Source organism: Microbaculum mangrovi, from assembly GCF_051390635.1.
GTDB lineage: Bacteria > Pseudomonadota > Alphaproteobacteria > Rhizobiales > Tepidamorphaceae > Microbaculum.
In genome coordinates, this window is sequence record NZ_JBPODT010000001.1 from 793607 (window position 1) to 849763 (window position 56157).

The following is a 56157-nucleotide window of genomic DNA, read 5'->3' on the forward strand; positions in this document are numbered from 1 at the left end:
GAAGACACCGGGCCGGTCGCGCCGCGCGCGCGCGTCACCATCTCCCGCGACGGCGAGCCGATCACCGGCATGAACGTGACGCTTGGCGACAACGTCACCGTGCCCGTCGAGATCGCCCATGGCGGCCGCAACATCATCGAGATCGAGGCCGAGGAAGCCCCCGGCGAGCTCACCACGCTGAACAACCGGGCGGTGATCACGGTCGAGGGCATCCGCGACAATCTGAGGGTTCTGCTGGTTTCCGGCGAGCCGCATGCGGGCGAGCGCACCTGGCGCAACATCCTGAAGTCGGACGCCGCGGTCGACCTCGTCCACTTCACCATCCTGCGGCCGCCGGAGAAGCAGGACGGCACGCCGATCTCGCAACTGTCGCTGATCGCCTTCCCGACGCGCGAGCTGTTCTCGGTCAAGATCGACGAGTTCGACCTCATCATCTTCGACCGCTACCAGAGCCGCGGTGTGCTGCCGGTACTCTACTACGACAACATCGCCCGCTACGTCGAAGACGGCGGCGCCGTCCTGGTCGCCGCCGGGCCCGAATACGCCGACAACGGCAGCATCTACCGCACCCCGCTGGCGCCCGTCCTGCCGGCCGCGCCGACCGGAACGGTCACCGAGACGCCCTATCGCGCCGACCTGTCGGATGCCGGCCGCCGCCATCCGATCACCCGCGATCTGCTGGAGGGCGCCGAGGCGCCGGACTGGAGCCACTGGTTCCGGCTGATCGATTCCGACGTCTCGCGCGGTGCCACGCTGATGACCGGCCCCGACGACAAGCCGCTGCTCGTCGTCGAGCGCGAGGGCGAGGGCCGCGTCGCGCTGATGCTGTCCGACCACGCCTGGCTGTGGGCGCGCGGTTTCGAGGGCGGCGGCCCCTATGTTCCGCTGCTGCGCCGCCTCGCCCACTGGCTGATGAAGGAAAACGATCTCGAGGAAGAGGCGCTGATCGCGCAGGGCCGCGGCGACGAGCTCGTCATCGAGCGCCGCACCATGGCCGACACCGCCGAGCCCGCCCGCGTCGAAACCCCGGCCGGCGACGTCGTCGAACTCACGCTCGAGGAGATCGAGCCGGGCCTGTGGCGCGGCAAGACGCCGGTCGCCGACCTCGGCATTTACCGCGTCGCGCAGGGCGACCTGCGCACGCTCGCCAATGTCGGGCCCGACAATCCGCGCGAGTTCACCGACGTCCTCTCGACCGAACGGGCCCTCGCCCCGATCGCCGAGGCGACTGGCGGCGGTATGTTCCGCGTCGCCGATGCGGGCCGGCTGTCCGTGCCGCGCGTGCTGCCCATGCGCACGGCCACGCGCATGCACGGCAGCGACTGGCTGGGGCTCAAGACCACCGACGCCTCGATCCTGCGCGGCGTTCGGGCGCTGCCGCTCCTCGCCGGCCTGCTCGGCCTCGTCCTGCTGCTGGCCGCCCTCACCGCTGCATGGTACCGCGAGGGCCGATAGCCCGGGCGCTCCAGTGACCGGGACTCAAGGATTGGAGTTCGGGGAGGAAGGCCTCAGCGGCGCGGGGCCGGCCGCGCCATGCCGCTGACTTCGTCGAGCGATCCCTCGACAAGTTCGCAGGCCAGAAGCCTGTTCGGATCGACCGGTCCCGGCAGCCTCACCCGGCCGGGCGGGATCGGCTTGAAGCCGGCCCGCGCGTAATAGGGCGCGTCGCCGACCAGCACCACCAGCCGGTGGCCGAGCTGCCTGGCGGCACAAAGCGCCCGGTTCATCAGCGTCAGCCCGTAGCCCTGGTTCTTGTGGTCGGGATGGACCACCAGCGGTCCGAGGAACAGCGCCCCGGTGCCGCCGATGGTGATCGGCGACAGCCGCACGGCCCCGATCGGCCGATCCTTCAGCGTCGCGACGAAGCTCAGCTCGGGAATCGGCACCGTGCCCTCGCGCAACCGATAGGCGGTCTTGGCGAAACGGCCGGGCCCGAACGCTTCGTCGAGCAGGCCCTCGACGATTTCGAGGTGGGACAGGTCTTCGTACTGGATATCGGCGATCGGTTTGGCGAGGACGGTCATGTCAGGGTTCCCGAGAGCTTCTTGTCGGGCGCCCCGGGGACCGCGAGCCGGTTCCAGCGGATTTGTCGGGATTTGCCGGCGCTTTTAGAAGCGGCGGCGCGGGCGACGGGGCGCAACGAAGGTGCACGCGCTTTCGCGCGTTCCAACTCGTCGTCGCTCTACGATCCGCAACATGGCGCGGTGTCTCCCGTCGAAGGTCGGCCCTGATATCACGCAAGGCCGCACCGGTCCAGCGCGGCCTTGCGGTCGTTTTCGGCGCCTCAGTCCCCGAGCCCGCCCATGTGCCTCTGGGAATACAACTGAACGCCCAGCTTCCCGATCAGGTCGAGCTGGGTTTCGAGGAAGTCGATATGCCCCTCCTCGTCGGTGGCCAGTTCCTCGAACAGGTTCTTCGACACCCGGTCGTTGACGGAGTCGCAGTACTTCGCCGCGTCCAGATACAGCGTGCGCGCCTCGTATTCCCCGGCCAGGTCGACCTCCAGGATTTCCTGGACGTTCTCGCCGATGCGCAGCGGGTTCAGCTCCTGCAGGTTCGGAAAGCCTTCGAGAAAGATGATCCGAGCGATGAACTTGTCGGCGTGCCCCATCTCCTCGATCGATTCCTCGCGCCATTTCTTGGCGAGGTCGAGAAAGCCCCAGTCCTCCAGCAGCCGGTAGTGCAGCCAGTACTGGCTGACCGCCGTCAGCTCGGACCGCAGGCCCTTGTTGAGGTATTCGATGACTTTCGCGTCGCCTTTCATGACAAAACTCCTCCTTCTGCCGCAGCGTACCAGTGACTTGGGGAAAATTTCGACCATCCCCGGAAGTAGCGCCTTCCGGCCTGGTCCCGATCGGACATCAGCGATGCCGTCAGGCTAGCGCATTTTTCGCGATTTTGGATAGGAACAGGGGCAACGGTGCGGCAATCGGCGCCGAAACGCGGCTCAGACGCGAACGGGACCGTCGGCGTATGCCTCCTCGGCCAACTCGAACGCGTCGAGCCGGCCGCCTGCCGGGCCATCGTCCGCCATGCCCTCGCCCGCCTCCCCGGCCCGCAGCGGGCACACGGCGTTGCATTGCGTCACGCAACCGCTGTGCACACCTGGCAGGGCCGCATCCATGATCTCGCGGATCGTGCGCGCGCAGCGCCCGCATTGCGGGCTGCACCCCAGACACCGGTACACCTGGGCCGGCGTAAAGGGACAGTCCGGCCCGGGCGACAGGCACGCGCGTATCTCCCGATCCGACAGGGCATTGCAGGAACAGACGATCACCGCTGGCCTCAGTTTTGAATCGTTCCAGATTGGTTACAAGCGCAACCAACCCTCGATAATATTATCGACTTTGAAAGTCAAGTTATAAGCGTGTGACAGCGGGCCGGGCCGGATCTAGCTCGCCATTGCCCGCACGACCGGGCCGGCGTCGCCCAAGTCGTCCCAGTACGGCGGGTCGCCGAAGCAGGTGGCCAGATGGTCGACGAAGGCGCGCACCTTCGCGGACAGATGTCGTCCGGGCGGATACAGCGCGTAGGCGCCGAGCTGCCACCATTCGATGTCGGTCAGGATCGGCACCAGCCGGCCCTCGCGGATCGACTGATAGACCAGGAATGTCGGCTGCGAGATGATGCCGAGCCCCGCCTCGGCGGCGGCCTGCAGCATGTTGCCGTTGTTGGAGACGAGCCGCGCCTTCGGATTGACGACGCGCTCGCGGCCGTGTTCGTCGATCCAGCTGAACACCCGCCGTTCCGGCACGTTCGAATAGCGCAGATAGGTGTGCGCCATCAGGTCTTCCGGGCGTTCGGGCATGCCGTGCCGGGCAAGGTAGTCGGGGCTTGCGCAGACGACGTTGCGCACCGGCGCCAGGCGCCGCGCGATCAGGCTCGAATCCTCGAGCCGGCCGATGCGGACCGCCAGGTCGAACCCCTCGTTGACGAGGTCGACGCGCCGGTCGTTCAGATCGAGGTCGATCCACAGCTCCGGATGATTGTTCAGGAAACCGGTAACAGCCGGCGTCAGGTGCATCACGCCGAAGGACTGCGGCGCGGCGATCTTGAGCCGGCCCGACAGCGCCCCGTGCAATGCGGCGGCGTTCTGGTCGGCATCCTCAAGATCGGCGAGGATCTGGACCGCCCGCTCGTAATAGGTCTTGCCGGTATCGGTAAGGCTGAGCTGCCGTGTCGTGCGGTTGACGAGACGCACGCCGAGCCGTTCCTCGAGCTCCTTCAGGCGGCGGCTCACCGCCGATTTGGCAACCCCCAGTCGCTCGGCCGCCGCTCCGATCCCCCCGGATTCGGCAACCTGGACGAAGGTTTCGATCTCCGCCATCCGGTCCATTGTTCAGCCTTCGGCAACAATATCATCGATCACTAAGGCCTTTTCGACTCGCTATCAACCGCTACGTACGTCCCAGAACGATGGGCCGAACGATGGGCCGAACGATGGGCCGCACGATGGGCCGATCGCGGCCCCGCACGAGCAAGGAGACGAGACTTTGGGACGACTGGTCGAGGGTATTTGGCGCAGCGACGAGCCGAGGCCGGGGTCTTCGGACGGCCAGTTCCGCCGCCCCGAAACGCAATTCCGCAACTGGATCACGCCGGACGGCGCGCCCGGTCCGACGGGTGATGGCGGCTTTCCCGCGGAATCCGGCCGCTATCACCTCTATGTCTCGATGGCCTGTCCGTGGGCGCACAGAACGCTCGTGGCCCGCGTGCTGAAGGGGCTGGAGGCCCACATCGGCGTATCCGGCGTCGCGCCGACGATGGCCGACGAAGGCTGGGAATTCAGCGACACCTTTCCCGATCCGCTCTACGGCCAACGGCGCCTTTCCGCGATCTACCTGAAGGCCGACGCGCGCTACACCGGCCGCGTCACGGTCCCGGTGCTGTGGGACAAGCAGCGCGAGACCATCGTCTCCAACGAATCCGCCGACATTATCCGGATGCTCAATACCGCCTTCGACGCGGTCGGCGGCAACCCGCACGTCGACCTCTACCCCGCGCCACTTCGCGCCGAAATCGACCGGATCAACGCGACCGTCTACGAGACCGTCAACAACGGCGTCTACCGGGCCGGCTTCGCCACCACCCAGGCGGCCTACGACGAGGCCGTGACGACGCTGTTCGCCAGCCTCGACGCGCTGGAAAAGCGCCTGTCCAGCCAGCGCTACCTAACCGGAGACAGCCCCACCGAGGCCGATTGGCGACTGTTCACGACATTGGTACGGTTCGATCCGGCCTATTTCGGCCATTTCAAGTGCAACATCCGCCGCATCGTCGACTATCCCAACCTGTTCGGCTATCTCCGCGACCTCTACCAGGTGCCCGGGATCGCCGAAACGGTCGACGTCGATCACATCAAGCGCCACTACTACACCAGCCATCGCTCGATTAACCCGACAGGCATCATTCCCGCCGGCCCGCTGATCGACCTGGCCGCACCGCACGACCGGGCACGGCTGAAGGCGGCCTGAGCCCTACCAGCGCGTGTCCGGCAGGGCGCCGTCGAACACCTCGGCGAGCCTGCGCCGCGTCGCCGGCGTGGTGCCCTCCGGCAGATCGTTCAGGGCGAAGAAGCCGGCTTCGACGATTTCCATGGTGGGACGGAACGCGCCGTCCTGCCGCCAGGCCCCGGCGACGAACAGAACCACGTGATCGCCGCGATGGTCGGTCTCGTTGGAATAGACGCCGAACAGCCGCGGCGGTTCCTCGAGGACGATATTGCCCTCGTCGCGCAATTCGTGGGTCAAGGTGTCGAGCACCGTTTCGCCGCGCTCGACGCCGCCACCCGGCAGGTACCAGCCGGGCAGGTAGGAATGGCGCACGAGGAACACCTTGCCGTCGCGCGCGACGACGGCCCTGACGCCGAGCGTCATGCCGCGATTCAGCAGCCACCAGGGCCGAAGGAGTAGTTTCAGCAGTCGTCGCATCGTCCCGACACGTTTCCGGGCGTCCGCGCCGTACGCCCCCCGGATAGTTCGTTGACTGGATACCCTGTTAAGCGGACATGCGCGCCACGCAAAGCAGACCTGCTCTTGTGGCCCTTGGAATATTGCAGTGCAACATCTATCTCCACCGCAATCGAGGCACCCTGTTCGGCGCCTACACTCTACCAAATGGAGCAGATCATGTTTTGGCGCCTCTTCAGCCGCCGGACGTACCATTGGCATCCTGCGGTCGACATGCGCGACGGGCGCATCGCCGCGACGCTGATGACGTTCTCGTCCAACTGACGACCCGTCTGGCCAATATCGCCCGCGAACTGTAGAACCCGCGGGCGATGTTCAGGCTGGCCCATCTTTCCGACCCGCACGTACCGCCCGAGACCGCACCGCTCCGCCGCGAGCTGGTGTCGAAGCGCGCGCTCGGCTGGATCAACTGGCGGCGGAGCCGTCACCGGATCCATCGTCGCGACGTTCTCGACGCGCTGACCGGCGATCTCGGGCACCAGTCGCCCGACCACATCGCGGTGACGGGCGATCTGGCGATCGTCTCGACCGCGTCGGAGTGGCAGAGCTGCCGGCTCTGGCTGCAAAGCCTCGGCCCGCCCGACCACGTCTCGCTGGTTCCCGGCAATCACGACGCCTATACCCGCCGCGCCATTCCCGGCACGGCGCTGGCTTGGCGCGAATATATGGCGGGCGACCCCGACACCGCCGCGCATTCCGGCTTCCCCTACCTGCGCCGGCGCGGGCCCCTGGCCATCATCGGCTGTTCGTCGGCCGTCGTCTCGGCCCCCTTCATGGCGACCGGCCGCATCGGCCGCGACCAGATCGCGCGCCTGAAGCCCTTGTTGCGGGACCTCGCCCACGACGGCCTGTTCCGCGTCGTGCTGGTTCACCACACCCCGATCCGCACCCATGGCGACCGCTACCGCCGGATGACCGACGCCCGCGCCTTCCGCGCGCTCCTGGGCGACTGCGGCGCCGAGCTGGTGCTGCACGGCCACGAGCACCGCGCGAGCCTTCACTGGATCGCCGGACCACGCCAGCCGGTGCCGGTCGTCGGCGTGCCCTCCGCCTCGGCGCTCGAGCACGGCAGCAAGCCGGGCGCGCAGTACAATCTCTACGAAATCTCGGGGGATTCCGGCGCCTGGACCTGCCGCATGCGCACGCGTGGCTTCAGCGGCGGCGAACTGCAGGAATTGCAGGAAACGCTCCTGTTCGAAAACGGCCAATCCACCGCGCCGGGCGGCGATTTTCGCGCGATCTAAGGCGCGGTAAGCAGCATTCCGGCCAGGAACAGTCCGGCCGCCCCGGCGAACGCGCCGACAAGAAACGTGAAGATCACGGTTCCCCAGACCGCACCGGAACGACGCGACGACTCGTCCGGCCCGGCGGGCGTCTCCGTCTCGCCAAGCCGCACAACCGTCTTGCCATCGGCATCGCTTTCCAGCGCCCGCTCGCGCTCAAGCAGCCGATGCGCCACGTAGTCGGTCACGCGCGCGGCGATCTCGTCGAGATTGGTCGTCTCCAGGATCACCTGGCGGCCGTGACGGGTATCCTTCAGGAACCGGTAGGTGCGCTTGTCGCGGCCCATCATCACATGGCCGAGCACGTCGACCCACAGTCTGGGCGGCGTTGAGGGAACAAGCGAGCATTCGAGCAGGTCGGTATCCTCGGGGATCTCCTCGAAAACCTCGCTCAGCGCGTCCTGCAGCAGTTCCAGCCGGGCGAGCTCGGCCTCGCGCAGGTCGACGATGACGTCCGACCGCTCGGCCGCCTGCTGGCGCGCGCGGTTGAGCGCCTCTCTCAGCCGGCTCTCGCGCTTGTGCGGCTCCGGCACGTCTTCGATGATCATTTCTTCCGACATTCGTGTGTCCGATTCCGGTCGGGATGGTCGTCTGTTAACGAACAGTTTACCACGATCCGCCACGGAAAAGAGGCCTCATTTCCGACTTTTGCGGCCAGTTCAGGCGTTTTTTCGGCTCATCACGCGATTGACGAGTTCGCGAACGTCGTCGGGCATGAACGGTTTTTCGATATAGGGACAATCCGTGGTCGCCAGGAATTCACTGACGCGGCGGCTCAACGTATCGCCGGTGATGAACGCCAGGCTGCCGGCCTGCTCGGGATTGGTGTCCTGCAGAATGCCGTAGAACGAGACGCCGTCGAGTTCCGGCATCCGCATGTCGCTCAGCACCACGTCGTACCGACGGTGCTTCAGCCTTTCGAGGGCGCCGCGGGCCGATTGCTCGACATCCACCTTATGTCCGTCCATCTCCAGGCAGTCGGCGATGAGCGAGCCGACGTCCTCCTCGTCGTCGATGACCAGGATTCTCAGTCCCGCGCCCGACTCTTCGGCATGGGGCGCTTCTTCCTCGTCCGTTTTGCTCCGCGCGCCATCGCGCGAAAGCCTGATCGTGAACGTCGCGCCCGGCCGATCGATGCGCTCCAGCTCGATCGATCCCCCATGCCCCTCGATGATGCGGTGGCACAGCGCAAGCCCCAGCCCTGTGCCGACACCGACCTGCTTGGTCGTGAACAGCGGCTCGAATATCCGGGACCGCGCGTCTTCGGGAATTCCCGGACCGTTGTCGGCGAAGGTGATCGACACGCCCTCGCCACCGTCCACGGCCACCGTGGTGATCTCCAGCGTGCGCGGCCCCTCGGTTCCCCTCAGCGCCTGCTCGGCATTGACGATCAGATTGGTGAAGGTCTGCACCAACTGGTCTTCGTTGGCGTAGACCACCGGCAGATCGTCGGCCAGGCGCAGGGTGATGTCGACGCCGGTGGTGCGCAGCGAATAGGCTGCGAATTCAAGCGCCTGCTCGATCAGCGCGTTGACGTCGACGGGCGCTGTCTCCTCCGATGTCTGCCGGGCCATCGCCAGGAACGTCTTGACGATCCGCGCGCAGCGGTCGGCCGCCGTGCCGATCTTTTCCGCCCGGACAGCCGTGTCGGGGTCGGAGGCGTGCTCCTGCAGCATCACGGCCTGGCCGATCAGGACGGACAGAGGATTGTTGAGCTCGTGGGCGACGCTCGACAGCAACTCTCCCAGAGCGCTCAGCTTCTCGCTCTGATGCAGGATCTCGCGCTGCCGGGCCGCTTCGGCGGCGGTCTCGCGGCGCGCCGTGAGATCAATGAAGCTCAGAATGGAGACTTCACGCCCCTCGTACTCGATGATCCGGTCGTTGAGCGAGGCCCAGAACACCGTTCCATCGACCTTCCGTACCCGCAATTCCACATCGTACAGTTCGCCGCTCTTGCGCAGTTCGGCGATCAGGCGGTCGCGATCGGCGGGATCGACGAAATGGTCGACGGTGTAGGCTGGCTGGTCGGACGGCCAGGCGCGGCCGAACAGCTCGGCTGCCGACGGGCTCTCGTAGAGGATCTCAGACGTCGCCAGATCGACCATCCAGACCGGAAGCGGATGACCCTCGACGATGCTGCGGAAATGCTCCTCCCGCTGCCGCAGCGCGAGCTCCATCTGCTTGCGCTCGGTGATCTCGTTCCACACCGAGACGAAGCCGCCCTGCCGGGTCGGGCGGTGCGAGTATTCGAACCAGCGCCCCTCCTTCGACGGGAACTCCTCGCGCAAGGCGATACCGCGCTGCCCCATCTGCTCGGCCATCCACTCGTCGACGCGGCCGATGGCATCCACGAAGAACCCCCGTTCGGCCCGGATCCGCGTCACCTCGGGCCAATGCGCGCCGGGCACCAGGAGATCGGCTGAATCGCTGTGGAATTCCCGGTAGCGGGAATTGCAGGTCACCAGCCGGTCGTTGGCATCGTAGAGCACGAAGCCGTCGTCGAGCGCCTCGATCGCATCCTCGAGGGTCTCGTTGACCCGCCTGAACTCGGCCTCGCGCTCGAATGCCGTGGTCAGGTCGATCAGGTTGGAGACGATGACCGTTTCGCCGCCGATCTCGACGAAGCGCGCCGACATCGACCCGACGAACCGGCTCCCGTCGCTACGCCTGAAGTGCATCCTGAAATCGTCGACGCTGCCGTGCTCCCGGATCAGCCGCAGGCATTCCGCGCGCTCGTCGCGGTCGATGGCGAAATCCTCGACCTTGAGCGGCGGATCGCCCGGCTTAAGCCGCAGCATCGCCGCCATGGCCGGCGTCTGGTACAGCACCTCGCCGTCCGATACGCGCGCGGCCACGACCGGGACCGGACAGTTGTCGAGGATCAGCTGAAACGCGCCCTCGATCCGGTCCTGCGCGCCTGTGGCCGCCTTGTCGTCCTCATCCAGCGCCAAAACTGAGCCTTTCCTCCAGAAGGATACCCGACAAACAAAATACCATACCTCCAATCGGGCAAGCTCAACGCGATAATGCGGCGATCGCCGCCGAATTCCAAACGGCCGCGAAATTCGGGTGGACGGCAGATCGCCGCTCGACCATGGTACGCCGCCATGAGCGAGCTTCCAGAGAGTGCCAGACGGGTCGCCGACGCCGCGCGGGCGGCGGGTCTCGACATCACCGTCGTCGAGATGCCGGAGTCGACGCGCACGGCCGAGGATGCGGCGGCGGCCTGCGGCTGCGCGGTCGCGCAGATCGTCAAATCGCTGGTTTTTCAGGGCGCGGAGACGGAAACGCCCTATCTGCTGCTCGTCTCCGGGGTCAATCGCGTCGACGAAGACGGCATGGCCGCGGTGCTGGGCGAGCCCCTGAAACGCCCGGACGGACGGGCGGTGCGCGAGATCACCGGCTACGCGATCGGCGGCATTCCGCCGCTCGGCCACCCGGATACGATGCCCACCGTCATCGACGAGACGCTGCTCGACTTCGACACCGTGTGGGCGGCGGCCGGCACGCCGCGCTGCGTCTTCTCGGTGGATCCGAACGCCCTCGCCGCGGCGACCAAGGCGCGGCGGCATCCGTTCTGACACCCCTGTTCCGACGCCTGAACCGCCGTCTCAACCCACGAAAAAGCCCGCGAGGAGGTCCCCGCGGGCTCGATTGTCTACGTGAATTCGTCGATCAGGCCGCCGCCGGACGCATCCTTTCGATGGCGAAGCCGGCGATAACGGCGGGAACGACCCACATCAGCGCCTGAACCACCAGCGAGGCCGACACGAACTGGGCGGCAAGCTCTGCCGGCACGGGGCTGCCCATGTCGTCGGGGTGCGGCGCGCCGATCACGTGCGGCAGCACGATCAGGCCGACGCCCACGATCGACCAGACGACATGCCGGCCGAAGAAGATCGCCGCCAGGCCCAGCGCGGTGGCCACCGCCGTGCCGACCCACCAGATCTGCCTCAGCTCCAGTTCGGCCGCGTAGGCGCCCGGCAGCTCGGGCGCGAGCCCGAAGGCCGGCGCGAGCCCGGTCGCGACGAAGCCGGCCACCGCCCACGGAATGACGCTGCGCGCGGTGATCTCGGCGCCCTTGACGAACATCGCCGCCAGCAGCATCCAGGCGAAGCCGACCGCGACGATCACGCTCGCCGTGTAGGTCAGGATCGTCCGCATCGCGTCGCCGCCTTCGGCCGCCGTCTCGCCGCTATGGACGTGGGCGAGCAGGATCTGCGCGGCGCTTGCCACGTCCGTCGTCTCGAACTGCTCGGCGTGCAGGATGAGCGGTGTCGTCGTGACGGATTCGATCGCGCCCACGACGATACCCCCGGCGATGCCTCCGATGAGGCCGCCGGCCAATATGCGCATCAGCATGACGCGATCAGTGGCAGGGGAAGGACATCGCATGACGCGCGTCGTGCGCGGCGTCATGCAGGGCCTGCGGATGCGCGAAACCGGCCCCGAAGACCAGCACGGCTCCCATCAGGAACACCAGGGCCGCGACACCGATGCGGGTCGAGGCGAGAGGCTGGGAAAAAGTCGTCGTCTGATTAGTCATCGTATGTACCCGTGTTGCCGCTCCACCGGCGGCGTCTTGAGTTGTCCCACGGACCGGCAGGTCTCCTGGCTCGCGCCTTTAGCGCCCTTCCTCCCCCTTCCCGGCGTCAAGCCAGTGGGATGACGGAGGAACGGCTTGGCGCCCACAGTTGCGGGGACAGCCGCGGCTTTCGGTAAGTCCTGTCGAGACAGGCCGGCACCGCGTTCCCTTTTGCGCCCGTTGGACTGAACCTTTTCAGGCCAGCCTGTCCGGGACCGATCCGAGTCGGACACTATCGAACCGGATTGCGTCCGTCGAGGGCGTTGCCGCGTTTCATCCCAGCGCCGCCGCAAGCCGCACCCACGCGGACTCGTCGCTGGGCATCCCGAACCGCAGCCAGTCCGGGCGATAGGCGAAACGACGCACGAAGATCCCCGCCTGTCCCAGCCGGTCGAAAACCGCCGGCGCCCGCGCGCTTTCCGCGAGCCGGTAAAGGCGCGTCCCGCCGACGACGGCGAGCCCCGCACGCGTGAGAAGATCGTCGAGGCGTTGCCGGTCCTCGTCCAGCCGGGCCCGTGTCTCAGCCAGCCAGCCGGCATCGGCCAGGGCCCGGCGCCCGATCCCGATCGCCGGCCCCGACACCGCCCACGGCCCCAGCGCGGCGCGGATCTTCACCGCCAGGTCCGGCCCGGCCACCGCGAAGCCAAGCCGCAGGCCGGCGAGCCCGTAGGTCTTGCCGAAGGAGCGCAGCACCACCACGCCCGCGCCGGGGAGGTCGGGGATCAGGCTCAGCGGCCCGTCCTCCAGGTCGGCGAAGGCCTCGTCGACGACGAGCAGGCCGTTGCGCGCGGCGAGCTCCGAGGCCAGCGCCGCCAAAGTTTCCGGATCCGTCCGTCGTCCGTCGGGATTGTTGGGATTGCACAGGACGATGCCGTCATGTCCGGCTGCCGCCTCGAGCGAGCCAACCTCCGTGACCGCCGCACCCGATTGCGCCCAGGCGGCGGCGTGCTCGGCATAGGTCGGCCCGACGACGGCGACGGACGTCAACGGCACGATGCGCGGCAGCAGCGAAATCAGCACCTGCGTGCCCGGCGCGGCGACAACCCGCGTCGGATCGCCGCCATAGGCAGCCGCGGCGGCGGTCTCCAGGGCCGCCGCATCCGACGGTTCCGGCAATCGCGCCCAGACCTCCGCCGGGACATCGGGAACCGGATAGGGCCGCGGATTGATGCCGGTCGACAGGTCGATGATCAGCTCGGGCGCACCGGGGAACAGCCGCCGCGCCTCGGCCAGGCGCCCGCCATGAGCAATCTCCCCCCCTGCCGGGACGTGCGCGAACGTGCTAGCCGTCTTGCCGATCATGGATATCGCGTCGAACCTCTTGGTGCTGTTTCTCGCCCTCCTCGCGGAGGCCGCCTTCGGCTATCCCGCGCCGCTCTACAAGGCAATCCGCCATCCGGTGATGTGGATCGGCGCGCTGATAGACCGGCTCGACCGAAGCCTCAACACGGATGCCCTGTCCGAGGCAAGGCGCCGCGCCAACGGAGCCCTCGCCCTCGCCCTTATCCTCGCCGTCACGATCGTCCCGACGCTGATCGTCCAGATCGCGCTCTTCGACATCCTGCCGGATCTCCTGGCGGCCCTGCTGGTCGCGGCGGCGGCCTCGACCCTGATCGCCCAGAGAAGCCTGTACTGGCATGTGGCCGCCGTCGCGACGGGCCTGGAACGCGCCGGCCTCGCCGGCGGCCGGGCGGCCGTCTCGCGGATCGTCGGCCGCGATCCCGACAGCCTGGACGAGGCCGGCGTCTCGCGCGCGGCGATCGAGAGCCTGGCGGAAAACTTCTCCGACGGTGTGGTCGCCCCCGCCGTCTGGTGCGCGCTGTTCGGCCTGCCCGGAATCGCCGCTTACAAGGCTGCCAACACGGCGGACTCGATGATCGGCCACAAAAGCGAGCGCCACCGCGCCTTCGGCTGGGCGTCGGCGCGCTTCGACGATCTCGTCAACCTGCCCGCCTCGCGCCTGTCGGCGGTGTGGATCGCCCTTGCCGCCACGATTCTGAGCCTCGACGGCAAGGCGGCCGTCAGCACCGCCCTTCGTGACGCCCGCCATCACAAATCGCCGAACGCCGGCTGGCCGGAAGCGGCGATGGCCGGTGCCCTGGGGCTGAAGCTGGCGGGTCCGCGCATCTACGGCGACATCCGCGTCGACGATCACTGGATGGGCTACGGCCGCGCCGAGGCGACGGCGGCCGATATCCGCCGCGCGCTCGATCTCTACCGCGTCGCCTGTGGACTCCAGATCGCCGCCACCGGACTGCTTGCCGCCCTCATCTGGCTGACGTGACGATCCGGTCGATATCGACGTGCGCCTCCAGGTGTTCGGCGAGCCGGTCCAGCGCGTCGTCGACGCCACGCTCGTAGGCCAGATCCGAGGCGCCGCCGAGCCGGTCGAGCCAGGCCGCCCGCTGGCGGTCGTCGGCGAAGAAGCCATGCACGTAGGTGGCGGCGACACGGCCGTCCGGCGAGACCGCGCCGTCGACCCGGCCGTCGGCCAGCCGGACCAGCGGCCGCTCCGTCGCCGGGCCCGTCGTGCGCCCCATGTGCATTTCGTAGCCACGGAAGGCGAGCCCGTCGGCGACCGTCTCGCCGCTCACCTCGACGAGGCTCTTGTCGCTGCACAGCACCGTCTCGACATCGAGCAGGCCGAGCCCTTCCGCCAGTTCCGGATAGCCCTCGATGCCTTCGGGATCGGCAATGGTCCTGCCCAGCATCTGGTAGCCGCCACAGAGGCCCAGGACCCGCCCGCCGCGGCGCACATGCGCGAGAATGTCGACGTCCCACCCCTCGCGCTTCAGCGCCTTCAGATCGGCGATCGTCGCCTTCGAGCCCGGCAGGATGACGAGGTCGCACGCGGGGATGGCCTGGCCGGCCTCGACCATGGTCAGCGCGACATCGGGCTCGGCCGCGAGCGGATCGAGATCGTCGAAATTGGCGATCCGCGGCAGCACCGGCACGGATATGCGGATTGTCCCGCCGGCATGTCCCGCCTCCTGCTCGCTCAGCGAATAGGCGTCCTCCGCCGGAAGCCGGCCGGCACCGGCAAAATACGGCACGAGCCCGAGATTCGCCCATCCGGTCGCCTCGGCGATGGCCGCCATGCCGGCATCGAACAAGGTCGGATCGCCACGCATGCGATTGACGATGAAGCCGACGATCATCGCCGCGTCGGCGGGATCGATCACGGTCTTCGTGCCGACGAGGCTCGCGATGACACCACCGCGATCGATATCGCCGATCAGCACGACGGGTACGTCGGCAGCGCGGGCGAAACCCATGTTGGCGATGTCGGCGGCGCGCAGGTTGATTTCCGAGGCGCTGCCGGCCCCCTCCACCAGCACGATCTCGGCGGTCCGCTTCAACCGCTCGAAACTCTCGATCACATGCGGCAGCAACCGCTGCTTGACCGCCTGGAACTCGCGCGCCTTCGCAGCGCCGAACACCTTGCCGCACAGCACGATCTGCGCCCCGGTCTCGCTTTGCGGCTTCAGAAGCACCGGGTTCATGTCGACATGGGGCGCGAGCCCCGCCGCGCGCGCCTGCAGCGCCTGCGCCCGGCCGATCTCGCCGCCCTCCGCGGTCACCGCCGCGTTGTTCGACATGTTCTGCGGCTTGAAGGGCGCCACCGCGATCCCGCGCCGCGTCAGCGCCCGGCACAACCCGGCCACGATCAGCGACTTGCCGACATTCGAGCCGGTGCCCTGGAACATGATGGCCCGGGCGGTCATCGCATGGGGGCTCCCGAGCAGATCGACCGAACGAGAACGCTACCGCGCGGCACGTCCCCTCCCCACTGGCCCTTGCGGGCGGTGCCTGAGCGCCGCCCGCTCCGATCCCGCCGGCAATGCGGGACCGACGGGGCAGATCGCCGGCGCCCGGCACGACGCGTCCTCAAAACTCGATGCCCTCCTGCGCCTTCACGCCGGCGGCGAAGTGGTGCTTGACCAGGGTCATCTCGGTGACGAGGTCGGCGGCCTCGATCAGTTCCGGCTTGGCGTTGCGGCCGGTGACGACGACATGCAGGTCCGGCCGGCGGTTCTTGAGCGTCTCCACCACCTCGTCGAGCGGCAGGTAATCGTATCGCAGCGCGATGTTGAGTTCGTCGAGCACGACCAGCGCCATCTCGGGATCGGCCATCAGCGCCCTGGCCTTTTCCCAGGCCTTCCCGGCGGCCGCGATGTCGCGCGCCTTGTCCTGGGTCTCCCAGGTGAAGCCCTCGCCCATGGTGTGCCACGCGACGAGATCGCCGAACTTTTCCAGGACCACCCGCTCGCCCGTCGACCAGGCGCCCTTGATGAACTGCACGACGCCGACCTTGCGGCCGTAGCCGACCATCCTGAGGGCCAGTCCGAAGGCCGCCGTCGACTTGCCCTTGCCCGGGCCGGTGTTGACGATCAGCAGGCCCTTCTTCTCGATCGTCTTGGAGGCGACCTCGGCGTCCTGCACTGCCTTGCGCTTCTCCATCTTCGCGCGGTGGCGGGCGGTCTCGTCGGGCTTCTCGTCTGTCATGTCTCGTCCTTCATCACCATCGGCAGTCCCGCCACCATGAAGACCACGCGCGCGGCCTGCCGCGCAATACGCTGGTTGAGCCGCCCCTGCGCGTCGCGGAAGGCGCGGCCGAGCGGGTTGTCGGGCACGATACTCAGGCCCACCTCGTTGGAAACGAGCACCGTTGTCGCATCCCGGGCGGCCAGCGCGGCGTCTAGATTGTCGATGGCGGCGGCGACGTCGTGCCCGCCGAGCATGAGGTTCGACAGCCACACCGTCAGGCAGTCGGCCAGGACCGGCGCGGCGGCGGGGGCGTCCCGGATCGCCTCGGGCAGCGCGAGCGGGGCCTCGACGGTCCGCCAGCCCTCGCCCCGGCGCGCGCGGTGCTCGGCGATTCGCGCCTCCATCTCCGCGTCGAAGGCCTGCGCCGTCGCCAGATAGACCCACGGCGCCGGCTGCGCCCGCACCATGTCTTCGGCGTACCGGCTCTTGCCCGACCGCGAACCGCCGAGCACCAGGCTGAGATGGGAATGGCTATCCAAAATGCGCCTCTTTGCGTCGTTGCCAGCCCGATTGACTCGCCCCCGGCAAGGCAATAGTCAATCCGGTGACGGTCCTTCCTGTTGAGGAAGGTGAAAAGGGAACGCGGTGCCGAAGGAAGCTTCGAATGCCGCGGCTGCCCCCGCAACTGTAGGCGGAGAGCCGCCCGTCTGATGTCCACTGGGCGACGTGCCACGTCGTGGCGCCCGGGAAGGCGACGGGTAAGCGAGACGATCCGCGAGCCAGGAGACCTGCCGTCCAGGACTGACCGCGACGTCGGGCGGGGTGCGCCGGCAATTCGCGGACGACCGACCCGAGATGTCGGCGTAGTTCCCACAAGGCGTCGCCTGCGGAACGGACCACGCACCCTGGACAGCGCGATGATCGCGCCAACAACGAGGGAATTGAAGCGGTGGCCCGACCCTTCCTTTACGTCTGCACCACCTGCAAGCAGGACGGCGCGCCCCTGGCCGAGGGCGAGACGCCGCCCGGCAAGCTGCTCTACGAGGCCGTCGCCGAAAAGCTCGCCGCGATGGGCGACGCCGCGCCCGTCGACGTCGAACCGGTCGTCTGCTTCGCCAATTGCGAGCAGGGCTGCTCCGCCGGCGTCTCCCAGCCGGGCAAATGGGCCTACATGGTCGGCCATATCGGCCCGGAGCACGCCGACGACCTGATCACCTACGCCGCGGCTTACGCGCAATCGGACCGCGGCGCCGTTCTGCGCTCCGGCCGGCCTGAATCGCTGCGCCACGCCATCGTCGGCCGCTTCCCGACCCATCTCGCCTTCCCGCAATCCCCGATAAAGGACGCCGCCGAATGAGTGCGCCTGCCCCCAAGCTCAGCGGAGAGAAGATTCCCGCGACCGTGATCACCGGCTTCCTCGGCGCCGGCAAGACGACGCTGGTGCGCCACGTCCTGGAGAACGCCAACGGCCGCCGCATCGCCATCATCGTCAACGAGTTCGGCTCGCTCGGCATCGACGGCGACCTCCTGAAGAGCTGCGGCATCGCCGGCTGCACCGACGACGACATCGTCGAGCTCGCCAACGGCTGCATCTGCTGCACGGTCGCCGACGACTTCCTGCCGACCATGCAGGCCCTGCTCGACCGCGACGATCCGCCCGAGCACGTGCTGATCGAGACGTCGGGCCTCGCCCTGCCGAAGCCGCTGATCAAGGCCTTCGACTGGCCGACCATCCGCTCGCGCATGACGGTCGACGGCGTCATCGCCGTGGTCGACGGCCCCGCCGTCGCCACCGGCCGTTTCGCCGACGATCCCGACGCCATCGCCCGGCAGCGCGCGGAGGATCCCTCCGTCGATCACGACAACCCGCTCGCCGAGGTCTACGAGGACCAGCTCAACGCCGCCGACCTGATCGTCGTCAACAAGGCCGACCTGCTCGACGCGGCCGGCATCGATGCGCTGAAGCAGGGGATCGCCGGCGCGGTGCCGCGCGCGGTGAAGGTCGTCTCGGCCTACGAGGGCCGCATCGATCCCGCCGTCCTGCTCGGCATCGGCGCCGCCGCCGAGGACGATCTCGACGCCCGCCCCTCGCACCATGACGGCGCCGACGACCACGAGCACGACGATTTCGAGTCCTTCGTCGTCGAGATCGGCGAGATCGCCGACCCCGACACCCTGGTCACCCGCCTCCGCGCGGTCGCCGAGGCGCACGACATCCTGCGCATCAAGGGCTTCGTGCCCGTCAGCGCCAAGCCGATGCGGCTCGCCGTGCAAGGCGTCGGCGGCCGGTTCCGCCACGCCTACGACCGCCCGTGGACGCCGACCGAACAGCGCGTCGGCCGCCTCGTCGTCATCGGCGAGACCGGCCTGGACCAGGCCGCGATCGACGCGGCGATACGAGGCTGACATGCACGTTCTGGTCCGGGAGACACGCGCGCTCGACGAGATCGAGCAGGCGGTCGATCTCGGCCAGACGCCTGCCGACCTGGTCTTCCTGTCCTTCTCGGATTCCGACCTCGGCGCCGCGTCCGCCGCCTGGCAGGCGGACGCGGCATTGCCGGGCCTGAGGCTCGCTAGCCTCGCCCGGCTCAAGCACCCGCTGTCGGTCGACCTCTATGTCGAGCAGGTGATCGAGACCGCGCGCTGCGTGGTGATCCGCCTGCTCGGCGGCCTCGACTACTGGCGCTACGGCGCCGAGGAAGTCGCCCGCGTTTGCCGCGATCGCGCGATCCCGCTGGCGATCCTGCCCGGCGACGGCCGCGAGGACGACCGGCTGATCGAACTGTCGACCGTCGATCCCGGCATCCGCGCCCGGCTCGATGCCTGCTTCGCCCATGGCGGACCGGAGAACACCGGCCGCGCGCTGCGCTTGGCCGCCCATCTCGCCGGCCTCGGCCCCGACGATGGCGACCGGGCCACGCCGCTGCCGATGCACGGGGAATACCGGCTTCCCCGTCCCGGCCCTACCGCCCACCCTCATCCTGAGGAGGCGCAAAGCGCCATCTCGGAGGGTGAAGCGGTCGGACCAGGCCCCCTCGCCGTCATCGTCTTCTACAGGGCCTACCTGCTCGCCGCCGACCTCGTCCCCATCGACGCGCTCGCCCGCGACCTCGACAAACAGGGGCTGGACGTCCGCGCCCTGTACGTCGCGAGCCTGAAGGCGCCCGAAACGGCGGCCTTCGTCGCCCGGACCCTGCGCGACTGGCGGCCCGCCGTGATCCTCAATGCCACCGGCTTCTCCGCCCGGCTGGACCCCGATGCCGGAAACGACGGCGCCTCTCCGCTCGATGCCGCCGGCGTTCCGGTACTCCAGCTCGTGCTTTCCGGCTCCGCGCGCGAGGCCTGGGCGGAATCGGCGCGCGGCCTCTCCCAGGCCGATCTCGCCATGCAGGTGGTGTTGCCCGAGCTCGACGGCCGCCTGCTTGCGACCGCCATCTCGTTCAAGGCGGAAGAGGCGGAAATCGACGGCCTGGAATTCGCCCGCACCATTCACACCCCCGATCCGGACGGCATCGCACTTGCCGCCGACCGCGCCGCCGGTTGGGCCCGGCTCGCCGCCACCGGGCGCGGGAACCGCAGGATCGCGCTGATCCTCTCCGATTATCCCGGCGCCGCCGGCCAGGCGGCGCACGCCGTCGGCCTCGACGCCATCGAGAGCACGGCGCAGATCCTCGGCCTGCTGAACCGCGAGGGCTATGCCACCGGCGCGACGGTGCCCGACGGCAAGGCGGTCGTCGCCGCCCTGTGCGATGCCGACCCGACACCGTTCCTGTCGCTCGCCGACTATCGGCGGCTGTTCGCCACCCTGCCCGAGGACACGCGCGCGCGGATCGTCGAGGCCTGGGGCGCTGCGGAAGACGATCCGGCCGTCGCGGACGGCGCCTTCGCCCTGCCCTTCGGCCGCTATGGCAACGTCATCGCGGCGATCCAGCCGGACCGCGGCAGCGCGCTTGAGCGCAAGGACACCTATCACGACCCCGATCTGCCGCCGCGCCATGCCTATGTCGCCTTCTATCTGTGGCTGCGCGAGTGCGAGGCGATCCACGCCATCGTCCATCTCGGCACCCACGGCACGCTGGAATGGCTGCCCGGCAAGGCCGTCGCCCTGTCCGGCGCCTGCGTGCCGACGGCCCTGATCCGCGGCCTGCCCCTGATCTATCCCTTCATCGTCAACAATCCCGGCGAGGCCGCCGCCGCCAAGCGCCGGCTCGGCGCGGTGACGATCGGCCATCTGACCCCGCCCCTGAAGCTCGCCGGCAGCCACGGCGCCGCGACCGAGCTCGAACGCCTGATCGACGAGTTCGCCGCCGCCGACGGCCTCGACAGGCGCCGCACCGCGATCCTGAAGTCCGAGATCCTCGAGCGCGCCGACGAGGTCGGGCTGCTCGCCGAAAGCGGCGCGACGGCGGACATGAGCGAGGACGACCGCCTCGCCTGCCTCGACGCCTATCTCTGCGACGTGAAGGACCTGCAGATCCGCGACGGCCTGCACGTGTTCGGCGCCGTGCCCGGACCCGAGCAGCGCGCCGCGCTGTCCGAGGCCTTGAGGGCCGCCTGTCCCGATCTTCCCCCGGAACCGCTCGACGCGCGCCTGGACGCTTCGCCTGAGGCCGAACGGCAGGCGCTGCTGGCCGCCCTGGACGGGCACTTCGTGCTCCCCGGCCCCTCCGGCGCGCCGACGCGCGGCCGCGCCGACGTTCTGCCGACCGGCCGCAACCTGTTCGCCGTCGATCCGCGCGCGGTGCCGACCCGCTCCGCCCTGGTGCTCGCCGAAAAGGCCGCCGACGATCTCGTCCGCCGCCACCTGCAGGATCACGGCGACTGGCCGCGATCGGTGGTGATCGACCTGTGGGGCTCGGCGACCATGCGCACCGGCGGCGAGGATCTGGCGCTCGCGCTGGTACTGATCGGCGCGCGGCCGACCTGGGATACCGGCTCGAACCGCGTCAATGGCTTCGAGATCCTGCCGCTGGCGATGCTCGACCGTCCCAGGATCGACGTCACCCTGCGCGTCTCCGGCATGTTCCGCGACGCCTTCGAGGCGCAGATCGCCCTGTTCGACGCCGTCGTCCGCGCGGTCGCCGAACGCGACGAGGACGACCAGTGGAACCCGGTCGCGGCGAAGGCCCGCGGCCTGACCGGGGAGGCCCTGCGCAAGGCCACGGCCCGCATCTACGGCGCCGCGCCGGGAAGCTACGGCGCCGGCGTCACCCATCTCGTCGAGGCAGGCGCCTGGGACGAGCGCGCCGATCTCGGCAACGCCTATCTGTCGGCCTCCGCCCATGCCTACGGCCAGGGCCTCGACGGCGCCCGCGACGCCGACGGCTTCGCCGAGAGGGTGCGCGCCACGGAGGCCTTCGTCCACCAGCAGGACCATGCCGAGATCGACCTGCTCGACACCGTCGATTTCGCCGCCCACGAAGGCGGTTTCGCCGCGGCGGCCGAGGCGCTGGGGGCGAGTCCGGCGCTCTATCACGCCGATACGTCGAACCCCGAGCAGCCGAAGACCCGCACGGTCGCCGAGGAGGTCACGCGCGTGGTGCGCGGCCGCGCGGCCAATCCCCAGTGGATCGCCGGCATGATGCGCCACGGCTATCGCGGCGGATCGGAGATCGCCCGATCGCTCGAGGGCCTCTACGGCTTTGCCGCCACCCTGCCCGACCGGCTCGACCGCCAGTTCGATCTCGTCTTCGACGCAACCCTCGGCGACGAGACCGTCGACCGCTTCCTGCGCACGGAAAACCCCGCCGCCCGCGCCGCGATGGTCGCGCGCTTCGACGAAGCGATCCGCCGCGGCCTCTGGCGCCCGCGCCGCAACGCGGTGGCCGCCATCCTGGCGGGAGGCGAGCCATGAGCCGGGAGGGACGCGTCGGCTGGTGCCCCAGCGTGGTAACGCCGATGGAGGCGGATGACGGATTGCTGGTCCGCGTCAAGCCGACGGCGGCGACCCTGCCGGCGCCTGCCCTGCGCGCGCTCGCCCGCGCCGCGCGGGACTGCGGCAACGGCCTGATCGACCTCACCAATCGCGCGAACCTGCAGGTACGCGGACTGCGGCCCGATACCACCGGGACCTTCGCAGCGACCGTTTTGGAGCACGGCCTGGCCAGCGCCGACGCCGCGCTCGAGGAGGTGCGCAACGTCGCCGCCGACCCCCTGGGTCCCGACGATCCGGATGCGACGTTCGATTCCCATGCGATCGCGCGCGCCATCGAGGCGAAACTGGACGAAACCCAGGCGTTGCGCGCCCTGCCGCCGAAATTCGGCTTCCTCGTCGATTGCGGCCGGACGATGCCGGTCCCGCAGGCGCACGCCGATATCGTTGTGCGCGATCTGGACGGCCAACTGGCGATCGGTCCCGGCGGCGGTGCCATGCTCGCTGTCTGTACGCCGGAGGAAGCGCCGGCCCTGGCGCGGCGACTGGCGCTGGTGTTTCTCGAGCTGGCCGGTCCCGCCGACGCGCCGCCGTACAGGATGCGCGAGCTGGCGGAGAAGGTCGGTGAAACCGCGATCCTCACCATGGCCGAGCTGACCGGCCGGCCTCTTGTTTCTGGCCGCATGGACGCTGGCAGCGTGGCCCCCGGCAACGTGGCCCCCGGCCGGGTGCAGCCTACCCGCGCCGCCCATCTGGAGCTGATGTACGCGCCGCCCCCGACCGACAGTCCGATCGGCCGGGTCCCGTTCGCGGGCCATCGCAAAGGCGCGATCGTCGCCGGCGTGCCGCGCGGGCGCATCGACGCGGACAGGCTCGCCGCGCTCGCCGATCTGTCCGAACGCTTCGCCGACGCGACCGTCCGCATGACGCCGTGGCGCGCGCTTGCCTTCGTGCCCGTAAACGACGACAACACCGCCGCAATTCTGTCGGCCCTGGCCGATCTCGACCTCATCACCGACCCGTCCGACCCACGCCGGCACTTGCGCGGACCCGATGTCGCGCCGGCCGGCGGAGCGGCGACAACTCCGGAGACGCTTTCCCGATGAATGCCCCCCAGGACCCGAAGCAGTACGACTACATCCGCGACGGCGCCGAGATCTATCGCCGCTCCTTCGCGACAATCCGCGCCGAGGCCGATCTCGCCCGCTTCACGCCGGACGAGGCGCGCGTCGCGGTGCGCGTCATCCATGCCTGCGGCATGGTCGATGTGGCCGCCGACCTGGTGTTTTCGCCCGATTTCACCGGGGCCGCCCGCGACGCCCTGCTGGCCGGCAAGCCGATCCTCTGCGATTCGCAGATGGTGGCGAACGGCATCACCCGCGCCCGCCTGCCCAACGGCAACGGCGTGGTCTGCACCCTGTCGGAACCGGAGGTCGCCGGCCTCGCCGAGATGATCGGCAACACCCGCACCGCCGCCGCCATGGAAATGTGGGGGGACCGCATGGACGGCGCTGTGGTCGCCATCGGCAACGCCCCGACCGCGCTGTTCCACCTGTTCGAGATGCTCGAAGCCGGCGCACCGAAGCCCGCGGCGATCATCGGCATGCCGGTGGGCTTCGTCGGCGCGGTCGAATCCAAACAGGCGCTGGAGGCGGACGGCCGCGTGCCGTTCATGACCGTGCGCGGCCGCAAGGGCGGCAGCGCCATGGCGGTCGCCGCCGTCAACGCGCTGGCGAGCGAGGCCGAATGAGCGACGTGGCGAACGAAAGCGGCACACTGTACGGCGTCGGCGTCGGCCCGGGCGATCCCGAGCTGATGACGCTGAAGGCCGCGCGGATTCTCGGCGAAGCGCCGGTCGTCGCCTTCTTCTCCAAGCGCGGCCGGAGCGGCAACGCGCGGCGCATCGTCGAGGGCCGCTTCAACCCGGCGGCGGAGGAACTGCGCCTCGAATACCCGTTCACGGTCGAGGTGCCCGTCGGCGATCCGCGCTATCGCAGCGAAATGGCCGCCTTCTACGATGATGCGGCGCGCCAGGTCGCCGCGCGGCTCGACCAGGGCCGCGACGTCGCCGTCCTCTGCGAGGGCGATCCGCTGTTCTACGGCTCCTACATGTATCTGCACGACCGCCTCGCCGGCCGTTACGCGGCCGAGGTGGTGCCCGGCATCACCGCGATGAGCGGCTGCTGGGCCCGCGCCGGCGCTCCCATGACCCGCGGCGACGACATGCTCTGCGTCGTCTCCGGCACCATGGACGAGGACGGTCTCGCCGAACGGCTTGCCGGCGCCGATGCCGCCGTCGTCATGAAGGCCGGCCGCAACCTCGCCAAGGTCCGCTCCGCCCTCGCCCGGGCCGGCAAGCTCGACCGCGCCGTCTATGTCGAACGCGGCACCATGCCGGAAGAAACGGTCGTCCGCCTCGCCGACAAGCCGGACGACGACGGCCCCTATTTCTCGCTCGTCCTGGTTCCGACCGAACGGAGGACGGTGTGACCGGCCGCCTTACCATCGTCGGTCTCGGCCCCGGCGCCGAAGAGCTGCAGACGCCGCAGGCGCGTGCCGTTCTCGACGCCGCGACCGACCTTTTCGGCTACACGACCTATCTCGACCGCGTGCCGACGAAAAACGGCCAGAGCCGACACGGGTCGGATAACCGGGAGGAGATCGCCCGCGCCCGCGCCGCGCTCGAACTGGCCCGCGCGGGTAAGGACGTTGCCGTCGTTTCCTCAGGCGATCCGGGCGTTTTCGCCATGGCCGCGGCCGTGTTCGAGGCGATCGAGGACGGCGAGCCGGAATGGCGGGAGATCGACGTGACGGTCGTGCCCGGCATTTCCGCGATGTTCGCCACCGCCGCCCGCCTCGGCGCGCCGCTCGGCCACGATTTCTGCGCGATTTCGCTGTCGGACAACCTGAAACCCTGGGAAACCGTCACCCGCCGGCTCGAGGCCGCGGCCGCCGCCGATTTCGTCATCGCCCTCTACAATCCGATCTCCAAGGCGCGGCCGTGGCAGCTCGGCGCCGCACTCGATCTCCTCCGCGCCCACCGCGCGCCGAGCACGCCGGTGATCTTCGCGACCGCCGTCAGCCGGACGGACGAGCGGATCGAGATCGCCGATCTGGCGAGCGCCGATCCGAGCCGCGCCGACATGCGCACGCTCGTGATGATCGGCTCGAGCGCCACCCGCCTCGTCCCCCGCCCAAACGGCGAGCCCTGGGTCTACACGCCCCGCCGCGTGGAGGCGTCGGTCTCGTGAAAACGTGCCAGCCACGCAAGCGCCGCCTCGACCGTCTCGACCGCCTCGACGCCGGGCACCGGCGGACGCGCCACCATGATAACCGGCACACCCAGCGACCGCGCCGCGACGAGCTTGGCGCCGGTCGCCGTTCCACCCGAGTTCTTGGTGACGAGCGCCTCGATCCCATACTCCGCCAGCAGCCGGCGCTCGTCGGCTTCGGCGAACGGTCCGCGCGCGGTGATCACCTGGGCATCCGGCGGCAGGCTGTCGGCAGCCGGCGCGTCGACGGAGCGGATCACATAGGCGTGCTGCGGCGCGGCCTTGAACGGCGCGAGCTCCTTCTGTCCGATGGTGAGCAGCACGCGTTTGCGCACGGGGCCCAGCGCGGCCACAGCGGATCTCATATCCGCAACGACCGTCCAGTCATCCCCCGGCTCCGCTCGCCATTCCGGCCTGCGGATGGCCAGGAGCGGAACGCCGGCCCGGCGCGCCGCGTCGGCGGCGTTGCCCTTCATCACGGCGGCGAAGGGATGGGTGGCGTCGATCAGCAGATCGGTCCGCTCGGCGATGAGATAGTCGGCAAGCCCCTGGGCACCGCCGAAACCGCCGATACGGAAGGGGATCGGTGGCCTGGCCGGCGCTTTCGTCGTGCCGGCAAGCGACACGACGGCGGCGACGCGCGCGTCGTCCTTGATCGCGCGCGCAAGCGCGCTCGCTTCCGTCGTTCCGCCCAGGATCAGGAGCTTCAGTGCCATGGGGCACAGGAGATGACCCGATGACGGCCGCCACGCAAGCCCGTTCTGCCCCCGCCCGCCGCTGGCTCGCGATCGTCGGCATCGGCGAGGACGGCGTCGAGGGCCTGACGCCCGCCGCGCGCGCCCTGATCGAAAGCGCCGCCATCGTCTATGGCGGGGAGCGGCATCTGGCGCTTGCCGCGAGGCTGATCAAGGGCGAGACGAAGCCCTGGCCACGTCCGCTTAAGGGCGCGATACCGGATATCCTCGGCCGCCGCGGCACGGCGATCGCGGTACTCGCCTCCGGCGATCCCTATCTCTACGGCATCGGCAGCCGGCTCGCGCCGCATGTCGCGGCCGAGGAGATCATCGCGATCCCGGCACCATCCGCGTATTCGCTCGCCTGTTCGCGGCTCGGCTGGTCGCTGGCGGATACGGCGACGATCACCTGCTGCGGCCGGCCGATCGAAACGCTGGCACCGCACCTCCAGCCGGGGCGCAGGCTGCTTGTCCTGTCCGCCGACGAGACCACGCCCGCCAAAATCTCCGCGTACCTCCTGGAACGCGGCTTCGGCGGTTCGACGCTGCACGTGCTGGAAGCCCTGGGCGGAGACCGCGACCGGGTGCGCACGACGACGGCACAGGACTTCGGCTTCGACGATGTCGACCGGCTGAACCTCGTCGCCATCGAGGTGGTGGCGGCCCCGGACGCGCGCGTCATTCCGCTGGCGAACGGACTGCCCGATGACGCCTTCGAGAATGACGGGCAATTGACCAAACGCGAGATCCGCGCCGTCACCCTCTCCGCCCTGGCGCCGCGCGCCGGCGAACGGCTGTGGGATATCGGCTGCGGCTCGGGCTCGATCTCCATCGAATGGCTGCTGTGCCACCCCGCCAATACGGCGACGGCGATCGAGCGCGATCCCGAACGCGCCGCGCGCGCCGCGCGCAATGCCGCCAGCCTCGGGGTACCGCGCCTCGAGGTCACGCAGGGCTCGGCGCCGGATGTCTTCGCGGGCCTGCCGGCCCCGGATGCGGTCTTCGTCGGTGGCGGCGGCCAAGGCGACGGCGTCATCGAGGGCGCCTGGGAGGCATTGCGCCCCGGCGGACGGATGGTGGTCAATTCGGTGACACTCGAGACCGAGGCGAAACTGATCGAGGCGCACGGCAAATATGGTGGCACGCTGACGCGGCTGTCCGTCGAGCGGCTGGAGCGGATCGGCACGCGCAACGGTTTCCGCCCGGCAATGACCGTCACCCAATGGACGGCAATCAAGCCCGAGGAAATGCCCGGGGGGACGCCATGATCGTCGCGGGGATAGGCTGCCGGAAAGGCTGCGGCGCCGACGAGATCGTCGCGTTGATCGAGGATGCGGTGAAACGAGCCGGCATCGCCAATTGCAGGTTCACCGCGCTTGCGGCGCCCCGTTTCAAGGACGCCGAGCCCGGCCCCCGCGAGGCGGCGGACCGGATGAACCTGCCACTGCTTCTGATCGAGGAACAGGCGATGAAAGCCGTCGAGCCGCGCTGCCCGACCCGGTCGGAAACCGCCTTGAAGGCGACGGGCTTTGCCTCCGTTGCCGAAGCCGCCGCACTCGCCGCCGCCGGCACCGAAGGGCGGCTCGTGCTGCCGCGCATTTCGAGCGCCATGGCCACCTGCGCGCTTGCAGAGCGAGGTCCGCGATGACGGTGCATTTCATCGGCGCCGGCCCCGGCGCGCCCGACCTCATCACCGTTCGCGGCCGCGACCTCGTGGCAAGCTGCCCCGTCTGTCTCTATGCCGGCTCGCTGGTCAACGCCGAAATCCTGACGCACTGCCCGCCCGGCGCGCGCATCGTCGACACCGCGCCGATGAGCCTTGACGAGATCGCCACCGAATTCGAGACGGCCCACGCGGCCGGCCTGGACGTCGCGCGTCTGCATTCCGGCGACCTGTCGGTATGGAGCGCGCTCGGCGAACAGATCCGCCGGCTCGAAACGCTGGGGATACCCTATACGGTGACGCCCGGGGTGCCTGCCTTCGCCGCCGCCTCGGCCGCCTTGCGGCGGGAGCTCACCCTTCCCGAGGTCGCCCAGTCTGTCGTCCTCACCCGCACCTCCGGCCGCGCCTCGGCGATGCCGGAAGGCGAGACGCTGGAGACCTTCGCGGCGTCCGGCGCGACGCTCGCGATCCACCTGTCGATCCACGCGCTCGACCGGGTCGTCGAGGAACTGACGCCTCACTACGGGCCGGACTGCCCGGTCGCCATCGTCTATCGGGCAAGCTGGCCGGAGGAGCGCATCATCCGCGGCAGGCTCTCGACCATCGCAGGCGCGGTTGCCACCCAACCGATCGAACGCACCGCGCTGATTCTGGTCGGACCGGTTCTGGCTTCCGAGGATTTTCGCGAGAGCGCCCTCTACGATCCCGACTATCAGCGCCGCTTCCGCTCGCGAGGCACGTCATGAACCGGAGCAAACGGCGCACGACCGACCAGATTGCCGTTGCGGTCGAACACGACGATTTCCAGCACCATGTCGGTGCCGCCGATGACCTGCGCCGCCGTGTCCCAGGCCGCCGCCGCAACCGTGTCGCCAAGCCGGATGCCTTCCGCCTCGGCCTCGGCAAAGGCCGCGGGCGTGGTGTTGGCGCCGACGATCCTGGCCCGCAGCGCCGCCGATCCGCCCCCGTCGGCGGCCAATTCGGAAGCCATGTCGGCGAGCGCCTCAAGGTCAACCGATCCGCGCTTCGAATGAAGGTCGAGAAACCCTTGCGCGAGCTTGGTCATCTTGGCGATGCCGCCGGCAATGGTGACCTTCGCCACCGGATGCGCGCGCAGGTACTTGAGCGTCCCGCCGACGAAATCGCCCATGTCGAGCAGGGCCGCCTCCGACAGGCCATGCAGTCTCTGGACGGCCTTCTCGGAGGTGTCGCCGGTGGCGCCCGCGACATGATCGAGCCCCGTGGCGCGCGACACATCGATCCCCCGGTGGATCGAGGCGATCCACGCCGCGCACGAATAGGGCACGACGATCCCGGTGGTGCCGAGCACCGACAATCCGCCGACGATGCCGAGCCGTCCGTTCATCGTTCTTTCGGCGAGCTTCGCGCCGCCGGGGATGGCGATCTCGACCACGACGTCACCGCTTGCCCCCGTCCTGGCACAGACCTCGGCGATCGCCTGGGCGATCATCCGGCGCGGCACCGGGTTGATTGCCGGCTCGCCGGGCGGGATCGGCAGGCCCGGCTTGGTCACCGTGCCGACACCCTCGCCCGCCTTGAAGCACACGCCGCTGCCGTCCGGCCCCGCCCTGACCGTCGCGACGATCAGCGCCCCATGGGTGACATCGGGATCATCGCCGGCATCCTTGACAACGCCGGCACGCGCCGCGCCGTCATCGAGGCTGTGCCGGGCCAGCGCGAAGGCCGGCGTCTGCCCGCCGGGCAGCGTCACCGTAACCGGATCGGGAAAGTCGCCGGTGACCAATGCGGTATAGGCCGCCTTCGCGGCGGCGGTGGCGCAGGTTCCGGTGGTCCAACCCCGGCGGAGCGGGCGGTCTTCGTCCATGAACTGCCAGATAGCGCCTCGCCACCGGCCTGTCACGGCCCCCATTGTCATGGAATAGCGATATGACATCGCTCGATCTTCTCAACCGCCTGATGGGACGCGCGCCCGTATTCGAGCCCGGCCATGTCTGGCTTGCCGGTGCCGGCCCCGGCGATCCGTCCCACCTGACGCTCGGCGCGCTCGCCGGTCTCGCCCAGGCCGACGTCGTCGTCCATGACGCGCTGGTCGACGCCCGCGTGCTCGATCTCTGCCGCGACGGCGCGCGGCTGGAATTCGCGGGCAAGCGCGGCGGCAAGCCCTCGGCCACCCAGGTCGACATCACCCGCCGCCTCGTCGAACTCGCGCGCCAGGACCTGCGGGTTCTCAGGCTCAAGGGCGGCGATCCCTTCGTCTTCGGCCGCGGCGGGGAGGAGGCGCTGACGCTGACCGCCGAGCGGATTCCGTTCCGCGTCATCCCGGGCATCACGTCCGGGCTCGCGGGCCTCGCGCTCGCGTCGATTCCGGCGACGATCCGCGGCGTCAACCAGGCGGTCATCCTGGCGACCGGGCACGGCGCCGACACCGAGGACGGGCTGGACTGGAGGGCCCTGGCGGCGACCGGCCAGCCGATCATCCTCTACATGGCGATGAAGACCCTGGACCGGATCGCGGCCGCGCTGATCGAGGGCGGTCTGCACCCCGACACGCCGGCGGCGGTCATCGTTTCGGCGACGCTGCCGGAGGAACGCGTTTTGGTCTCCACTCTGTCGCGCATCGCCGCCGACGCCGAGGACGCCGCGTTGGATCCGCCCGCCATCGTCGCGATCGGCGGCATCGTCACGGTGCGCGAGCAGTTGCTGGCGCTGGCGCCCCGTATCCTGGAGACCCTGCCATGACCGCGAAAGGACTGATCGTCGCCGCGCCGCGGTCCGGCTCCGGCAAGACGACGGTGACGCTCGGCCTGATCGCCGCGCTCAGGCGGCGTGGCGTCCGGGTGCGCACCGCCAAGTCCGGCCCCGACTACATCGATCCGGCCTTCCATGCCGCCGCCAGCGGGATGTCGGGCTTCAACCTCGACAGTTGGGCGATGCCGCCCGATCTGATCGACGCTCTGGTCGCCGAAGCGGCATCCGACGCCGACCTGCTGATTATCGAAGCCTCGATGGGCCTGTTCGACGGTCTTTCCGGCGAGCCCGGCCGGCGCGGCGCCGGGGCCGATCTCGCGGCACGGCTGAACCTGCCGGTACTCCTCGTCATGGACGTTTCCGGCCAGTCGCAGTCGGCCGCGGCGATCGCGCACGGCTTCGCGACCCTCGACGACAACGTCCGTATCGGCGCCGTCATCGCCAACCGGGTCGCCAGTGAGCGCCACCTCGCCCAGGTTGCCGACTCGATGCAGCCGATCGCCATGCCGATCGCCGGCGCGCTGATGCGCGACCAGACAATCACCCTGCCCGAACGCCACCTTGGGCTGGTACAGGCGCGCGAGCACGGCGACCTCGACAAACTGCTCGATCGCCTCGCCGACCTTGCCGAGGAACGGCTCGATCTCGACCTGATCCTCGACACGGCCCGCCCCGTCGCCCCGACCACGGCTGGCGCGGCGCCGGTGCTCCGCCCGCCGGGACAGCGCATCGCGCTGGCCTCCGACGCCGCCTTCACCTTCATCTACCCGCATCTCACCGATGGCTGGCGCCGGGCCGGATCGGAGATCATCCCGTTCTCGCCGCTGGCCGACGAAGCGCCGCCGGCAGAGTGCGATGTCTGCTGGCTGCCGGGGGGCTATCCCGAGCTGCACGCCGGGGCGCTTGCCGCCGCCACGGCGTTCCGGTCCGGGCTGAAGGCCTTCGCCGAGACCCACCCCGTTCACGGCGAATGTGGCGGCTACATGGTGCTCGGCGAGGGCCTGGAAGACGCCGAGGGCACCCGCCACGCGATGACCGGACTGCTCGGCCACGCGACCAGCTTCGCAAAGCGCAAGATGAACCTCGGATACCGGCAGGCGACGCTCAAGGCGGATTGCCCGGCGGGCCCGGCCGGCGCCGTCCTGCGCGGGCACGAATTCCACTACGCCACCGTCATCGAGGCGGGATCCGACGAACCGCTTGCCGACCTGATCGACGGCCAGGGACGCGATCTCGGAGCGTCCGGCGGGCGGCGCGGTCGCGTCAGCGGCACCTTCTTCCATGCCATCGCGGAGTTGAAATGAGCCGGTTTGCCTCGCTCGCCGAATTGCGCACTGCCTGCCTCGAGCTGCCGGAAGCGGACGACGCGGCGGCAGCCGTCGTCGTCGATCGCCAGACCCAACTGACCAAGCCGCCGGGAAGTCTCGGCCGTCTGGAAGATATTCCCGCCTGGCTGGCCCGCTGGCAGGGCCGGGCGATGCCCCTCCTCGACCGTGTGCTGGTGCTGGTGTTCGCCGGCAATCACGGCGTCTCCGCGCGCGGCGTCTCCGCCTTCCCGGCGAGCGTCACCGCCCAGATGGTCGCGAACTTCGACGCCGGCGGGGCCGCGATCAACCAGCTCTGCCGGGCCGCCGGTGCCGACCTCACTGTAATTCCCTTCGATCTCGACGTGCCGACAGCCGACTTCACCATCGGGCCGGCGATGGACGAGGCCGGTTTCCTCGCCGCCGTCGCGGCGGGATACGATGCTGTTCCACCCGACATCGACCTGCTTTGCGTCGGCGAAATGGGTATCGGCAACACCACGGTCGCCGCCGCCCTCTCGGCCGCGCTTTGTGGCGGCGACGGTCGCCACTGGGCGGGACGCGGCACCGGTGTCGACGACGAGGGGCTCCGTCGCAAGTGTGACACGATCGATGCCGGCCTTACCCGCCATGCCGATACGCTCGCCGATCCCCTGCAGGCGGCGATGTGTCTCGGCGGCTACGAGCTCGCCGGTATGTTCGGCGCCGTCCTCGCCGCGCGCATGCACGGCATCCCGGTGCTACTCGACGGCTTCGTCTCGACCGCCGCCGCCGCCCCGCTGGCAAAGGTCGCCAAAGGCGGCCTCGACCATGCGCTGGTCGCCCATACATCGGCCGAGCCCGGGCATCGCCGTCTCGCCGAAGCCCTCGGCAAGGCCCCGCTGATCGATCTCGGCATGCGGCTCGGCGAGGCCTCCGGCGCGGCGGTCGCGATCCCGATCCTGCGTGCCGCGGTCACCTGCCATGCCGGCATGGCGACCTTCGCCGAGGCCGGCGTCGACGGAAAGGGCTGACCCGTTGTCGCGTCTCAGCGAACTCGTCTCGGCCTTCGGGTTGCTCACCCGGCTGCCCGTCGCGCGCATCGTTCCGGGTACGGACTATGCCGATGCGGGCCGTTCGGTCTGGGCCTATCCCCTGGTCGGCGTCGTCGTCGGCCTGATCGGCGGGGTCGCTTACTGGCTGCTTGCCTTCATCGGGGTGACGCCGTTGATCGCCGGTGCCATTGCACTCGGTGCCATGGTGCTCGCGACCGGCGGTCTGCACGAGGACGGTCTGGCCGATACCGCCGACGGGTTCGGCGGCGGCGCAGAGCGGGAGGACAAGCTCGAGATCATGCGCGACAGCCGTATCGGCAGCTACGGCGTGATGGCGCTGGTCCTCGTCTTCGCACTGCGCCTCGGCGCGATCTCCGCGCTCGCCGGGACCGGCGCGGTCCTCGGCGCGCTCGTCGCCTCGGCGGCCCTCTCGCGCGGCGGCATGGGCCTGTTCATGCGCCTGATCGAACCGGCCCGGACCGACGGCCTGTCTGCCGGCGTCGGCAGCCTGGATGGCTCGGCGGCGGCGGAAGCCGCGGCGATTTCAATCCTGATCGCGTTTCTGGTGCTGACGCCCGGCGCGGCGATCCTGGCGGTCGTCTTCGCCGCCCTCGCCGTCGTCGCGGTCGGTGTGCTGGCGCTTCGGCAGATCGGCGGCCAGACCGGCGACGTCGTCGGTGCCGCGGGCATCGCCGCCGAATGCGCCGCGCTGACGGCCATCGTCGCGATCGGCGCCTGACCCGGTTCGCGGTCTGACGTGGTTCAGCGAACCAGGCTGACGCCACGCACGCCGGCAAGCCTCAGGATGAGCTGCGCCACGAGCAGGAACGCCACGACCGTGGCCATGATGCACACGGCAAAGGCGGCGGCCTGGTTCAGCGCGCCGCGGTCGTCGAGATAAAGCACCGAGACGGCGGCGAGCTGCGTCGACGGCGTGATCAGGAAGATCACCGCCGACAGGGTCACCATCGCGCGCATGAAGAAGAACACGCCGACGCCGAGCACCGTCGGCCAGATCATCGGCAGGATGATCCGCCTCACCGTCGTCGCCTTGGTCGCGCCGAGCGTCGAGGAGGCTTCGTCGAAGGTCGAGGAGATCTGCTTGATGTTGGTCGTCGCGAGCAGGAAGCCCTGCGCGTGGTAGTGATAGAGATTGCAGACGGCGATGATCAGGATCGTATCGTAGATCAGGTAGACCGGCTGACCGGGCGTGTTGAAGGCGAGTATGTAGCCGAGACCGAGCACCATGCCCGGCACCGCCGCCGGCAGGATCGCGAGGAAGTAGACGAACCGCGACGCCCGGTTCGGGAACGCGTGGTTCGCGTAGGCCGCGCCGGTGACGAAGACGACCGACAGCAGCGCCGTGACGATCGCCACGTAGATGCTCGTCCACAACGGCGCGATGCCGTTCTGAACGTCGAACTCGTAGTGACGCAGGGTCAGCGTCAGATTATAGGGCCACAGCCTCACGAAACTCGCGTAGACGACGATCGCGACCAGCGACAGGATCCCGGCGGCGACGACGAGCGAATAGGCGAACCAGGCGAGATCGCGGCCGCGTTGCGGCTTTGGAACCAGCGGCACCGATTGCGAGGTCAGCGATGCGAACTGCCGCCGCGCGATCCATTTCTCGCCCATGACGGCGAGCGCCGCCGGCAACAGCAGGACGACGCCGATCACCGCGCCCATCGCGAAATTCGCCTGACCGGAAACCTGATTGTAGATCTCGACGGCGAGCACCGAGTAGTTGCCGCCGATGACGACAGGATTGCCGAAATCGGTGATGACGATCGTGAAGACCACGAACCCGGCGGAGGCGAGCCCGTAGCGGGTGCCGGGCAGCGTCACGGTCCTGAAGATCCGCCAGGGACCCGCGCCGAGACTTTCCGCGGATTCGTACATACGCGCATCGGCGACCGCGAGCGCGGTGCTCAGGATCAGGAAGGCGTGCGGAAACGCATAGACGACGTCGGCGAAATAGATGCCCCAGAAGCCGTATATGTCGATATCGGTGCCGAACGTGCGGTTGATGAAACCGTTGCGCCCGAGCAGGAACTGCAGGCCGAGCGCCTGCACCAGCGACGGCGAGAACACCGGCAGCAGCGCGACGATCCGGAGCACGGGCTTCAGCGGCATGCAGCTTCGCTGCATCGCGTAGGCGAAACCGTAGGCGAGAACGAGGGTCGTCGCGGTGACGCTCAGGCCCACCTCGAACGTATTGCCGACGATGCCGATGAATCGGGCGTCCGTGAAATAACGGACGAAATTGGCAAGACCGATACCCTCGGGCGTAATGAAGGAATTCTTCAGGATCGCCCAGAGCGGCACCAGCACGAAGACGACGAGCAGCAGGCCGGTCGCCGCGACCATGAACGTGCCGAACACACGGTCGGCGTCCATGGAGCGCGCTGGCGCTTTCGGTACGGCTGTCACGCTCATGCCGGCGCGGCCGCGAGCCGGCAGATGCGGTCGGCGGGCAGATCGAAACGAACCCGGTCCCCGACCGCCAGACGCTTGCGCCGCCCATGCACCTCGATCTCGAGCTCCTGGCCCTTGGTCCCGACGCCGAGCCGCATGGTGTTGCCGAGGAACGCAACCCGATGAACCGTGCCTTCCAGCGATCCGCCATCGGCAAGCGCCACGTGTTCCGGCCGGATGGCCAGGACGGTGCCCTGCTCGGCCGCATCGAGACCCGCGCGCAGATCCGGATCGTCCAGGATGTTCAGCCGGCCGATGAATTCGCCGACGAACCGCGTCTCAGGGCTCCAGTAGAGACCCTCCGCGGTCCCGATCTGTTCGATACGGCCGCCGTTCATGACCACGATGCGGTCGGCCATCTCCATCGCCTCGTCCTGGTCGTGCGTGACCATGATCGTGGTGATGCCGAGCCGCTGCTGCAGCTCGCGGATCTCGCCGCGCAGGGACTCGCGCACCTTGGCGTCGAGGGCCGACAGCGGTTCGTCGAGAAGCAGCACCGCCGGCTCCGGTGCCAGCGCCCGGGCAAGCGCGACACGCTGCTGCATGCCGCCGGAAAGCTCGTGGGGAAGCTTGTCGGCGTGCTGGCCCAGATGAACGACGTCGAGCATCTCGGCGACCCGCGCTTCGATGCGGGCACGGTCCCATTTACGGCACTCGAGGCCGTAGGCGATGTTGCGCGCCACAGTCATGTTGGGAAACAGCGAATAGGACTGGAAGACGACCCCGAAATTGCGCTTGCGGGCCGGAAGGCCGGCAAGATCGTCGCCCTCCAGAAGGATCTCGCCCTCGTCGAGCGTCTCCAGACCCGCGACAAGGCGCAGCAGGGTCGTCTTTCCGCACCCTGACGGACCGAGAAAACAGACGAACTCGCCCTCCGCGAGATCGAGATCGACATGATCGACCGCCACCACGGCGCCGAAGCGCTTGGTGACGTCACGCAAGCTGAGAAACATCACACCCCCTGACCGGAAAGAAAAACGGGGAACGGCGCTGCCGTCCCCCGGGGGCTGATTACTGCTCGTACCGCTTCTGCCATTCCGCGATGATACGGTCGTGGTTCTCGGCGGCCCAGGCGTAGTCGACCTCGAACAGCACCGTGGAGATATCGTCGGGCAGGCCGGCGTTCTTGAACTTCTCCGGCATGTCGCGACCCTGCATGGTCACGATCGACTTCCACTTGTTGTATTCGGCCTCGGCGTTCTTGGAGACGGTCCAGTCGAGGAACTTCTTGGCGTCGTCCTTGTTCTGCGAGGTCTTCATCAGCGCATTGGCCTCGAGCTCGTGGCCGGCGCCCTCGCTCGGGATCACCATGGTGATCGGGTAGCCCTCGTCGATATTCTTGATGGCGCGCAGGGCAAATGAGATGCCGATGGCGAACTCGCCGGCGCTCGCCGCGTTGCACGGCTTCGACCCGGACTTGATGTACTGGTCCATGTTCTTGTCGAGCGCGTCGAGATATTCCCAGCCCTTCTCCTCGCCCATCATCTGCAGGATCGAGGCGACGTGCAGGTAGCCGGTGCCGGAGCTCGCCGGGTTCGGCATGACGAGCTTGCCCTCGTATTCAGGCTTGATCAGGTCCTGCCAGGACGCCGGCATCGGCAGGTTGTCCTTCGCCATCTCCTCGTTGTTGACGCAGAAGGCGCCCATGTAGCCGGTGGTGGCGAACCAGTTGCCGTCCTTGTCGCGGAAGCGCGCCGGCACCTTGTCGATGTCAGCCGGCGAATACGGCTCCAGCATCGCCATGATGCGCGGATCGACCATCGCGGTCGCCGCCCAGCCCCAGATCACGTCGTGCTTCGGATTGTCGGCTTCCGCCAGCATCCGCGCCCGCAGGTCGCCGGTCGAGAGACGCAGGACGTCGACCTCGACGTCGGGCAGGTCCGCCTGCATCGCTTCGAGGAACGCGGCGAGTTCGTCTTCTTCATAGGAAGTGTAGACGGTGATCTTGCCCGCATCCGCGCTGCCGCCGGTGCCCGCGAACAGCATGGCACCGAGCACGAGGCCCGCCGCCGTCCTTGCGACCCGCTTGAAGGTGCCGCGTTGTGCGATAGTCCCGTTCATCTGCTTGTTCTCCCTCTGTCGGCATGCGCGCCAGTCCACACGCTGTGCCCTGTCGCCATAGTGTCACAAAACCGTAACCTGACAAACAGGATCGGCGGGTACCCGCATGTTTGAATGTGCAATTTCGCCATAGCAACCAAACGACAGTGGAATGAAGCCGAATTTCCGGCCTATCGATCGAACACCAGATCGAGCCGCGTGACGGATTTCGGCGCGACGGCGACGGGGCGAAAGTCACCGCGCCGGCCGTCGAGCATCGGCGCCAGTTCATAGCGCCCCGGCCGCAACGGCCAGGCGAAGGAGCCGTTCTCGTTGGTCACGATGGCGATCTCGGGGATCGCTTTCGTCGGCGTATCGAGCGATCGGGCAACGATCACGGCGCCCGGAATCGGCGCGCCGGCCGGCGAACGGACGGTTCCGACGACGCCCGTGCGCAATCCATGCGCCTCCTCCGCCGTCTCGCCAGCTGCTGCCTCGTTGGCGGAGACGGGCTTGTTCTTGTTCGCCATCGCCGACACGCCTCCCGTCAAGATCGCCAGGACGAAGACCAGCGCAAGCGCGACCGCCGGAATGACGCGAGCTTGCCTTGCGTCCCGGAAGCGGGCCGCAGGAGCAATGTCACTGACCGGACGCGAAGGACGCGTCCGATCACGGCTGTCGCTCGATCCCCTCACCGTCTCCATTTCCGAAGGTTCCGGTACACGGCCCTGTTGATCCGCGTGCCGTGATTATTGGTGCTGTAGGGCGGACCATTGTAGGTGCCGTAGGCGTGGATCGCCATGGCGCAAAAGCTATTGCAGCCCCTCTTTCTGCGATAGACCGGCGATCCGCTCATGCCGCCGGTCGTGTCGTTCCGGTAGAACACACGCCGCCGCTCGGTCGCCGTCACGCGCCCCTTGCTGCGCCACATGGTCAGCCGTTTGTCGCCCGGGAATCCGGTGATGATCGTCCGCATCCCGTTGAGGGAACCGCGCTTCCAGAAGAAGCCGAGATACCCCACCGTCTCGCCGATATCGCAGTCGAGCTTGATCGCACCGTAGTCGAAGTCGTCCCGCCCGCGCTTCGCCCAGCCCCTGACGGTATGGAGATTGGTGGCATTGCAGGAACCGTACGGCGTCCTGGACCCGTTCGCACCCGGATAGATCTTGTAGCTCTCCACCGGATAGAAGTCGCCGCCGTCACCCTCGTGAACGCAATGGCCGGCCGTCGCCACGGTGTCCGGGCTCATCAGCCAGCCGGTGCACCGACCAGCGCTGAAAGTCACGAGCGTCACCGCCCGGTTCGGCCAACGCTTGGTCCGGCGAACGCGCCTGCGGGTATCCCTTCCGATGATCGACTCGGTTCCGACCGGCGCCCCCATCGCCTCGAGTGCATTCAGGACCTCGAATTCCTCGTAGGACATCTCCCCGCCCTTCAGGGTCGCGAGCGCATCCTCGATCACCCTGTAGGACAGGCTCTGGGTGTCGCCCCGAAAAGCGGGGATCATCTTTTTCGTCGAGGACGCCGCGTCCAGGGCCTCTGCCCGCACCCGATGATCCCCATTGCTCGAAACGGGATCGTGCAGCGACGCCGCCTCCGCCGCCAACGGAAGGGCCGCGAACGCAACCGCGAGCGTCAGTGCGAATTTGCTGAAAGCCATTGGTCGTCCTTGTTTCGATTGGATCGAACGGTCCGACCGAACGGGTTCACTGCCGATCGCCGTTCCCCTGCCAGCTTGCAGGCGCGGCCATCACGCTCCAATAATCGCATCTGTCCGTCAAGGATATGGGAATAATAAATTCGAACGATCCCGCCATAGTGCAATTTTCACCAGGCAATCAAATGGCCTAGTCGAAATTAAAATTATGAATTTGCGCCGAATATATACAAATCGGAATCAAATTTCGATTACGTGAATTAAAAATACAGACTGATTTTACAAAAGAAAAAGTAAGTATTTCTATAGTAAAATTATTTATACATAAATATTACACCAATATCCAATCAAGACGACATCGCACGCAATCCCCCGAACGGTCAGATATCGGTCCCGCGAAGTATCGGTTTCGCGATCCCATCAGCGACCACAGACGCCGCGCTGCCGCTCTCGCGTGTCGCAAAGCCTTGAAACGGACACCGCCTATTCGCACAGTGGGGGTGATTCGAAACGAGGGGTCCGGAGTGGAAATCATGCGACGCGGAAGTGCGGCGGCAGCGGTCGTGGTTGGCCTGCTCGCCTTGGTCATCGGCGGGCCTGCTTCGGCGGCCAGCTGCCACGGCGGTGCGAGCTTTGCCCAATGGCTGGATGCCTTCCGGGCGGAAGCGGCGCAGCAGGGCATTTCGCAAGCCACGATCAAGTCTGCCCTCTCGGGCGTCCAATACGATCAGTCGGTCGTCAACCGCGACCGCGGCCAGGGTGTCTTCTCGCAAAGCTTCCTGGAGTTCTCCGACCGGATGGTGAATTCCTACCGGCTGCAGAACGGCGCCAAGCACCTGTCGTCCAAGAAACAGATGTTCGATCGCATCGAGCAGCAATACGGCGTGCCGGGCCCCGTCCTTGTCGCCTTCTGGTCGCTGGAGACCGATTTCGGCGCCAACAACGGCGACTTCAGGACGCTGAACGCCCTCGCCTCGCTCGCCTATGATTGCCGCCGCCCGGACCTGTTTCGTGAGCATCTCATGGCCGCGCTCCAGATAATCGATCATGGCGACCTCACCGCGGCCGAGATGCGCGGCGCCTGGGCCGGCGAGCTCGGCCAGACCCAGTTCTTGCCGAAGGACTATATGGAAACGGCCGTCGATTTCGACGGCGACGGCAAGCGCAACCTCATCAAGAGTTCCGCCGACGCGCTTGCCTCCTCCGCCGCCCTTCTCCGCAAGCATGGCTGGCGTCCGGGGGAACCGTGGCTCGAAGAGGTGAAGGTTCCGGCCAACCTGCCCTGGCAGGAGGCCGACATCGCCCTTCAGTACCCGCGCTCGGAGTGGGCCCGCTTCGGCGTCACCCGCATCAACGGCTCCGCATTGCCCGCCGACGGACTGTCGGCCTCGCTGTTGCTGCCGATGGGCAAGGACGGTCCGGCCTTCCTCGCCTACCCCAATTTCCAGGTCTATCTGCAGTGGAACCGGTCGCTGGTCTACGCAACCACGGCGGCCTACCTGGCCACCCGTATGGCCGGCGCGCCGAAGGTCAGCCGGGGCAGCGCGAAGCCCTTCGGCCGCAACGAGACTATCGCATTGCAGAAGGCGCTCAGCGCGCGCGGCTACCACGTCGGCAAGATCGACGGCATCCTCGGCGCCAACACCCGTGCCGCCGTCAAGGCCGAGCAGATTCGTCTCGGCCTGCCCGCTGATTCCTATCCGACGGCGGAGCTGTTGCAGAAGATGCGATAAGGCCAGTCCGCCTCGGCCGGGAAGGTTGAATAGACCGAAGCGCCCAGGTCGCCCGAAGGCCTGTGGGCCTCGCTAGGCGGTCTGGTTCTTCCGGCCGGCGCGCGGCCGGTCACACCGCCACGGGCAGGTCGACGATGCCTTCCTCGCCGAACACGCGGCGATAGCGCTCGATTTCCTCCAGCGGTCCGGTCGCCTTGGTGACGTTGTCGGACAGCTTCACGGCCGGCCGGCCATCGGCTTCGGTCACCTTGCAGACGAGCGAGATCGCCTTCAGCCGCCCGTCGACGCCGCTCGGCGCGCAGCCGCGGAAATCGTTGGTGAGGTTGGTCCCCCAGCCGATCAGCACGTTGACCTTGCCGCGCAGGTAGCGGACCGACTCCTCGATGGAATCGATGTCCATTCCGTCTGACAGGATGACGGCCTTTTCCATCGGGTCCTGGCCGCGCGCCTTCCAGTAGGCGATCAGCTCGTCGGCGGCCTCCAGCGGCGGCTTGGAATCGGGCCGCGCGCCTTTCCAGCGGGCGACCCAGTCGGGCGCGTTGCGCAGGAAGTTGGTCGTGCCGAAACAGTCGGGCAGAACGACCTTGAGATTGCCGTCATACATGCTCGCCCAGTCGCGCAAGACCTGATAGGGCGCGGCGCGCAGCTCCTCGTCGCTGTTGGCGAGCGCTGCATAGACCATCGGCAGCTCGTGGGCGTTGGTGCCGATCGCCTCCAGGCCGAGCTCCATCGCCATCTTGACGTTGGAGGTGCCGGTCAGGTTGTCGTTGACGCCTTCCTTCAGTGCCTCGACGCACCAAAGCTGCCACAGATAGGAATGACGCCGCCGCGTACCGAAATCGCCGACCTTGAGGGGCCCTTCGGCGGCCAGCGCGCGGAGCCGTTCGATCTTGTCCCACAACTTGGCCTTCGCCCGGGCATAGAGCACGTCGAGCTCGAACCGGCTCATACCGCGCACCGCCGCGCGCGAGCGCAGTTCGGTGATGATGGCGAGCGCCGGCACCTCCCACATGGTGACTTCCCGCCATGGCCCCTCGAAGCGCAGCTCGTACTGCCCGTCGCGCTTGATCAGCTCGTATTCCGGCAATTGGAAGTCGGCGAGCCAGGACAGATAGTCGGGATCGAAGATCTGCTTGCGGCCATAGAAGGTGTTGCCGGCGAGCCAGATCAACTCGTTCTTCTCGAACCTCAGCGTCCGGACATGGTCGAGCTGCGCACGGAGTTCGCCCTCGTCGACATCCTCGGCAAGCCGAACCGTCTTGGTCCGGTTGACCAGCGAGAAGGTGACGTTCACGTCCGGATGGAGCCGATGGATCATCGAGCCCATCAGCAATTTGTAGAAGTCGGTGTCGAGAAGCGTCCGCACGATCGGATCGAGCTTCCAGGTGTGATCATGCACCCGTTTGGCTATATCGACCCGCACGACGGTCATGGCATTGTCCCCAAACTCTGTTCGACCGTCGGTCGCCCCGCGGCCGGTTGGCCACGCAGGTATCCCTCGCGGCCGCTTGGCCGCCATAGGACACTAACGCCCCCCTTTCGTGCAAGTCGGTGGTTTCATGGAGGGTATGTGGAAGACGCGGATATCGGCCGGAACGGACCGCCGCATTCGCCGGCGGCCGGGCGTGTCGGACGGGCGCGTCGGACGGGCGCGTCCAGCGGAACGCCGGATAGCCGCGGTTTGCCGGCCGCGGCTTCAAGCCCCTGACGAGAGGGTAGGCGCAGGCGCCCGGGGGCGCCTGCGCGGATGCGACGCGACTAGCGGACCACCAGTTTGATCGGGTCGTCGCTCGGCGGGTCGAAATAGCCGAAGAACGCTTCGACCGCCGCCGGGTCCCCCTCGACCGTGACCGCGCCATCGGCAAGCGCCTGCGGCAAGGTCGTCTCCCCCAGCAGGATCTTGTCGAGGACCGCCTTGGTGGAAACGAAGGTCGCATCGGTTTCCGCCGGAAGCGTGTCGGAATAGACGGCAACGCCGCGACGGATATGCAGCGCGTCTTCCTCGCCGACATCGGTGAACTTGAACCCCACCGACAGATCCGCATCGGCGGCCTTCTGCGGATCGAGATTGACGCGCATGGACTCGATCACCGCGCTTGCCGGGAGCGCCTTGATGATATCCGGCGCCGCGAAGTTCCAGACCTGCGTGTAGTCGAGCTTGTCTTCCAGTTCCAGGGCTCCGCCCAGGGCCAGGCCGCGCCAGTAGATGTTGGGCTGCTGATAGGCCCACTTGCGCATCGCCTCGGCCTTCAGCGCCCGCGCCTCCATGTCGTCGTGGTCGATCCGGATCGGATGGGTGAGGATTTCCATCGCCCAGCCGAAGTCGCCATTGTCGATCGCGGCGCGCGCCCGCTCCAGGATGGTGTCCCGACCGCCCATCGACTCCACGTAGAGCCTGGCCTTCTCCGCGAAGCCCGGCGTGGCGAGCTCGGTCGGATCGGCCTGGTACCAGCCCAGATAGCCGCCGTAGACGTTGCGAACCGAGTGGGCCACCGTTCCGTAGTATTCGCCGAGCCAGGGATCATTCTTCAGGTGCGGCGGCAACTCGATCGCGTCGGCCAGTTCCTCGCGGGTGTAGCCCTTGTTCATCAGGCGCACGGACTGGTCGTGCACATACTGGATCGCGTCGCGATAGTTGGTGATCCGTTCCACGACGAAGTCGTTTCCGACCCACGGACGCATGTGCGAGCCGGAGTAGCTGTCCGACAGTTCGGCGTACTTCAGGAGGTTGTCGACGCCCTGGTACCACTGCACGGGGTCGCGGAACTTGGTGCCGCGCAGCGTGTACATGTTGGGAAAGGACTCGCCCTGGATCGTCTCCGAGCCGTGCAGGTGCTTCAGCTCCGGGAAGTAGATGCCGATCTCGTCTTCGGCATCGCCATACGCGTGGAACAGCACCATCTTGACACCGGCGACCGCGGTTTCCAGTTCGTCCGAGAAGGTGTCGGTCGGCTGCAGGAGCGAAACCGGGCCGACATCGAAGGTCGGGCCCAGCGCCTGGTGCACCCGGCCTTCGGGACCGATCGGCAGCAAGGTCGACGCGAGCGCGGTCCGGATCGACAGGATCGGGCCGACCACGCTGGCGTCGTTGATCAGGAACTCCTCGAACGTGTCGTGCGCGAAGATCCGCACCTTGCCGGACTCGACATCCTCCTCCGTCACGCCAAGCCCCTTGGTGCCGAAGGGGTGGTCGGGGTGGCGGTGCGTATAGATCACAGCCTTGATCGGCTTGTCGGTGATCGTGCGGAAGTCGGCCATCACCTCCTTGGCGAAGGTATCGTTCTCGCCGGAATCGATGATGATCACGCCGTCGTCGCCGACCACCATCGTCGTGCTGGTGATGCCGTAGCCGACCGCGACATAGACCTTGTCCTTCACGGGCATGTAGACGCCCCGGCCCATCTGCCGGGCGAAGGCGGTCTGTTCGGGATGGATTGTCGGGCCCGCCTGCGTATAAGCAAGATTGTCGCCACGATCGAGCACCAACGGAGCGAGATTCGTCTTGTACCCGTCGTACTTCGCCTCGATCTTGGCGACCTCCGACTCGTCTGCCGAAACCGGCGACGCCACCAAGACCGCGCAGGCAAGCGCCAGTCCTGCCGCGGACCGTGTCATCACCAGGGACAGCGAACGCTGCATGCTGATATCCTGTTTTGTCATCGTACAATCTCCAATCGGCTCGCGCCTGCATGGACGCTCCGGCCGGGCCGGAGCGCCATTCCGTAGTCCTGTCCCAAAAAGCGAAAAGCTGCTTAGCTGCGCGACCCTACTGCGTGCGGCCGGCGACAACTTGCCATTTTACGCCACGTCAACTAGTTAGTCGGCATGGGTAGATCGATGACAGCGATGACATCGGTAAGGGGGATGGGGCCCCTGCCCGCTCTTGTCGAGGAACGCGAAGGCACCCGCACGCTGCAGCGTCTCTTCGACGAAATCGACCTTCCGCTCTCCATCATCTCCGAAGCCAACCACAGGCTGCCGCTCGCCGATCTGATCGACCTGTTCGAATACGCCGCCCGGCGGACGGGCGACCCGTTGTTCGGCCTCACGGTGGGGACGACCATGGGGGGCAAATTCGGAAAATGGGTCGACTATGCGCGTTCGGCGCCGACGCTCGGGGGGCACCTCGAAAGGGCCTCGCGAACGTTGCGCTACCACCAGTCCGGTACGCGCCTGGCCCTCACTGTCCGCGGAGATGTCGCGAAGTACGCCTATCATATCCCGGTCCGGCCAGCGCACGGCGCGCGCCAGCACCTGGAGCACACGATCCCGGCGTTGCTGTCGAGCTTCCGGCATTACTGCGGCGAGAGCTGGAAACCGCTTCGCATCGAAGTCGGCTATGGCGGCGACGCGCGGCTGTCGGCGGTGGAGGAAGCCCTCGGCATTCCCATCACGGCCAATCGCGGCGCGCTCGCTATCGTCTTCCCGGCCGCCGACCTTGCGCGCGCCCTGCTCGATAGGTCGAGCTGCCATTCGCTGGTCACACTGCATGACCTGAGAGCCATGATCCGTCAGCGGCCTCCAAGCGATGTCGCCGGCATCGTCGCGGATATTGCCGGCACGCGGCTCCTAGAGGGCCTCACCGATATAGAGGGCGTCGCCGGCCGCATGGGCCTTGCGGTCAGGACCCTGCAGCGACGACTGCACGAACAGGGCTGCACTTACCGCGACATCCTCGCGCAAACGCGCCTCGACCGGGCCCGGCATCTGCTGGCGGAAACCGAGCAGCCGGTGACCGATATCGCCCTGTGCCTGGGCTACGAGGAGCCGGCCCACTTCACGCGCGCCTTCCGGCGGGCCACCGACATGGCGCCGCGAACCTACAGGAGAATGACGGTCCGCGTCTGAGCCCTCAGGCGATCGTGACCCCGCCGTCCGCGACGATCACCTGTCCGGTGATGAAGCTCGCCGCCGGAGATGCCAGGAACGCGGCGACGGGCCCGATTTCTTCGGGCTGCCCGATGCGTCGCAGCGGGGTCGTGGCGGTGCGCAGCTTGAGGTTCTCCTCGTCCTCCCACAAGGCACGGGCGAAGTCGGTCTTGATGAGGCCCGGCGCGATGCAGTTCACGCGCACGTTCTTCGGCCCCCATTCGACGGCGAGATTGCGGGCCAGCGCGAAGTCGGCGGCCTTCGAGATGCCGTAGGCGCCGATCACCGGTGTGCCGCGCATGCCGCCGATCGAGGAGACGATGATCATCGCGCCGCCGCCGCGCTCCGCCATTTCCGGCAGCACATGGTTGGCGAACCAGATGTTGGCCTTGACGTTGGAATTCATGATCTTGTCGAAGGCGTCGTCGCTCAGCGTCGAGAGCGGACCGTAGTGCGGATTGACCGCTGCGTTCGACACCATGATGTCGATCCTGCCCCAATGCGCCCGCGTCGCGGCGACGAGCGCGTCGACGTCCTCGCGGCGCGACACGTTGCACGGCACCACCAGCGCCTCCCCGCCGCCCGCGCGGATCTCGGCTGCGACCGCCTCGCAGGCGTCCTGCTTGCGGCTCGAGATCACCACCCGGGCGCCAAGCGCCGCCATCGTTTCCGCGATCGACTTGCCGATGCCCTTGCTGGAGCCGGTGACAATCGCGACCTGGCCGTCGAGGCGGAAAGGATCGGGCGGGCTCATCTCGTCCTCCTGTTTCGATCGGACCATGCGGGCTGGTCCGAATGCGTCCGCCGCAGATCATCGATCGCATTCCCCGTTGAATGCGGCATTGGTTGGCGGCTAACTATTTTCAGACTTGTACAGGCACGGAGCGTCGGTGGACCCATGCAGCGCCAGTTAGTCCTGAACGGAAACCCCATGGAAGAAATCGTCGGCTTCGCACGCGCCGTGCGGGTCGGGCCGTATATCTGCATCGGCGGTACCGCACCCGTCGACGCCGAGGGAAAGACCGTCGGTCTCGGCAATGCCGGCCGCCAGGCGGAGCGGTGCTTCGAGATCGCCGACGACGCGCTGCGGCGGGCCGGATCCGGATGGGAGCACGTTGTCCGCACGCGCCTCATGCTGACCGACATCGACGACTGGAAGGCCGTGGTCGACGCCCGCAAGAAATACTGCCGTTTGTCCAAACCGGTCGACACGATCATGCAGGTAAGCCGCTTCGTGAATCCGGAATGGCTCGTGGAGATCGAGGTCGATGCCGTCGTGGCGGACCTCTGAGATCCCCGTGCCGGCCCCCCTTCGGGACCGCGATCATGCCGCGATCAGGCTGCCGGCGTCGGCAACCCTGGCCAGGTGATACTCCGCGTTGCCGAAGGTCGCGTCGATCGTGGTTGCCCGCTTGAAGTAGTGGCCGACCTTGAATTCCATCGTCATGCCGACGCCGCCGTGCAGCTGGATCGCGTTCTGGCCGACGGACCTGGCCGAGCGGCCGACCTGCACCTTGGCTGCGGACACGGCGCGACGGCGCGCCTGTGCGTTATCGCCGTGAGCCATCATCGTCGCGAACATCGTCATTGACCGCGCCTGCTCGAGATCGATGAACATGTCGGCCGCGGCGTGTTGCAGAACCTGGAAGTTGCCGATCGGCACACCGAACTGCTTGCGCATCTTCAGGTACTCGACCGTGAGCTGGTGCATCTCCTCGAGCCCGCCGACGGCCTCGGCGCACAACGCCGCGATCGCCTCGTCGACGGCACGCTCGACCAGCGGCAGCCCGCCTTCCGGATCGCCGATCACGGCTTCCGGCCCGACTCGCACGTTTTCGAACATGACGTCCGCGGCCCGGTGCCCGTCCTGGGTCATGTAGCCCCGTCGCGAAACGCCCGGCGCCGAGGCGTCGACCAGGAATACGCCGATCCCATCCGTGTCGCGCCGGTCGCCGGCGGTGCGCGCCGTAACGATCAGCCTGTCCGCGCTGTCGCCATGCAGAACGACGCCCTTGGCCCCGTCGATCACCCAGCCCCCGCCATCGGCGCGCGCCGAGGTCGCGACATCGAACAGGTCATAGCGCGACTGACGTTCGGTCTGCGCCAGCGCGAGCTTCAGGCTTCCCTCCGCGATCTGCGGAACGAGATCGGCCTTCTGGTCCTCGCTGGCACCGTGGCGCAGGACGCCGCCCGACAGGATCACGGTCGAGAAATACGGCTCGACGACGAGCCCCTTCCCGAACGCCTCCATGACGATCATCGTCTCGACCGGCCCCCCGTCCATGCCGCCGTGGTCGGACGAGAACGGCAGCGCCAGCAGGCCGAGTTCGGCATATCGCGCCCACATGTCGGGGCTCCAGCCCGGCTCGCCGCCAAGCCACGTGTTGCGCGTCTCGAAGTCGTAGCGGTCGGCCAGCAGGCGCTCCACGCTTTCCTTCAAAAGCCGCTGCTCGTCGTTCAGATCGAAATCCATCTAGCCTGCTCGCTCCCTGGGCGTTCCTGGCCCATCCTCCATGACGCGGCCGCGCCGCGTCATGGAGGATGGGAACCGTGTTTTCGGTGATCCTCGTGGTGTGGGGCGCGTCCCGGACCGCGGTCGATGAGCGCGCCGTCCCGCCATCGGCACTAGAGCCCGAGGATCGCCTTGACGATGATGTTCTTCTGGATCTCGTTCGAGCCGCCGTAGATCGAGACCTTGCGCCAGTTGAAGTACGTCGGCGCGGCGGTATCGGCCCAGTCCGGCCCGACCTGCATCTCGTTCGACCCCTCGCCGAGCCCGTCGCCGAAGGGCAGCGCAAACGGCCCGACCACGTCCATCATCAGTTCCGTCGTCGCCTGCTGGATCTGCGAGCCCTTGATCTTGAGGATCGAGGACGCCGGATCCGGTTTTCCCGTGTTGCCGCGCTTGGCGTCGGCCGCGACGACCCGCAGTTGCGTCATCTCCAGCGCCGTCAGCTCGATCTCGGTCGCCGCCAGCTTCTCGCGGAACCACGGCGCTTCGATCAGCGGACGGTCGCCGTCGCTGACCTGGGCGGCGAGCTGGCGGATGCGTTCGAGCCTCTGTTTCGAGACGCCAACGCGGGCGATGTTGGTGCGTTCGTTGCCGAGCAGAAACTTGGCGTAGTCCCAGCCCCGGTTCTCCTCGCCGACCAGGTTCTCGACAGGCACCCGCACATCGTCGAAGAACACCTCGTTGACCTCGTGGCCGCCGTCGATCGTCTGGATCGGGCGCACCGTGATGCCCGGCGTCTTCATGTCGATCAGCAGGAACGAGATGCCCTGTTGCTTCTTCGGTGCGTCGGGATCGGTGCGCACCAGGCAGAAGATCCAGTCGGCGTACTGGGCCAGCGTCGTCCATGTCTTCTGGCCGTTGACCACGTAGTGATCGCCGTCGCGTTTCGCCGACGTTCGCAGCGAGGCAAGGTCCGACCCCGAGCCTGGCTCTGAAAAGCCTTGGCACCACCAGTCGTCGATATTGGCGATGCGCGGCAGGAAATGCGCCTTCTGTCGCTCGTTGCCGAAGGTGTAGATGACCGGACCGACCATGTAGACGCCGAACTGCAGTGGCGACGGCGCGGGCGTGCGCTGCAGTTCCTCGACGAAGAGGTACTGTTTCATCGGCCCCCAGCCGGTGCCGCCATACTCGACCGGCCAGTGCGGCACGGCCCAACCCTTCGCGTTGAGGATGCGCTGCCAGGTGACGATGTCCTCTTTCTCGATGTGCCGCCCCTCCGTCATCTTCTTGTGGATGTCGGCCGGCAGCGCTTCGCGGAAGAAGGTGCGCACCTCGTCGCGGAACGCGGTTTCCTCGGGCGTGAATGCGAGATCCATATCGGCGCTCAGCTGTTGATTTCGAACAGGCCGGCAGCTCCCATGCCGCCGCCGACGCACATGGTGACGACGACACGTTTGGCGCCGCGCCGCTTGCCCTCGATCAGGGCATGGCCGGCGAGCCGCGCGCCCGACATGCCATAGGGATGGCCAAGCGCGATGGCGCCGCCGTCGACATTGAGCTTGTCGGGATCGATCCCGAGCTTGTCGCGGCAGTACAGCACCTGCACGGCGAAGGCCTCGTTCAATTCCCACAGATCGATGTCGTCGACCGTCAGGCCATGACGCTCGAGAAGGCGCGGCACCGCGAAGACCGGCCCGATACCCATCTCGTCGGGTTCGCAGCCGGCGGCGACGAAACCGCGGAAGGTGCCGAGCGGCTCGAGCCCGCGCTGCTCGGCGAGTTTCGAATCCATCAGCACCGAGGCCGACGCGCCGTCGGAAAGCTGGCTGGCATTGCCCGCGGTGATCGTCTTGCCCTCGCCGCGCACGGCCTTGAGCCCCGCCAGGCCTTCGGCGGTCGACTCCGGCCGTGGCCCCTCGTCGCGGTCGACCGTGACCTCGCGCTTGGAGGTTTCCCCCGTCGCCTTGTCGACGACCACCATGGTCGTCGTGATCGGCGCGATCTCGTCGGTGAAGCGGCCACCCTGCATTGCAGCGGCCGTCCGTTTCTGGCTTTCGAGCCCATAGGCATCCTGCTCCTCGCGGGCGATGCCATAGCGCTCGGCCACCACCTCCGCCGTGTCGATCATCGGCAGGTAGACCTCCGGCTTCATGTCGATCAGCGCCTGGTCGAACTCGTGGAAGGTGTTGCGGTGGTCGTTCTGCACGAGGCTGATCGATTCCACGCCACCACCGACGCCTACCGCCATGCCGTCATGGATGATCGAGCGGGCGATCGTCGCGATCGCGTTGAGGCCCGACGAGCACTGCCGGTCGATCGTCGAGCCCGCCACCGTCACCGGCAGGCCGGCGCGCAGCAGGGCCCGGCGGGCGACATTGCCGCCCGTCGTGCCTTCCTGCATGGCACAGCCCATCACCACGTCCTCGACTTCGGCGGGATCGATGCCGGCCCGCTCGACGGCCGAAGCGATCGCATGGCCGGCGAGCGTCGGCCCGTCGGTGTCGTTGAGCCCGCCGCGATAGGCCTTGCCGATCGGCGTGCGGGCTGTGGAGACGATGACGGCTTCGCGCATTGGCATGGTCCTCGATTGACGTTTCAGTTGCTATTCGATTTGGCGGTGACCTTGCGCCGCTCTTCGTCACGCAGCGCCGTCTTCAGCAGCTTGCCGACGGGACTGCGCGGCAGCGCGTCGCGGATCTCCAGATACTGCGGCATCTCGTGCTTGCCGACCTTGTCGGCGAGGAACTGCCGCAGCGCGTCGAGATCCAGGTCGTCGGCGCCCTCGCGCAGTGCCACGAACGCCTTCGCCGCCTCGCCGCGGTAGTTGTCGGGCACACCGATGACCATCACTTCGGCGACCGAAGGGTGCTCGTAGATCGCCTGCTCGACCATCTGGGGATAGACGTTGAACCCGCCCGAGAGGATCATGTCCTTCTTGCGGTCGACGATGTAGAAGTACCCGTCCTCGTCCATCGAGCCGATGTCGCCCGTCAGGAAATATCCGTCGACGAAGGCGGCTTCCGTCTCCTCGGGCCGGTTCCAGTAGCCGCGCGTGACGTTCGGCCCCTTGATCCGGATTTCACCGACTTCGCCCGGCTCGAGCACGCGCACGGGATCGTCGATAGCGACGATGTTCAATTCGATACCCGGCATCGGCAGTCCGATGGAACCCGGCTTGGCCGCCCCGGTCGCCGGCAGGTTCGTGCCGGCGGGCGAGGTTTCCGTCATGCCCCAGCCGCCGAGCAGTTTGTGGCCTGTCAGGTTCGCGAAGCGCCGTGCAACGTCCACCGGAAGCGGCGCACCGCCGGAGCCGCAATAGCGCAGGGACGACAGATCGCGATCTTCGATGCCCGGCGAATTGACCAGCGCGATCCACATGGTCGGCACGCCAAGAAACACCGTGGCACGCAGATCCTCGATATCGCGCAGCGTCGTGTCGACGTCGAACCTCAGCCGCAGCAGGATTTCGTTCCCGGCCTTGATCTGGCGCAGGAGTATCGTGGTCAGCGCATAGATATGAAACAGCGGCAGGACGCAGATCACGCGGTCCTCGCCCGGCACCGACAGGTTCTGACCGTTGAACCACGTCTCGTAGATCGACGTCGCGGCGGTCAGGTTCGCGTGCGAAAGAATGGCGCCCTTGGGCAGGCCCGTCGTGCCGCCGGTATATTGCAGGACCGCGATATCGGAGCGCGCGATTTTCGGCCAGGCCTCCGGCGGCTGCGCTCCGCGCACATAGTCCGACCACCGGACGATCCTCGGGTCGGATGGAATCGGTTCGACGGGTATCGGCGGCGCGCCCCACGCGGCATCCACGCCAACGACGATCCGGTCCAGATGGCCGGCCTCGAGCAGCGTGATCGCCATCGGGAGCATGGTCCCGATATCGGTCGTCACCAGGATGCGGGCGCCACTGTCCTGAAGTTTGTGGGCAAGCTCCCGCTCGGCATCGAGCGGGCTCAGCATGACCAGCCGCGCCCCCGCCTTGAGACCGCCGAAGAACGCGATCGGATGGAACGGCGAGTTGGGAAGATAGATCGCGATCGTGGTATCGCGACCGACCCCGGCGCGCAGGAACCCGGCGGCGGCGGTGTCGACCCACTTGGACAGCGCGTCGTAGGTGACGTCGACGCCGCGGTACTCGATCGCCCGCCGCGGACCGAAATCCGCGGCGGCCGTGTCGAACAGCTTAGGAATGGTGGAGGTATGAATCGGAGCGTCCCAGGAAACGCCTGGCGGGTAGGATCTCTCCCAGGCGAAGGGACGCTTCGTCATGCCGTCCGTTCTTTGTCCTTGCCGTAGGCCGCGAAGGTCGATCCTTCATCGGCGAGGCGATCGAGCAGCGGCGCCGGCTTCAGGGCCGCGTTGCCGGAAACCTCGGCGTAATGGGCGAGACGGTCTCGGACATGCTTCAGCCCGACCTGATCGGCGTAGAACATCGGACCGCCGCGCCAGACCGGGAAACCGTATCCGTTGACCCAGACGACGTCTATATCGCCGGGCCGCTGGGCGACGCCCTCGTCGAGGATCTTCGCCCCCTCGCTGATCATCGGATAGATCAGCCGCTCGACGATTTCCTCGTCGCCAATCTCGCGACGTTCGATCCCGTGCCTGGCCGCCGTCTCCACGATCAGCGCCTCGACTTCCGGGTCGGGACTGCCGGCGCGGGCGCCCTTCTCGTAGATATAGAAGCCGCGGCCGGTCTTCTGGCCGAAGCGGCCCATCTCGCACAGGGCATCGGCGATGTCCGCCTTGCCGCCATCGGCCGTCGCGCCCATCTGCTTGCGGATGCGCCAGCCGATATCGAGACCGGCGAGGTCGCCCATGGCGAACGGCCCCATCGGAAAGCCGAAGCCGGTGATCGCCTTGTCGACCTGTTGCGGCGTCGCGCCCTCCAGCAGCAGACGCTCGGTTTCGAGCGAGCGGGCGCGCAGCATGCGATTGCCGACGAAGCCGAAGCAGACGCCGACGACAACCGGCACCTTCTTGATCTTGCGCCCGACATCGATCGCGGTCGCCAGCACCTCCGGCGCCGTCTCCGCGCCGCGCACGATCTCCAGCAGCTTCATCACGTTCGCCGGGCTGAAGAAATGCGTACCGAGCACGGAGCTCGGGCGCTTCGTCATGTTCGCGATAGCGTTGACGTCGAGATAGGAGGTATTGGTGGCCAGAACCGCCGTCGGCTTGGCGATCTCGTCGAGCTTAGAGAAGATCTGCTTCTTGATATCCATTTCCTCGAACACCGCCTCGATGATGAGGTCGGCGTCCGCGACGTCGTTCATATCGGTGCTGCCGGTCAGCAGGCTCATGCGCTGCTTGACGTCGGCCTCGGTCATCCGTCCGCGCGACACCGAGATGTTGTAGTTCTTCTCGATCGTGCCGAAGCCGCGATCCAGCGCCTCCTGCGAGGTCTCGACGATGGTGACCGGGATGCCGGCATTGGCGAAGTTCATCGAAATGCCGCCGCCCATGGTTCCGGCACCGATGACGGCGACCTTCTCGACCGTGCGCGGTTTCGTGCCCTTCGGCATGTCGAGCACCTTGGCGGCCTGGCGCTCGGCGAAGAATAGGTGGCGCTGCGCCTTCGACTGATCGCCGGCCACGAGCTTCATGAACGCATCGCGCTCGCGCTTCAGGCCTTCCTCGAACGGCAGCTCGAACGACAGCTTCACCGCCTCGACGCAGGCGTGCGGCGCCTCGAGCCCGCGCGCCCGCGCGGTCAGCTTGGCGGCCGCCTCGTTGAACGCCGTCGGATCGGCCTTGACGTCGGCCAGCTTGTCGTCGCGATCGCTGACGCGAACCGGTTCCTTGCCTTCGGCACCGACCTTTTTCGCCAGCACAACGGCCGCCTGCGTCAGGTCTCCGGTGGCGATCTCGTCGATCGCGCCGAGCTTAAGGGCTTTCTCGGCGGCGACAGGATCGCCGCTGACGATGATCTTCAGGGCCTCGATCGCGCCGATGAGGCGCGGCAGGCGCTGCGTGCCCCCGGCACCGGGAAGGATGCCGAGCTTCACCTCCGGAAGTCCGACCCGCGTGCCGGGCGCCGCGATGCGATGATGACAGCCGAGCGCGACCTCGAAGCCGCCTCCGAGCACGGTGCCGTGCAGCGCGGCGACGACCGGCTTCGGCATCGCCTCGATGGCATTGATCATCTCGATCAGGGCCGGCGGCTGCGGCGGCTTGCCGAATTCCGTGATGTCGGCGCCGGCCGAAAAGGTGCGGCCTGCGCAAGCCAGCACGATCGCCTTGACGTCCGCCTCGTCGCGCAACGCTGCCATCGCGTCGAAAACGCCCTTGCGCACCGCATGGCTCAAGGCGTTGACCGGCGGATTGTCGATCGTCACGACGGCGACGTCGCCGTCCCTGGTTACGCTTACGACGTCGCTCATCAAAGTCTCCACTGAATCTCGGTTGGGCACATACACCGGCACTTGCCGGCCTCAGCCGTCCCAACTAAGCGAACGTCGTTCCCCTCGCAAGCACCCCTCCCCGTCCGCCCCGGAAACGGGACAATAGAACGCGCCAAGGTCATGTCCTTCCGGATGCTCATTTCGCTGTGCGAAATTAGATTTTACAAATTGACCTGAACGCTAGAAACTGTTGCACTGCTTGTCAACGTAGGGGACAGGACAACGTGACAGGGCCGGGCAGCACCAGGAACGCGGGACCGATCGACGAGCCCGGACCCGTCGCGCCGGAGCACGACCGCAAATTCGTCGTCGCGCTGGCGCGCGGCCTGGAAGTGATGCGGGTTTTCCGTGCGCGTGACGGCCTGCTCGGCAATGCCGAGATCGCCGAGCGTACGGGTTTGCCCAAGCCGACCGTCTCCCGGCTGACCTATACGCTGACCAGGCTCGGCTACCTCGTCCACGTTCCGCGCTTCAACAAGTACCAGCTCGCGCCGGCCGCGATGGCGCTCGGCTACACCGCGCTTGCCCATATCGGCATCCGCCACATCGCCCGCCCCTACATGCAGGGCCTGGCCGACTACGCCACGGCCTCGGTCGCGCTCGGCGCGCGTGACCGGCTTGCCGTCATCTACGTCCAGCACTGCCTGTCGAGTTCGATCCAGCAGGCCCGCCTCGATGTTGGCTCACGTATTCCGATCGCGACCACCGCCATCGGCCGCGCGCTGATTTCCGTGATGCCGGACGAGGAACGCGGAGAGTTGTTCGAACGCCTCGCCGAGCGAGCCGGTGACGATTGGCCGGAAATGCGCGACGGCATAGACAGGGCGATGACGGAGATCCGCAAGCACGGCTTCACCTGGTCCGTGGGCGAATGGATCGAGGACGTCAACGGCGTCGCCGCACCGATCGTCATGCCCGACGGTTCGGGTGTTTATGCGTTCAATTGCGGAGCGCCATCCTATAGCCTGTCCCGGGACAGGCTGGTGAACGACATCGGACCGCGCCTTCTGGAAATGGTGCGGACGGTGGAATCGATCTTGAGTGGTCGCGCAGACGGCCTCGACGATGAAGAAAACTATCGCACACCCGTCTTCCAGGGAGGAACGCGTGCCCAATCCAGCGCGGGAGGCCGTAGCGCGCGCCGTCGGCGCAGCTGACTACGTTGCGTCACGGCAGCCGCTGTTGACCTTCGACTCGGTCGCGATCCGCTTCGGCGGCATAGTCGCGCTCGACGGTATTTCCTTCGAAATCGCGCCGGGCGAGATTCTCGGTCTGATCGGTCCGAACGGAGCCGGCAAGACGACGCTGTTCAACTGCGTCAGCCGTCTGTACACCCCGGACGAAGGCGACATCCGTTTCCAGGGCGAAAGCCTGATGGCACTCTCGGCCCATCGGATCGCCCGGCTCGGCATCACCCGCACCTTCCAGAACCTCGCGCTGTTTCGAACGATGTCGGTTCGCGACAACGTGCTGGTCGGCACGCATCCGCGCACGGGCGGCAACTTCCTGAGCGACGCGATCGGACTGAACCGTCCGTCAGCCAGCGGCGCGGAACTCGACGACCTGCTGCACGACATGGGT

At 67.7% G+C, this 56157-nt stretch carries 52 protein-coding genes and 2 riboswitches (2 of these 54 only partly in view); of the genes, 24 read left to right on the top strand and 28 right to left on the bottom strand.

Going from position 1 to position 56157, the window contains the following annotated elements; genetic code table 11:
- A protein-coding gene (locus ACSF9G_RS03820; protein WP_436638511.1) for a hypothetical protein crosses the window boundary here: on the top strand, window positions 1-1455 show its 3' portion. Its footprint begins 621 nt before the window's first position; the window shows 1455 of its 2076 coding nt (coding positions 622-2076); its start codon lies beyond the left edge, outside the window; its stop codon occupies window positions 1453-1455.
- A gap of 53 nt (window positions 1456-1508) precedes the next feature.
- On the opposite strand, the gene ACSF9G_RS03825 is transcribed toward ACSF9G_RS03820, so the two are convergent.
- The 4 genes from ACSF9G_RS03825 to ACSF9G_RS03840 all read right to left on the bottom strand — a co-directional run bounded on the left by ACSF9G_RS03825 (window position 1509) and on the right by ACSF9G_RS03840 (window position 4336).
- Window positions 1509-2024 carry a GNAT family N-acetyltransferase gene (locus ACSF9G_RS03825; protein WP_436638513.1) on the bottom strand — a complete coding sequence of 172 codons (516 nt, stop codon included), beginning with the start codon at window positions 2022-2024 and terminating at the stop codon, window positions 1509-1511.
- Between the two features lie 260 nt (window positions 2025-2284).
- Window positions 2285-2764, bottom strand: coding sequence for a bacterioferritin (bfr, locus tag ACSF9G_RS03830; RefSeq protein ID WP_436638515.1), 480 nt, complete (start codon window positions 2762-2764; stop codon window positions 2285-2287).
- A gap of 183 nt (window positions 2765-2947) precedes the next feature.
- Entirely contained in the window at window positions 2948-3277 is a 330-nt protein-coding gene (locus ACSF9G_RS03835) for a (2Fe-2S)-binding protein (RefSeq protein WP_436638517.1), read from the bottom strand.
- Window positions 3278-3391: 114 nt separating this feature from the next.
- Complete coding sequence (locus ACSF9G_RS03840; protein WP_436638520.1) at window positions 3392-4336, bottom strand: LysR family transcriptional regulator; 945 nt, start codon at window positions 4334-4336, stop codon at window positions 3392-3394.
- 157 nt (window positions 4337-4493) lie between these two features.
- Here ACSF9G_RS03840 and ACSF9G_RS03845 point away from each other — a divergent pair, with 157 nt between their 5' ends.
- The gene (locus ACSF9G_RS03845) at window positions 4494-5474 is read left to right on the top strand and encodes a glutathione S-transferase family protein (protein WP_436638522.1); all 981 of its coding nucleotides are present in this window, start codon (window positions 4494-4496) and stop codon (window positions 5472-5474) included.
- 3 nt (window positions 5475-5477) lie between these two features.
- On the opposite strand, the gene ACSF9G_RS03850 is transcribed toward ACSF9G_RS03845, so the two are convergent.
- A complete protein-coding gene (locus ACSF9G_RS03850) occupies window positions 5478-5930 on the bottom strand; it encodes an NUDIX domain-containing protein (RefSeq protein WP_436638524.1) in 453 nt (150 codons plus the stop codon).
- A gap of 350 nt (window positions 5931-6280) precedes the next feature.
- Here ACSF9G_RS03850 and ACSF9G_RS03855 point away from each other — a divergent pair, with 350 nt between their 5' ends.
- On the top strand, window positions 6281-7213 hold the full coding sequence (locus ACSF9G_RS03855; RefSeq protein ID WP_436638526.1) for a metallophosphoesterase family protein: 933 nt from the start codon (window positions 6281-6283) through the stop codon (window positions 7211-7213).
- On the opposite strand, the gene ACSF9G_RS03860 is transcribed toward ACSF9G_RS03855, so the two are convergent.
- Both ACSF9G_RS03860 and ACSF9G_RS03865 read right to left on the bottom strand, forming a co-directional pair.
- The gene (locus ACSF9G_RS03860) at window positions 7210-7812 is read right to left on the bottom strand and encodes a hypothetical protein (RefSeq protein ID WP_436638528.1); all 603 of its coding nucleotides are present in this window, start codon (window positions 7810-7812) and stop codon (window positions 7210-7212) included. The two genes, ACSF9G_RS03855 and ACSF9G_RS03860, sit on opposite strands and share 4 nt — an antisense overlap.
- A gap of 99 nt (window positions 7813-7911) precedes the next feature.
- Window positions 7912-10203, bottom strand: coding sequence for an ATP-binding protein (locus ACSF9G_RS03865; protein ID WP_436638530.1), 2292 nt, complete (start codon window positions 10201-10203; stop codon window positions 7912-7914).
- Between the two features lie 156 nt (window positions 10204-10359).
- Between ACSF9G_RS03865 and ACSF9G_RS03870 the strand changes: the two genes are divergently transcribed.
- The gene (locus ACSF9G_RS03870; protein WP_436638532.1) at window positions 10360-10833 is read left to right on the top strand and encodes a YbaK/EbsC family protein; all 474 of its coding nucleotides are present in this window, start codon (window positions 10360-10362) and stop codon (window positions 10831-10833) included.
- A 94-nt stretch (window positions 10834-10927) separates the two neighbouring features.
- Here the strand turns inward: ACSF9G_RS03870 and ACSF9G_RS03875 are convergent, their stop codons facing one another.
- The 3 genes from ACSF9G_RS03875 to cobD form a co-directional block, all read right to left on the bottom strand.
- Window positions 10928-11614, bottom strand: a complete 687-nt coding sequence (locus tag ACSF9G_RS03875) for a CbtA family protein (RefSeq protein ID WP_436638534.1) — start codon at window positions 11612-11614, stop codon at window positions 10928-10930.
- Window positions 11615-11621: 7 nt separating this feature from the next.
- Window positions 11622-11798, bottom strand: a complete 177-nt coding sequence (locus ACSF9G_RS03880; protein WP_436638536.1) for a CbtB domain-containing protein — start codon at window positions 11796-11798, stop codon at window positions 11622-11624.
- A gap of 38 nt (window positions 11799-11836) precedes the next feature.
- Window positions 11837-12061, bottom strand: a riboswitch (cobalamin riboswitch).
- Window positions 12062-12110: 49 nt separating this feature from the next.
- Complete coding sequence (gene cobD / locus ACSF9G_RS03885) at window positions 12111-13139, bottom strand: threonine-phosphate decarboxylase CobD (protein ID WP_436638538.1); 1029 nt, start codon at window positions 13137-13139, stop codon at window positions 12111-12113.
- Here cobD and cbiB point away from each other — a divergent pair.
- The gene (gene cbiB / locus ACSF9G_RS03890; RefSeq protein WP_436639660.1) at window positions 13138-14121 is read left to right on the top strand and encodes an adenosylcobinamide-phosphate synthase CbiB; all 984 of its coding nucleotides are present in this window, start codon (window positions 13138-13140) and stop codon (window positions 14119-14121) included. The genes cobD and cbiB overlap by 2 nt on opposite strands.
- On the opposite strand, the gene ACSF9G_RS03895 is transcribed toward cbiB, so the two are convergent.
- From ACSF9G_RS03895 to cobU, 3 genes are all read right to left on the bottom strand, one after another.
- Window positions 14105-15562, bottom strand: coding sequence for a cobyric acid synthase (locus tag ACSF9G_RS03895; RefSeq protein WP_436638540.1), 1458 nt, complete (start codon window positions 15560-15562; stop codon window positions 14105-14107). The two genes, cbiB and ACSF9G_RS03895, sit on opposite strands and share 17 nt — an antisense overlap.
- Window positions 15563-15725: 163 nt before the next feature.
- Complete coding sequence (gene cobO, locus ACSF9G_RS03900) at window positions 15726-16343, bottom strand: cob(I)yrinic acid a,c-diamide adenosyltransferase (protein WP_436638542.1); 618 nt, start codon at window positions 16341-16343, stop codon at window positions 15726-15728.
- Window positions 16340-16867, bottom strand: a complete 528-nt coding sequence (gene cobU / locus ACSF9G_RS03905) for a bifunctional adenosylcobinamide kinase/adenosylcobinamide-phosphate guanylyltransferase (RefSeq protein WP_436639662.1) — start codon at window positions 16865-16867, stop codon at window positions 16340-16342. Before cobU ends, cobO begins: the two co-directional genes overlap by 4 nt.
- 49 nt (window positions 16868-16916) lie before the next feature.
- Window positions 16917-17135: riboswitch (cobalamin riboswitch) on the top strand.
- 139 nt (window positions 17136-17274) lie between these two features.
- Between cobU and ACSF9G_RS03910 the strand changes: the two genes are divergently transcribed.
- From ACSF9G_RS03910 to cobJ, 7 genes are read left to right on the top strand one after another with little or no spacing between them, the layout of a single operon-like run.
- Window positions 17275-17682 (top strand): DUF1636 family protein, encoded by a 408-nt coding sequence (locus tag ACSF9G_RS03910; RefSeq protein ID WP_436638544.1) that lies wholly within the window; start codon window positions 17275-17277, stop codon window positions 17680-17682.
- Window positions 17679-18731: a cobalamin biosynthesis protein CobW gene (gene cobW / locus ACSF9G_RS03915; RefSeq protein ID WP_436638546.1), complete on the top strand. Its 1053-nt coding sequence runs from the start codon at window positions 17679-17681 to the stop codon at window positions 18729-18731. Before ACSF9G_RS03910 ends, cobW begins: the two co-directional genes overlap by 4 nt.
- Before the next feature lies 1 nt (window position 18732).
- A complete protein-coding gene (gene cobN / locus ACSF9G_RS03920) occupies window positions 18733-22179 on the top strand; it encodes a cobaltochelatase subunit CobN (protein ID WP_436638549.1) in 3447 nt (1148 codons plus the stop codon).
- A complete protein-coding gene (locus tag ACSF9G_RS03925; protein ID WP_436638550.1) occupies window positions 22176-23303 on the top strand; it encodes a ferredoxin-like domain-containing protein in 1128 nt (375 codons plus the stop codon). Before cobN ends, ACSF9G_RS03925 begins: the two co-directional genes overlap by 4 nt.
- Window positions 23300-23947 carry a precorrin-8X methylmutase gene (locus tag ACSF9G_RS03930; RefSeq protein ID WP_436638551.1) on the top strand — a complete coding sequence of 216 codons (648 nt, stop codon included), beginning with the start codon at window positions 23300-23302 and terminating at the stop codon, window positions 23945-23947. Before ACSF9G_RS03925 ends, ACSF9G_RS03930 begins: the two co-directional genes overlap by 4 nt.
- A complete protein-coding gene (locus ACSF9G_RS03935) occupies window positions 23944-24687 on the top strand; it encodes a precorrin-2 C(20)-methyltransferase (protein WP_436638553.1) in 744 nt (247 codons plus the stop codon). The genes ACSF9G_RS03930 and ACSF9G_RS03935 overlap by 4 nt, the downstream gene beginning before the upstream one ends.
- The gene (gene cobJ, locus ACSF9G_RS03940) at window positions 24684-25448 is read left to right on the top strand and encodes a precorrin-3B C(17)-methyltransferase (RefSeq protein ID WP_436638561.1); all 765 of its coding nucleotides are present in this window, start codon (window positions 24684-24686) and stop codon (window positions 25446-25448) included. The genes ACSF9G_RS03935 and cobJ overlap by 4 nt, the downstream gene beginning before the upstream one ends.
- Here cobJ and ACSF9G_RS03945 read toward each other — a convergent pair.
- On the bottom strand, window positions 25412-26185 hold the full coding sequence (locus ACSF9G_RS03945; protein ID WP_436638563.1) for a cobalt-precorrin-6A reductase: 774 nt from the start codon (window positions 26183-26185) through the stop codon (window positions 25412-25414). The two genes, cobJ and ACSF9G_RS03945, sit on opposite strands and share 37 nt — an antisense overlap.
- Before the next feature lie 20 nt (window positions 26186-26205).
- Here ACSF9G_RS03945 and cbiE point away from each other — a divergent pair, with 20 nt between their 5' ends.
- Genes cbiE through cobM form a run of 3 tightly spaced genes read left to right on the top strand, consistent with a single transcriptional unit; the run spans window position 26206 to window position 28612 of the window.
- A complete protein-coding gene (gene cbiE, locus ACSF9G_RS03950) occupies window positions 26206-27471 on the top strand; it encodes a precorrin-6y C5,15-methyltransferase (decarboxylating) subunit CbiE (protein ID WP_436638565.1) in 1266 nt (421 codons plus the stop codon).
- On the top strand, window positions 27468-27851 hold the full coding sequence (locus ACSF9G_RS03955; protein ID WP_436638567.1) for a cobalamin biosynthesis protein: 384 nt from the start codon (window positions 27468-27470) through the stop codon (window positions 27849-27851). Before cbiE ends, ACSF9G_RS03955 begins: the two co-directional genes overlap by 4 nt.
- Window positions 27848-28612, top strand: coding sequence for a precorrin-4 C(11)-methyltransferase (gene cobM / locus ACSF9G_RS03960; RefSeq protein WP_436638569.1), 765 nt, complete (start codon window positions 27848-27850; stop codon window positions 28610-28612). Before ACSF9G_RS03955 ends, cobM begins: the two co-directional genes overlap by 4 nt.
- On the opposite strand, the gene ACSF9G_RS03965 is transcribed toward cobM, so the two are convergent.
- Entirely contained in the window at window positions 28579-29712 is a 1134-nt protein-coding gene (locus ACSF9G_RS03965) for a cobalt-precorrin-5B (C(1))-methyltransferase (RefSeq protein ID WP_436638571.1), read from the bottom strand. The genes cobM and ACSF9G_RS03965 overlap by 34 nt on opposite strands.
- Before the next feature lie 62 nt (window positions 29713-29774).
- On the opposite strand from ACSF9G_RS03965, the gene cobA reads away from it, so the two are divergent.
- From cobA to cobS, 4 genes are read left to right on the top strand one after another with little or no spacing between them, the layout of a single operon-like run.
- Window positions 29775-30587, top strand: coding sequence for a uroporphyrinogen-III C-methyltransferase (cobA, locus tag ACSF9G_RS03970; protein ID WP_436638573.1), 813 nt, complete (start codon window positions 29775-29777; stop codon window positions 30585-30587).
- Window positions 30584-31900 (top strand): cobyrinic acid a,c-diamide synthase CobB, encoded by a 1317-nt coding sequence (locus tag ACSF9G_RS03975; protein WP_436638575.1) that lies wholly within the window; start codon window positions 30584-30586, stop codon window positions 31898-31900. Before cobA ends, ACSF9G_RS03975 begins: the two co-directional genes overlap by 4 nt.
- Window positions 31897-32913 carry a nicotinate-nucleotide--dimethylbenzimidazole phosphoribosyltransferase gene (cobT, locus tag ACSF9G_RS03980; protein ID WP_436638577.1) on the top strand — a complete coding sequence of 339 codons (1017 nt, stop codon included), beginning with the start codon at window positions 31897-31899 and terminating at the stop codon, window positions 32911-32913. Before ACSF9G_RS03975 ends, cobT begins: the two co-directional genes overlap by 4 nt.
- 4 nt (window positions 32914-32917) lie before the next feature.
- On the top strand, window positions 32918-33673 hold the full coding sequence (gene cobS / locus ACSF9G_RS03985; protein ID WP_436638579.1) for an adenosylcobinamide-GDP ribazoletransferase: 756 nt from the start codon (window positions 32918-32920) through the stop codon (window positions 33671-33673).
- 23 nt (window positions 33674-33696) lie between these two features.
- On the opposite strand, the gene ACSF9G_RS03990 is transcribed toward cobS, so the two are convergent.
- From ACSF9G_RS03990 to ACSF9G_RS04010, 5 genes are all read right to left on the bottom strand, one after another.
- Window positions 33697-35373, bottom strand: coding sequence for an ABC transporter permease subunit (locus ACSF9G_RS03990; RefSeq protein ID WP_436638581.1), 1677 nt, complete (start codon window positions 35371-35373; stop codon window positions 33697-33699).
- Window positions 35370-36365 (bottom strand): ABC transporter ATP-binding protein, encoded by a 996-nt coding sequence (locus ACSF9G_RS03995; protein WP_436638583.1) that lies wholly within the window; start codon window positions 36363-36365, stop codon window positions 35370-35372. Before ACSF9G_RS03995 ends, ACSF9G_RS03990 begins: the two co-directional genes overlap by 4 nt.
- A gap of 58 nt (window positions 36366-36423) precedes the next feature.
- Entirely contained in the window at window positions 36424-37473 is a 1050-nt protein-coding gene (locus tag ACSF9G_RS04000) for an ABC transporter substrate-binding protein (protein WP_436638585.1), read from the bottom strand.
- Between the two features lie 170 nt (window positions 37474-37643).
- Window positions 37644-37982, bottom strand: a complete 339-nt coding sequence (locus ACSF9G_RS04005) for a carboxypeptidase-like regulatory domain-containing protein (RefSeq protein WP_436638588.1) — start codon at window positions 37980-37982, stop codon at window positions 37644-37646.
- 161 nt (window positions 37983-38143) lie between these two features.
- Window positions 38144-39112, bottom strand: coding sequence for a trypsin-like serine peptidase (locus tag ACSF9G_RS04010; protein WP_436638590.1), 969 nt, complete (start codon window positions 39110-39112; stop codon window positions 38144-38146).
- A gap of 530 nt (window positions 39113-39642) precedes the next feature.
- Here ACSF9G_RS04010 and ACSF9G_RS04015 point away from each other — a divergent pair.
- Window positions 39643-40842, top strand: a complete 1200-nt coding sequence (locus tag ACSF9G_RS04015) for a lytic murein transglycosylase (protein ID WP_436638592.1) — start codon at window positions 39643-39645, stop codon at window positions 40840-40842.
- A 109-nt stretch (window positions 40843-40951) separates the two neighbouring features.
- Here the strand turns inward: ACSF9G_RS04015 and ACSF9G_RS04020 are convergent, their stop codons facing one another.
- A complete protein-coding gene (locus ACSF9G_RS04020) occupies window positions 40952-42274 on the bottom strand; it encodes a nicotinate phosphoribosyltransferase (RefSeq protein WP_436638594.1) in 1323 nt (440 codons plus the stop codon).
- 326 nt (window positions 42275-42600) lie between these two features.
- Window positions 42601-44502 carry an alkyl/aryl-sulfatase gene (locus ACSF9G_RS04025; RefSeq protein ID WP_436638617.1) on the bottom strand — a complete coding sequence of 634 codons (1902 nt, stop codon included), beginning with the start codon at window positions 44500-44502 and terminating at the stop codon, window positions 42601-42603.
- Between the two features lie 177 nt (window positions 44503-44679).
- On the opposite strand from ACSF9G_RS04025, the gene ACSF9G_RS04030 reads away from it, so the two are divergent.
- A complete protein-coding gene (locus tag ACSF9G_RS04030; protein ID WP_436638626.1) occupies window positions 44680-45690 on the top strand; it encodes a helix-turn-helix transcriptional regulator in 1011 nt (336 codons plus the stop codon).
- Window positions 45691-45694: 4 nt separating this feature from the next.
- On the opposite strand, the gene ACSF9G_RS04035 is transcribed toward ACSF9G_RS04030, so the two are convergent.
- Window positions 45695-46492 carry an SDR family NAD(P)-dependent oxidoreductase gene (locus ACSF9G_RS04035; RefSeq protein ID WP_436638635.1) on the bottom strand — a complete coding sequence of 266 codons (798 nt, stop codon included), beginning with the start codon at window positions 46490-46492 and terminating at the stop codon, window positions 45695-45697.
- Window positions 46493-46642: 150 nt separating this feature from the next.
- Here ACSF9G_RS04035 and ACSF9G_RS04040 point away from each other — a divergent pair, with 150 nt between their 5' ends.
- Entirely contained in the window at window positions 46643-47002 is a 360-nt protein-coding gene (locus tag ACSF9G_RS04040; protein WP_436638637.1) for a Rid family hydrolase, read from the top strand.
- Window positions 47003-47035: 33 nt separating this feature from the next.
- On the opposite strand, the gene ACSF9G_RS04045 is transcribed toward ACSF9G_RS04040, so the two are convergent.
- The 5 genes from ACSF9G_RS04045 to ACSF9G_RS04065 all read right to left on the bottom strand — a co-directional run bounded on the left by ACSF9G_RS04045 (window position 47036) and on the right by ACSF9G_RS04065 (window position 54555).
- Window positions 47036-48184, bottom strand: a complete 1149-nt coding sequence (locus ACSF9G_RS04045; protein ID WP_436638639.1) for an acyl-CoA dehydrogenase family protein — start codon at window positions 48182-48184, stop codon at window positions 47036-47038.
- A gap of 152 nt (window positions 48185-48336) precedes the next feature.
- On the bottom strand, window positions 48337-49542 hold the full coding sequence (pimC, locus tag ACSF9G_RS04050; RefSeq protein WP_436638641.1) for a pimeloyl-CoA dehydrogenase large subunit: 1206 nt from the start codon (window positions 49540-49542) through the stop codon (window positions 48337-48339).
- An 8-nt stretch (window positions 49543-49550) separates the two neighbouring features.
- The gene (locus ACSF9G_RS04055) at window positions 49551-50738 is read right to left on the bottom strand and encodes an acetyl-CoA C-acyltransferase (RefSeq protein ID WP_436638643.1); all 1188 of its coding nucleotides are present in this window, start codon (window positions 50736-50738) and stop codon (window positions 49551-49553) included.
- A gap of 23 nt (window positions 50739-50761) precedes the next feature.
- Window positions 50762-52441, bottom strand: a complete 1680-nt coding sequence (gene pimA / locus ACSF9G_RS04060) for a dicarboxylate--CoA ligase PimA (protein ID WP_436638645.1) — start codon at window positions 52439-52441, stop codon at window positions 50762-50764.
- Window positions 52438-54555: a 3-hydroxyacyl-CoA dehydrogenase NAD-binding domain-containing protein gene (locus ACSF9G_RS04065; protein ID WP_436638647.1), complete on the bottom strand. Its 2118-nt coding sequence runs from the start codon at window positions 54553-54555 to the stop codon at window positions 52438-52440. Before ACSF9G_RS04065 ends, pimA begins: the two co-directional genes overlap by 4 nt.
- A gap of 245 nt (window positions 54556-54800) precedes the next feature.
- Between ACSF9G_RS04065 and ACSF9G_RS04070 the strand changes: the two genes are divergently transcribed.
- Together ACSF9G_RS04070 and ACSF9G_RS04075 are read left to right on the top strand one after the other, a co-directional pair.
- A complete protein-coding gene (locus ACSF9G_RS04070) occupies window positions 54801-55733 on the top strand; it encodes an IclR family transcriptional regulator (RefSeq protein ID WP_436638649.1) in 933 nt (310 codons plus the stop codon).
- A gap of 25 nt (window positions 55734-55758) precedes the next feature.
- Window positions 55759-56157 carry the 5' portion of an ABC transporter ATP-binding protein gene (locus ACSF9G_RS04075; protein WP_436638651.1) on the top strand. Its footprint extends 348 nt past the window's final position, so only the first 399 of its 747 coding nucleotides appear in the window; the start codon lies at window positions 55759-55761; its stop codon lies off the right edge, out of view.

Bases quoted from the DNA above. Each gene is read 5' to 3' on its own strand.
- ACSF9G_RS03825 (WP_436638513.1), bottom strand. From the start codon at position 2,024: ATGACCGTCCTCGCCAAACCGATCGCCGATATCCAGTACGAAGACCTG.
- bfr (WP_436638515.1), bottom strand. From the start codon at position 2,764: ATGAAAGGCGACGCGAAAGTCATCGAATACCTCAACAAGGGCCTGCGG.
- ACSF9G_RS03840 (WP_436638520.1), bottom strand. From the start codon at position 4,336: ATGGACCGGATGGCGGAGATCGAAACCTTCGTCCAGGTTGCCGAATCC.
- ACSF9G_RS03850 (WP_436638524.1), bottom strand. From the start codon at position 5,930: ATGCGACGACTGCTGAAACTACTCCTTCGGCCCTGGTGGCTGCTGAAT.
- ACSF9G_RS03855 (WP_436638526.1), top strand. From the start codon at position 6,281: ATGTTCAGGCTGGCCCATCTTTCCGACCCGCACGTACCGCCCGAGACC.
- ACSF9G_RS03860 (WP_436638528.1), bottom strand. From the start codon at position 7,812: ATGTCGGAAGAAATGATCATCGAAGACGTGCCGGAGCCGCACAAGCGC.
- ACSF9G_RS03870 (WP_436638532.1), top strand. From the start codon at position 10,360: ATGAGCGAGCTTCCAGAGAGTGCCAGACGGGTCGCCGACGCCGCGCGG.
- ACSF9G_RS03875 (WP_436638534.1), bottom strand. From the start codon at position 11,614: ATGCTGATGCGCATATTGGCCGGCGGCCTCATCGGAGGCATCGCCGGG.
- ACSF9G_RS03880 (WP_436638536.1), bottom strand. From the start codon at position 11,798: ATGACTAATCAGACGACGACTTTTTCCCAGCCTCTCGCCTCGACCCGC.
- cbiB (WP_436639660.1), top strand. From the start codon at position 13,138: ATGGATATCGCGTCGAACCTCTTGGTGCTGTTTCTCGCCCTCCTCGCG.
- cobD (WP_436638538.1), bottom strand. From the start codon at position 13,139: ATGATCGGCAAGACGGCTAGCACGTTCGCGCACGTCCCGGCAGGGGGG.
- ACSF9G_RS03895 (WP_436638540.1), bottom strand. From the start codon at position 15,562: ATGACCGCCCGGGCCATCATGTTCCAGGGCACCGGCTCGAATGTCGGC.
- cobO (WP_436638542.1), bottom strand. From the start codon at position 16,343: ATGACAGACGAGAAGCCCGACGAGACCGCCCGCCACCGCGCGAAGATG.
- cobW (WP_436638546.1), top strand. From the start codon at position 17,679: ATGAGTGCGCCTGCCCCCAAGCTCAGCGGAGAGAAGATTCCCGCGACC.
- cobN (WP_436638549.1), top strand. From the start codon at position 18,733: ATGCACGTTCTGGTCCGGGAGACACGCGCGCTCGACGAGATCGAGCAG.
- ACSF9G_RS03925 (WP_436638550.1), top strand. From the start codon at position 22,176: ATGAGCCGGGAGGGACGCGTCGGCTGGTGCCCCAGCGTGGTAACGCCG.
- ACSF9G_RS03930 (WP_436638551.1), top strand. From the start codon at position 23,300: ATGAATGCCCCCCAGGACCCGAAGCAGTACGACTACATCCGCGACGGC.
- ACSF9G_RS03935 (WP_436638553.1), top strand. From the start codon at position 23,944: ATGAGCGACGTGGCGAACGAAAGCGGCACACTGTACGGCGTCGGCGTC.
- ACSF9G_RS03945 (WP_436638563.1), bottom strand. From the start codon at position 26,185: ATGGCACTGAAGCTCCTGATCCTGGGCGGAACGACGGAAGCGAGCGCG.
- cbiE (WP_436638565.1), top strand. From the start codon at position 26,206: ATGACGGCCGCCACGCAAGCCCGTTCTGCCCCCGCCCGCCGCTGGCTC.
- ACSF9G_RS03955 (WP_436638567.1), top strand. From the start codon at position 27,468: ATGATCGTCGCGGGGATAGGCTGCCGGAAAGGCTGCGGCGCCGACGAG.
- cobM (WP_436638569.1), top strand. From the start codon at position 27,848: ATGACGGTGCATTTCATCGGCGCCGGCCCCGGCGCGCCCGACCTCATC.
- ACSF9G_RS03965 (WP_436638571.1), bottom strand. From the start codon at position 29,712: ATGGACGAAGACCGCCCGCTCCGCCGGGGTTGGACCACCGGAACCTGC.
- cobA (WP_436638573.1), top strand. From the start codon at position 29,775: ATGACATCGCTCGATCTTCTCAACCGCCTGATGGGACGCGCGCCCGTA.
- ACSF9G_RS03975 (WP_436638575.1), top strand. From the start codon at position 30,584: ATGACCGCGAAAGGACTGATCGTCGCCGCGCCGCGGTCCGGCTCCGGC.
- cobT (WP_436638577.1), top strand. From the start codon at position 31,897: ATGAGCCGGTTTGCCTCGCTCGCCGAATTGCGCACTGCCTGCCTCGAG.
- ACSF9G_RS03990 (WP_436638581.1), bottom strand. From the start codon at position 35,373: ATGAGCGTGACAGCCGTACCGAAAGCGCCAGCGCGCTCCATGGACGCC.
- ACSF9G_RS03995 (WP_436638583.1), bottom strand. From the start codon at position 36,365: ATGTTTCTCAGCTTGCGTGACGTCACCAAGCGCTTCGGCGCCGTGGTG.
- ACSF9G_RS04000 (WP_436638585.1), bottom strand. From the start codon at position 37,473: ATGAACGGGACTATCGCACAACGCGGCACCTTCAAGCGGGTCGCAAGG.
- ACSF9G_RS04005 (WP_436638588.1), bottom strand. From the start codon at position 37,982: ATGGCGAACAAGAACAAGCCCGTCTCCGCCAACGAGGCAGCAGCTGGC.
- ACSF9G_RS04010 (WP_436638590.1), bottom strand. From the start codon at position 39,112: ATGGCTTTCAGCAAATTCGCACTGACGCTCGCGGTTGCGTTCGCGGCC.
- ACSF9G_RS04015 (WP_436638592.1), top strand. From the start codon at position 39,643: ATGCGACGCGGAAGTGCGGCGGCAGCGGTCGTGGTTGGCCTGCTCGCC.
- ACSF9G_RS04020 (WP_436638594.1), bottom strand. From the start codon at position 42,274: ATGACCGTCGTGCGGGTCGATATAGCCAAACGGGTGCATGATCACACC.
- ACSF9G_RS04025 (WP_436638617.1), bottom strand. From the start codon at position 44,502: ATGACAAAACAGGATATCAGCATGCAGCGTTCGCTGTCCCTGGTGATG.
- ACSF9G_RS04030 (WP_436638626.1), top strand. From the start codon at position 44,680: ATGACAGCGATGACATCGGTAAGGGGGATGGGGCCCCTGCCCGCTCTT.
- ACSF9G_RS04035 (WP_436638635.1), bottom strand. From the start codon at position 46,492: ATGGTCCGATCGAAACAGGAGGACGAGATGAGCCCGCCCGATCCTTTC.
- ACSF9G_RS04040 (WP_436638637.1), top strand. From the start codon at position 46,643: ATGGAAGAAATCGTCGGCTTCGCACGCGCCGTGCGGGTCGGGCCGTAT.
- ACSF9G_RS04045 (WP_436638639.1), bottom strand. From the start codon at position 48,184: ATGGATTTCGATCTGAACGACGAGCAGCGGCTTTTGAAGGAAAGCGTG.
- pimC (WP_436638641.1), bottom strand. From the start codon at position 49,542: ATGGATCTCGCATTCACGCCCGAGGAAACCGCGTTCCGCGACGAGGTG.
- ACSF9G_RS04055 (WP_436638643.1), bottom strand. From the start codon at position 50,738: ATGCGCGAAGCCGTCATCGTCTCCACAGCCCGCACGCCGATCGGCAAG.
- pimA (WP_436638645.1), bottom strand. From the start codon at position 52,441: ATGACGAAGCGTCCCTTCGCCTGGGAGAGATCCTACCCGCCAGGCGTT.
- ACSF9G_RS04065 (WP_436638647.1), bottom strand. From the start codon at position 54,555: ATGAGCGACGTCGTAAGCGTAACCAGGGACGGCGACGTCGCCGTCGTG.